General features: G+C 71.6%; 50 protein-coding genes (2 of these 50 only partly in view). 32 read left to right on the top strand and 18 right to left on the bottom strand.

The annotated features are described in order from the left end of the window. Positions 1-1,542, bottom strand: the 5' portion of a protein-coding gene (locus ACIBVL_RS11485; protein WP_399095678.1) for a fibronectin type III domain-containing protein. Its footprint begins 489 nt before the window's first position; 1,542 of the gene's 2,031 nt are visible here — the first part of the coding sequence; it begins with the start codon at positions 1,540-1,542; the stop codon falls past the left edge of the window. Between the two features lie 313 nt (positions 1,543-1,855). On the opposite strand from ACIBVL_RS11485, the gene ACIBVL_RS11480 reads away from it, so the two are divergent. Further along, positions 1,856-2,965: a sugar ABC transporter substrate-binding protein gene (locus ACIBVL_RS11480; RefSeq protein WP_399095675.1), complete on the top strand. Its 1,110-nt coding sequence runs from the start codon at positions 1,856-1,858 to the stop codon at positions 2,963-2,965. Between the two features lie 60 nt (positions 2,966-3,025). On the opposite strand, the gene ACIBVL_RS11475 is transcribed toward ACIBVL_RS11480, so the two are convergent. The 3 genes from ACIBVL_RS11475 to ACIBVL_RS11465 are packed head-to-tail and all read right to left on the bottom strand — an operon-like array spanning position 3,026 to position 6,350. Next, complete coding sequence (locus tag ACIBVL_RS11475) at positions 3,026-3,868, bottom strand: transglutaminase N-terminal domain-containing protein (protein WP_399097183.1); 843 nt, start codon at positions 3,866-3,868, stop codon at positions 3,026-3,028. Positions 3,869-3,873: 5 nt separating this feature from the next. After that, complete coding sequence (locus ACIBVL_RS11470; protein WP_399095672.1) at positions 3,874-4,806, bottom strand: alpha-E domain-containing protein; 933 nt, start codon at positions 4,804-4,806, stop codon at positions 3,874-3,876. Then, entirely contained in the window at positions 4,803-6,350 is a 1,548-nt protein-coding gene (locus tag ACIBVL_RS11465; protein ID WP_399095669.1) for a circularly permuted type 2 ATP-grasp protein, read from the bottom strand. Before ACIBVL_RS11465 ends, ACIBVL_RS11470 begins: the two co-directional genes overlap by 4 nt. Before the next feature lie 353 nt (positions 6,351-6,703). Between ACIBVL_RS11465 and ACIBVL_RS11460 the strand changes: the two genes are divergently transcribed. Continuing rightward, the gene (locus ACIBVL_RS11460; protein WP_399095666.1) at positions 6,704-7,771 is read left to right on the top strand and encodes a LuxR C-terminal-related transcriptional regulator; all 1,068 of its coding nucleotides are present in this window, start codon (positions 6,704-6,706) and stop codon (positions 7,769-7,771) included. Here the strand turns inward: ACIBVL_RS11460 and ACIBVL_RS11455 are convergent. From ACIBVL_RS11455 to ACIBVL_RS11445, 3 genes are read right to left on the bottom strand one after another with little or no spacing between them, the layout of a single operon-like run. Further along, complete coding sequence (locus ACIBVL_RS11455; RefSeq protein ID WP_399095663.1) at positions 7,698-8,723, bottom strand: LuxR C-terminal-related transcriptional regulator; 1,026 nt, start codon at positions 8,721-8,723, stop codon at positions 7,698-7,700. The genes ACIBVL_RS11460 and ACIBVL_RS11455 overlap by 74 nt on opposite strands. After that, positions 8,720-9,715 (bottom strand): helix-turn-helix transcriptional regulator, encoded by a 996-nt coding sequence (locus ACIBVL_RS11450; protein ID WP_399095660.1) that lies wholly within the window; start codon positions 9,713-9,715, stop codon positions 8,720-8,722. Before ACIBVL_RS11450 ends, ACIBVL_RS11455 begins: the two co-directional genes overlap by 4 nt. A gap of 27 nt (positions 9,716-9,742) precedes the next feature. Next, positions 9,743-10,729: a helix-turn-helix transcriptional regulator gene (locus tag ACIBVL_RS11445; RefSeq protein WP_399095657.1), complete on the bottom strand. Its 987-nt coding sequence runs from the start codon at positions 10,727-10,729 to the stop codon at positions 9,743-9,745. 131 nt (positions 10,730-10,860) lie between these two features. On the opposite strand from ACIBVL_RS11445, the gene ACIBVL_RS11440 reads away from it, so the two are divergent. Further along, positions 10,861-11,049 (top strand): hypothetical protein, encoded by a 189-nt coding sequence (locus tag ACIBVL_RS11440; protein WP_399095654.1) that lies wholly within the window; start codon positions 10,861-10,863, stop codon positions 11,047-11,049. 5 nt (positions 11,050-11,054) lie between these two features. Continuing rightward, on the top strand, positions 11,055-11,393 hold the full coding sequence (locus tag ACIBVL_RS11435) for a hypothetical protein (RefSeq protein WP_399095651.1): 339 nt from the start codon (positions 11,055-11,057) through the stop codon (positions 11,391-11,393). A gap of 207 nt (positions 11,394-11,600) precedes the next feature. Here ACIBVL_RS11435 and ACIBVL_RS11430 read toward each other — a convergent pair whose 3' ends face one another. Beyond that, positions 11,601-12,005: a pyridoxamine 5'-phosphate oxidase family protein gene (locus ACIBVL_RS11430; RefSeq protein WP_399095648.1), complete on the bottom strand. Its 405-nt coding sequence runs from the start codon at positions 12,003-12,005 to the stop codon at positions 11,601-11,603. 156 nt (positions 12,006-12,161) lie between these two features. On the opposite strand from ACIBVL_RS11430, the gene clpB reads away from it, so the two are divergent. Together clpB and ACIBVL_RS11420 are read left to right on the top strand one after the other, a co-directional pair. Continuing rightward, a complete protein-coding gene (gene clpB / locus ACIBVL_RS11425) occupies positions 12,162-14,759 on the top strand; it encodes an ATP-dependent chaperone ClpB (protein WP_399095645.1) in 2,598 nt (865 codons plus the stop codon). Between the two features lie 149 nt (positions 14,760-14,908). After that, the gene (locus tag ACIBVL_RS11420; protein ID WP_399095642.1) at positions 14,909-15,442 is read left to right on the top strand and encodes a YbjN domain-containing protein; all 534 of its coding nucleotides are present in this window, start codon (positions 14,909-14,911) and stop codon (positions 15,440-15,442) included. 383 nt (positions 15,443-15,825) lie between these two features. On the opposite strand, the gene ACIBVL_RS11415 is transcribed toward ACIBVL_RS11420, so the two are convergent. The 3 genes from ACIBVL_RS11415 to ACIBVL_RS11405 form a co-directional block, all read right to left on the bottom strand. Further along, positions 15,826-16,659, bottom strand: a complete 834-nt coding sequence (locus ACIBVL_RS11415; RefSeq protein ID WP_399095639.1) for an alpha/beta fold hydrolase — start codon at positions 16,657-16,659, stop codon at positions 15,826-15,828. A 101-nt stretch (positions 16,660-16,760) separates the two neighbouring features. Next, positions 16,761-17,591 (bottom strand): alpha/beta fold hydrolase, encoded by an 831-nt coding sequence (locus ACIBVL_RS11410; protein ID WP_399095636.1) that lies wholly within the window; start codon positions 17,589-17,591, stop codon positions 16,761-16,763. A 267-nt stretch (positions 17,592-17,858) separates the two neighbouring features. Beyond that, positions 17,859-19,007, bottom strand: coding sequence for a serine hydrolase domain-containing protein (locus tag ACIBVL_RS11405; RefSeq protein ID WP_399095633.1), 1,149 nt, complete (start codon positions 19,005-19,007; stop codon positions 17,859-17,861). Positions 19,008-19,525: 518 nt separating this feature from the next. Here ACIBVL_RS11405 and ACIBVL_RS11400 point away from each other — a divergent pair. Together ACIBVL_RS11400 and ACIBVL_RS11395 are read left to right on the top strand one after the other, a co-directional pair. Continuing rightward, positions 19,526-22,648: an AfsR/SARP family transcriptional regulator gene (locus ACIBVL_RS11400; protein ID WP_399095630.1), complete on the top strand. Its 3,123-nt coding sequence runs from the start codon at positions 19,526-19,528 to the stop codon at positions 22,646-22,648. A gap of 475 nt (positions 22,649-23,123) precedes the next feature. After that, positions 23,124-23,705: a sigma-70 family RNA polymerase sigma factor gene (locus ACIBVL_RS11395; protein WP_399095626.1), complete on the top strand. Its 582-nt coding sequence runs from the start codon at positions 23,124-23,126 to the stop codon at positions 23,703-23,705. A 112-nt stretch (positions 23,706-23,817) separates the two neighbouring features. On the opposite strand, the gene ACIBVL_RS11390 is transcribed toward ACIBVL_RS11395, so the two are convergent. Beyond that, complete coding sequence (locus tag ACIBVL_RS11390; protein WP_399095623.1) at positions 23,818-24,660, bottom strand: MerR family transcriptional regulator; 843 nt, start codon at positions 24,658-24,660, stop codon at positions 23,818-23,820. Positions 24,661-24,842: 182 nt separating this feature from the next. Then, positions 24,843-26,042, bottom strand: coding sequence for a pyridoxal phosphate-dependent aminotransferase (locus ACIBVL_RS11385; RefSeq protein WP_399095620.1), 1,200 nt, complete (start codon positions 26,040-26,042; stop codon positions 24,843-24,845). A gap of 141 nt (positions 26,043-26,183) precedes the next feature. Here ACIBVL_RS11385 and ACIBVL_RS11380 point away from each other — a divergent pair, with 141 nt between their 5' ends. The 20 genes from ACIBVL_RS11380 (at position 26,184) to ACIBVL_RS11285 (ending at position 48,358) form a co-directional block, all read left to right on the top strand. Then, complete coding sequence (locus ACIBVL_RS11380) at positions 26,184-26,555, top strand: hypothetical protein (RefSeq protein ID WP_399095617.1); 372 nt, start codon at positions 26,184-26,186, stop codon at positions 26,553-26,555. A gap of 416 nt (positions 26,556-26,971) precedes the next feature. Next, positions 26,972-27,502 carry a DUF2617 family protein gene (locus tag ACIBVL_RS11375; protein ID WP_399095614.1) on the top strand — a complete coding sequence of 177 codons (531 nt, stop codon included), beginning with the start codon at positions 26,972-26,974 and terminating at the stop codon, positions 27,500-27,502. A 92-nt stretch (positions 27,503-27,594) separates the two neighbouring features. Beyond that, positions 27,595-29,163, top strand: a complete 1,569-nt coding sequence (locus tag ACIBVL_RS11370; protein WP_399095611.1) for a polyamine aminopropyltransferase — start codon at positions 27,595-27,597, stop codon at positions 29,161-29,163. Positions 29,164-29,258: 95 nt separating this feature from the next. Then, positions 29,259-30,077, top strand: a complete 819-nt coding sequence (locus ACIBVL_RS11365) for an SRPBCC domain-containing protein (RefSeq protein WP_399095608.1) — start codon at positions 29,259-29,261, stop codon at positions 30,075-30,077. 72 nt (positions 30,078-30,149) lie between these two features. Next, positions 30,150-30,938: an aldose 1-epimerase gene (locus tag ACIBVL_RS11360; protein ID WP_399095605.1), complete on the top strand. Its 789-nt coding sequence runs from the start codon at positions 30,150-30,152 to the stop codon at positions 30,936-30,938. A 10-nt stretch (positions 30,939-30,948) separates the two neighbouring features. After that, a complete protein-coding gene (gene pyrE / locus ACIBVL_RS11355; protein WP_399095602.1) occupies positions 30,949-31,503 on the top strand; it encodes an orotate phosphoribosyltransferase in 555 nt (184 codons plus the stop codon). Positions 31,504-31,649: 146 nt separating this feature from the next. Beyond that, positions 31,650-32,681 carry a class II fructose-bisphosphate aldolase gene (gene fbaA, locus ACIBVL_RS11350; protein ID WP_399095599.1) on the top strand — a complete coding sequence of 344 codons (1,032 nt, stop codon included), beginning with the start codon at positions 31,650-31,652 and terminating at the stop codon, positions 32,679-32,681. A gap of 94 nt (positions 32,682-32,775) precedes the next feature. Further along, positions 32,776-34,245: an MFS transporter gene (locus ACIBVL_RS11345; RefSeq protein ID WP_399095596.1), complete on the top strand. Its 1,470-nt coding sequence runs from the start codon at positions 32,776-32,778 to the stop codon at positions 34,243-34,245. A gap of 60 nt (positions 34,246-34,305) precedes the next feature. Next, positions 34,306-34,719 (top strand): DUF3151 domain-containing protein, encoded by a 414-nt coding sequence (locus tag ACIBVL_RS11340; RefSeq protein ID WP_399095593.1) that lies wholly within the window; start codon positions 34,306-34,308, stop codon positions 34,717-34,719. 211 nt (positions 34,720-34,930) lie between these two features. Continuing rightward, on the top strand, positions 34,931-35,770 hold the full coding sequence (locus tag ACIBVL_RS11335; RefSeq protein WP_399095590.1) for a tryptophan 2,3-dioxygenase family protein: 840 nt from the start codon (positions 34,931-34,933) through the stop codon (positions 35,768-35,770). After that, positions 35,763-36,947 carry a kynureninase gene (gene kynU / locus ACIBVL_RS11330; RefSeq protein ID WP_399095587.1) on the top strand — a complete coding sequence of 395 codons (1,185 nt, stop codon included), beginning with the start codon at positions 35,763-35,765 and terminating at the stop codon, positions 36,945-36,947. The genes ACIBVL_RS11335 and kynU overlap by 8 nt, the downstream gene beginning before the upstream one ends. 235 nt (positions 36,948-37,182) lie before the next feature. After that, a complete protein-coding gene (locus ACIBVL_RS11325; protein WP_399095584.1) occupies positions 37,183-38,061 on the top strand; it encodes an alpha/beta hydrolase in 879 nt (292 codons plus the stop codon). A 154-nt stretch (positions 38,062-38,215) separates the two neighbouring features. After that, positions 38,216-39,232, top strand: coding sequence for an alpha/beta hydrolase (locus tag ACIBVL_RS11320; RefSeq protein ID WP_399095581.1), 1,017 nt, complete (start codon positions 38,216-38,218; stop codon positions 39,230-39,232). Continuing rightward, a complete protein-coding gene (locus ACIBVL_RS11315) occupies positions 39,225-40,457 on the top strand; it encodes an acyltransferase (protein ID WP_399095578.1) in 1,233 nt (410 codons plus the stop codon). The genes ACIBVL_RS11320 and ACIBVL_RS11315 overlap by 8 nt, the downstream gene beginning before the upstream one ends. Further along, complete coding sequence (locus ACIBVL_RS11310; RefSeq protein ID WP_399095575.1) at positions 40,450-41,946, top strand: histidine kinase; 1,497 nt, start codon at positions 40,450-40,452, stop codon at positions 41,944-41,946. The genes ACIBVL_RS11315 and ACIBVL_RS11310 overlap by 8 nt, the downstream gene beginning before the upstream one ends. Beyond that, complete coding sequence (locus ACIBVL_RS11305) at positions 41,943-42,620, top strand: response regulator (protein WP_399095572.1); 678 nt, start codon at positions 41,943-41,945, stop codon at positions 42,618-42,620. Before ACIBVL_RS11310 ends, ACIBVL_RS11305 begins: the two co-directional genes overlap by 4 nt. A gap of 113 nt (positions 42,621-42,733) precedes the next feature. After that, a complete protein-coding gene (locus ACIBVL_RS11300; RefSeq protein ID WP_399095569.1) occupies positions 42,734-44,089 on the top strand; it encodes a sensor histidine kinase in 1,356 nt (451 codons plus the stop codon). Beyond that, the gene (locus tag ACIBVL_RS11295) at positions 44,086-44,751 is read left to right on the top strand and encodes a response regulator (RefSeq protein ID WP_399095566.1); all 666 of its coding nucleotides are present in this window, start codon (positions 44,086-44,088) and stop codon (positions 44,749-44,751) included. The genes ACIBVL_RS11300 and ACIBVL_RS11295 overlap by 4 nt, the downstream gene beginning before the upstream one ends. Positions 44,752-44,925: 174 nt before the next feature. Then, a complete protein-coding gene (gene helR / locus ACIBVL_RS11290) occupies positions 44,926-47,154 on the top strand; it encodes an RNA polymerase recycling motor ATPase HelR (protein ID WP_399095563.1) in 2,229 nt (742 codons plus the stop codon). After that, complete coding sequence (locus tag ACIBVL_RS11285) at positions 47,141-48,358, top strand: cytochrome P450 (RefSeq protein WP_399095560.1); 1,218 nt, start codon at positions 47,141-47,143, stop codon at positions 48,356-48,358. Before helR ends, ACIBVL_RS11285 begins: the two co-directional genes overlap by 14 nt. Before the next feature lie 42 nt (positions 48,359-48,400). Here ACIBVL_RS11285 and ACIBVL_RS11280 read toward each other — a convergent pair whose 3' ends face one another. The 3 genes from ACIBVL_RS11280 to ACIBVL_RS11270 form a co-directional block, all read right to left on the bottom strand. After that, positions 48,401-48,649: a hypothetical protein gene (locus tag ACIBVL_RS11280; protein ID WP_399095557.1), complete on the bottom strand. Its 249-nt coding sequence runs from the start codon at positions 48,647-48,649 to the stop codon at positions 48,401-48,403. A 109-nt stretch (positions 48,650-48,758) separates the two neighbouring features. Next, a complete protein-coding gene (locus ACIBVL_RS11275; RefSeq protein ID WP_399095554.1) occupies positions 48,759-50,336 on the bottom strand; it encodes an ABC transporter permease in 1,578 nt (525 codons plus the stop codon). Further along, positions 50,336-51,235 carry an ATP-binding cassette domain-containing protein gene (locus ACIBVL_RS11270; protein ID WP_399095551.1) on the bottom strand — a complete coding sequence of 300 codons (900 nt, stop codon included), beginning with the start codon at positions 51,233-51,235 and terminating at the stop codon, positions 50,336-50,338. The genes ACIBVL_RS11275 and ACIBVL_RS11270 overlap by 1 nt, the downstream gene beginning before the upstream one ends. Positions 51,236-51,308: 73 nt before the next feature. Between ACIBVL_RS11270 and ACIBVL_RS11265 the strand changes: the two genes are divergently transcribed. Then, complete coding sequence (locus tag ACIBVL_RS11265) at positions 51,309-51,803, top strand: GbsR/MarR family transcriptional regulator (RefSeq protein WP_399095548.1); 495 nt, start codon at positions 51,309-51,311, stop codon at positions 51,801-51,803. A gap of 50 nt (positions 51,804-51,853) precedes the next feature. Here ACIBVL_RS11265 and ACIBVL_RS11260 read toward each other — a convergent pair whose 3' ends face one another. Further along, positions 51,854-53,362 carry an APC family permease gene (locus ACIBVL_RS11260; protein ID WP_399095545.1) on the bottom strand — a complete coding sequence of 503 codons (1,509 nt, stop codon included), beginning with the start codon at positions 53,360-53,362 and terminating at the stop codon, positions 51,854-51,856. A 148-nt stretch (positions 53,363-53,510) separates the two neighbouring features. On the opposite strand from ACIBVL_RS11260, the gene ACIBVL_RS11255 reads away from it, so the two are divergent. Then, on the top strand, positions 53,511-54,905 hold the full coding sequence (locus tag ACIBVL_RS11255) for an ethanolamine ammonia-lyase subunit EutB (protein ID WP_399095542.1): 1,395 nt from the start codon (positions 53,511-53,513) through the stop codon (positions 54,903-54,905). A gap of 44 nt (positions 54,906-54,949) precedes the next feature. Continuing rightward, positions 54,950-55,753: an ethanolamine ammonia-lyase subunit EutC gene (eutC, locus tag ACIBVL_RS11250; protein WP_399095539.1), complete on the top strand. Its 804-nt coding sequence runs from the start codon at positions 54,950-54,952 to the stop codon at positions 55,751-55,753. Between the two features lie 40 nt (positions 55,754-55,793). Here the strand turns inward: eutC and ACIBVL_RS11245 are convergent, their stop codons facing one another. Then, on the bottom strand, positions 55,794-56,663 hold the full coding sequence (locus ACIBVL_RS11245) for a diacylglycerol kinase (RefSeq protein ID WP_399095536.1): 870 nt from the start codon (positions 56,661-56,663) through the stop codon (positions 55,794-55,796). Between the two features lie 221 nt (positions 56,664-56,884). Between ACIBVL_RS11245 and ACIBVL_RS11240 the strand changes: the two genes are divergently transcribed. Next, a protein-coding gene (locus ACIBVL_RS11240) for an adenylosuccinate synthase (RefSeq protein WP_399095533.1) crosses the window boundary here: on the top strand, positions 56,885-57,047 show its start. The gene runs 1,121 nt beyond the window's last position; 163 of the gene's 1,284 nt are visible here — the first part of the coding sequence; its start codon is at positions 56,885-56,887; the stop codon falls past the right edge of the window.

The following is a 57,047-nucleotide window of genomic DNA, read 5'->3' as shown; positions in this document are numbered from 1 at the left end:
GTCGGCCGACACGGTGCCGAGGTACTCGGGATCCCTCCACCACGCGGACTGCTCGTAGATCCAGTACTTCTCCACGTCCGCCGCCGTGCTGTCGTCCCAGTCCAGCTTGACGCCGTACTCCAGTGGCTCGGCGGTCAGGCCGGTCACCGGCGGGGGCGGGATCTCGTCTCCGGGCCGGGTGACGGTCATCTCCGCCGAGGCCGTGGACCAGCGGCCCGCGGTGTTCTTGCGGGTCATCACGTAGACGTAGGTGACGCCCTGGCGGCCGTCGTAGTCGGTGCAGGAGCGGACCGTGTTGCCGCTCTCGTCGGTGCCGGTCCTGCGGGAGCGGCAGTCGGTGAGCGTCCAGCTGCCGCCGTCCGGGAGGCGGCGGTAGACGCGGTAGTCGGCCGTGTCGTTGTCGGCCGGCTCGGTGAGCGTGAAGACCACGCCCCAGCTGGGCACGGTGGCCGTCACGTTCTGCGGCGGGGTGATGGTCCGCGTGCTGCGCACCACGTTCGAGGCGGTGGCGTTGCCCACCGCGTCCAGGGCGCTGACCTTGTAGTCGTACGCGCTGCCGTACGCGGCCGTGGTGTCCGTGTAGGAGGTGGAGGTCGTCTCGGCGAGCTGCGTGTACGAGGTCGCGCTGCTCGCCTTGCGGAAGACCCGGTACGTGACCGCGTCCGCCGACGACGCCGTCCACGAGAGGTTGTTGGAGGCCTCCACGGCCTGGGCGGTCAGGACCGGCGCGGCGGGACCGGTCGCGTCGTTGCTCTCCAGCGGCCCCTGGTCGGCACTGCCCGCCGACTCGTTGCCCGCCTTGTCGTAGGCGCGGATCTCGTAGTAGTACGACTGGCCCGTGGGCGGCGGGGTCTCGCCGAAGCTGAGGCCGGTGGTCGTGCCCACCTTCGTCCAGGTGCCGGTGCCCTCCACCCGGCGGTAGACGCGGTAGCCGGCGAGGTCCATCTCCTTGTTCTTCGCCCAGGTGAGGTAGGCGGCCCACTGGTTCTCCGCGTCGGGGAAGTAGTCCCACTCGGCACCCGTCGGTGCCAGCGGCCTCACCTTGTCGACCGTCGCGGAGGTGCGGGGCGCGTACGTGAACTTGACGTTGGCACCGCCGGTCCAGTTCACGTAGTCGACGCGGACCGTGTGCCTGCCCTTGGGGATCGTCAGGTTCAGGGTCTTGGTGACCGTCGAGGAGACGTTCCTCCAGACGTCGATCTTGCGGACGTTGTCGACGTAGACCCGGACGCCGTCCTGGGCGGCCGCCGTGAACGTGAAGGGGCCGCCCGAGCCGAAGTCCCTCGTCACCGTCCAGCGGACCCCGAAGTTGTTCGTGGGCAGGCCGGAGGCGGGGGCCCTGGTGCCCCAGTTCTCGCTGATCGTCGAGTCGCAGTCGGTCTTCTTCGCCGTACCCGAAAAGGTGGTGTTAGCGAAGAATTGACGCTTGTACACCGGTGAGGTGCAGCTGGTCGCGGCCGAGGCGGGGGTCGCGGTGGCGGTGCTGAGGAGACCACCGGTCGTGGCGAGCACGACGGCCGTCGCGAGTCTGGCTGGCTTCATTCGGTCCTCTGGTCGGGAAGGGCAGGCATGCGCGAGGAGAAAGCCTGTCGTGATCACGACTCGCGAGAACTGATGTTGGTTGTACGGCTCTTTGCCGATTCCTGACGCCCGCTTTGGGGAGAGACCGTAAAGGCAGTTCCGTACCCCCTTCGCTTCGTGTCCATGCGTCTTCACGTGCCAAGCGGAGGGTGATGTTGCTACTTCGTTAAGTAGTTCCGCTTGACTCCGGCGGCCGTAGCCGCGTTGTCTTTTCAGACACCTGGGTCAACTTGTCGCACCCAAGTCCGTAAACGCACCTGAAGTGAGCCTCCGAATGCGTCGTATCGCCATAGCTGTGGTCGCCTCCACGATGTCCCTCTCGCTCGCCGGGTGCGGGATGCTGGGGGCCTCGGGGGACAGCAGCGACGCGGCACCGACCCGGACCGACGACATCACCATCGGTGTGCTGATGCCGGAGAAGACGAACACCCGGTACGCGGAGTTCGACTACCCGATCATCAAGGCGAAGATCGCCGCCCTGACGGGCAACAAGGGCAGGACCGAGTACGCCAACGCCGGCTCGAAGGTGTCGACGCAGAACACCCAGATGCAGAAGATGATCGACGAGAAGGTCGACTGCATCCTGCTGGACGCCGTGGACTCCCACAAGATCGCGCCCATGGTGAAGAAGGCCAAGGAGGCGGGCATCCCGGTCATCGCCTACGACCGTCTCGCCGAGGGCCCGATCGACGCGTACGTCTCCTTCGACAACGAGCTCGTCGGCGAGGTGCAGGGCCGTTCCATCACCGAGGCGCTCGGCTCGGCCGACACCTCCGACCAGGTCGTCATGATCAACGGCTCGCCCACCGACCCGAACGCCGGGCAGTTCAAGCAGGGCGCGCTCAACGAGCTCAACGGCCGGGTGACGATCGCGGCGACCTACGACACCGACGGCTGGAAGCCGGAGATCGCCCAGGCACACATGACCCAGGCGATCGAGAAGCTCGGCGCGAGCAAGATCTCCGCCGTGTACTCCGCCAACGACGCGATGGCCGGCGGCATCATCAAGGCCTTCGAGGCCGCGGGCGTCAGCGACAGCGACCTGCCGCCCATCACCGGCCAGGACGCCGAGCTGCAGGCCGTGCAGCGGATCATCAGCGGTGAGCAGTACATGAGCGTCTACAAGCCGTACCCCGGCGAGGCCGAGGCCGCCGCGGAGGCCGCCGTCGCCAAGGTCCAGGGCCGTGAGCTGCAGTTCGAGGCCCTCACCCGTGACAAGGTCGACAGCCCCACCAACAAGGACATCCCGGCCAAGCTGGTGACCGTGGTCGCGCTGACCAAGAGCAACATCAAGCAGACCGTCGTCGCGGACGGCATCTACAAGGTCTCCGACATCTGCACTGCCGCCTACAAGCAGGCGTGCAACGCCATCAACCTGAAGTAGCCCCACCGGCCGACGGCGTACACGAAAGGAAGGGGAGCCCGCGCACGGGCCCCCCTTTCCTCACGCCACCCGTGTGAACTCCACCGTCACCTCCGGCGGCCCGCCGGCGACGCCCCGGTAGATGCCCTTGTGCGGGGTGACGTCGTCGTAGTCGCGGCCGCGGCCGACCACGACGTGGGACTCGTCGGCGCGGGTGCGGTTGGTGGGGTCGTAGCCGTGCCAGTCGCCCGCCCAGTACTCGACCCAGGCGTGGCTCTGCCCGGCCACCGGGCGGTGCAGCTCCGCGTCCCGCTCGGGGTGGAGGTAGCCGGAGACGTACCGGGTGGGCAGGCCCAGGCCCCGCAGGAGCGCGATCGTGACGTGCGCGATGTCCTGGCAGACGCCGGCGCCCTGCTCCCAGGCCTCGGTGGCCGAGGTGTTCACGCCGGTGGCGCCGGGGAGGTAGGTCACCCGGTCGGCGACCAGGGAGGACACGGCCACCGCCGTCTCGTGCGGGTCCAGGCCCGCCGCGGCCTTCCTCGCCCTCTTCAGCAGCTTCGGCGGGACCGTCGTACGGACCGTCGGGGTGGCGAACTCCAGGAGGCGGGAGGCGGCGGTGCGGTCGGTGATCTCCGGCCAGGCGAGGGCCGGTGGCAGGTCGTCCGGCGGGGCCGTCTCGACCAGGCTGGAGGCCGTGATGGTGAGGTCGGCGTGCGGGTCCATCAGTTCGAAGGCGGTGACCTGGGTGCCCCAGTAGTCCCAGTAGGACCAGGTCGTGGCCGCCGGGCGGATGGTCACCCGTGAGTCCAGCGTCGTCTGGCCCGGCAGGGTGAGGGGGGTCATCCGCACCTCGTTGTGCGAGGAGACCGCGGCCTGGGCGTAGGAGACACGGGTCGTGTGACGGATGCGCAGTCGGCGCGTCATCGCGCTCACGCTCCTTCCTGGGCCCACACGACGGGCCCCTGGTACGGGAAGAACCGCTCGGCGACCGCCTCCGCGGAGGCCATGCAGGCAGTCTGCAAGTCCCTCAGGAGCAGGGGAAGCTGTTCCTCGAGGGCATGACTGTCGAGGTACTCCAGACGGGTGCGCAGCCGGCCGATGGGGCGGCGGGCCGGGTCCTGGCGGGGCCGGCCGAGGGCGGACAGACACTCCTCGGCCGTCGTCAGCGCGTGCAGCGCCGAGCGCGGGAAGTCCCGGTCCAGGAGGAGGAACTCGGCGACCCGAGCCGTGTCCCCGAAGCCGCCGTAGATCCGGGCGAACGCCTCGTCGGCGCCGGACGCGCTCAGCAGGGTCGGCCAGTCCGGCGCGTGGGCGGCGTCCAGGACGCGCACCGACAGCAGCCGTACGGTCATGTCCACCCGCTCCAGGCTCCGGCCCAGGACGACGAACCGCCAGCTGTCGTCCCGGCTCATGGTGGAGTCGGCGAGGCCGAAGAAGAGCGCGGCGCGGCTGCGGACGAGCTCCAGGTAGGCGTAGGGGCCGGTGCGGCGGGCGGCGCGGCGCTGGTCGGCGAGGGCGTGCCAGGTGGCGTTGAGGCACTCCCACATGGCCGAGGAGACGGCCTCCCGCGCGCTCCGCGCGTTCAGCCGGGCCGCGCCCAGGGCGCCCTCGATGGATCCCGTCGAGCGGGCGTCGAAGGCCAGCTGGTCCAGGACCTGCTGCATGTCGCAGGGCCCGGCGCCGGCGTCCACTCCGAGGATCGCGTACAGCGAGCGGCAGGCCACGTCCTCGTCGCGCCAGGGGTCCTCCAGCATGCGGTGCAGGTAGGCGTCGAGGATGCGCGCGGTGGCGTCGGCCCGTTCGACATAGCGGCCGGTCCAGGTCAGCGCCTCCGCGATGCGGGAGAGGATCACGTCGTTCACTGCTGCTGCGCCCCTTCCGGTACGAGGGTGGGGGTCCCGTCGGGGCCGAGCTGGCGGGGGACGACGGGCGGGAGCGTGCCGTCGTCGGAGACACGGGAGGGGCCCTCGACGGGGCCCTCGGCGATCACCCAGGTGTCCTTGGAGCCGCCGCCCTGGCTGGAGTTGACGATCAGGTTGCCCTCCTGGAGGGCGACGCGGGTCAGGCCGCCGGGCAGGACCCAGACCCCGTTGCCGTCGTTGACGGCGAACGGGCGCAGGTCGATGTGGCGGGGCGCCATGCGTTCGCCCGTGAGGGTGGGGGAGGTGGACAGGGCGACGGGCCGCTGGGCGATGAAGCCGCGCGGGTCGGCGGCGACGGCCTTGCGGGTCTTCTCCAGGGTCTTCGCGTCGGCCTTCGGGCCGATGACGATGCCCTGTCCGCCCGCGCCGTCCACCGGCTTGATGACCAGCTGGTCGATCTGGTCGAGGACGGCCGCGAGCTGGCCGGGCTCGTCGGGCCGGTACGACTCGACGTTGGGGAGCACCGGCTCCTCGGAGAGGTAGTACCGGATCAGGTCCGGGACGTACGTGTAGAGCAGTTTGTCGTCGGCGATGCCGTTGCCGACGGCGTTGGCGAGGGTGACGTTTCCGGCCACGGCCGCGCTCATGATGCCCGGGCAGCCGATGACCGAGTCGGGGCGGAAATGGAGCGGGTCGAGGAAGTCGTCGTCGAGCCGCCGGTAGACGACGTGCACGGGGACCTCGCCCCGGGTGGTCCGCATCCACACCCGGTTGTTGCGGCAGACGAGGTCGTGCCCCTCCACCAGCTGCACGCCCATCAGCCGCGCGAGCAGCGCGTGTTCGAAGTACGCGGCGTTGCTCGGGCCCGGGGTGAGGACGACGACCCGCGGATCGGCGGTCCGCTCGGGCGCGGCGGCCCGCAGCGAGGCCAGGAGGCGGGCCGGGTAGCCGTCGACGGGGACGACGTGCTGTCCGTCGAAGAGGGAGGGGAAGACGCGGGTCATGGCCCGCCGGTTCTCGATGACGTACGAGACGCCGCTGGGCACCCGTACGTTGTCCTCCAGAACCCGGAAGTCCCCGGCCTCGTCCCGGACGAGGTCGATGCCGGCGACGTGGATGCGGATGCCGTTCGGCGGCTCCACCCCGTGCGCCGCGCGGTGGAAGTGCGGGGAGCCCAGCAGCAGCCGCCAGGGGACGACCCCGTCCTCGAAGGCGCGGCAGGGCCCGTAGGCGTCGGCGAGGTAGGCCTCCAGGGCCCTGACTCTCTGACTGACGCCCCGTTGTATGAAATCCCACTCGACGGCGTCGAGGATCCTGGGCACGAGGTCCAGCGGCCAGGGCCGCTCCTCGCCCGCGAAGGCGTAGGTCACGCCACGGTCGGTGAAGGCGCGGGCCATCTGGTCGGCCCGGAACCGCAGTTCACCCGGTTCGATCGGCTGGAGCGCAGCCAGTACCGGCTCATAGGCGGTCCTGACCTCACCCGGCCGCTCGAACATCTCGTCCCACGCGTCGGCCAACGCGTATGCGTCAAATATGTCCGCCATGGCCAGACGTTAAGCGCGGGACGTAACACCGCGATCACTCGGCGGTTTCCGCCGGCGCACACGCGTCCGGAAGATGCTCCCCGGTCCGGCCGCACTCCCCCGTGGCCCGGCCGGACCGCTCCGGGCGGGCAACACCCGGCGGGAAGCGGAATCAACGATGCACCCATTCCGGGAGGGTCCACCACCATCAGCTTGTTGCAGTGCGAGGGGCGGAGGCCGGGAGAAACCCATGTATATGAGTGGTTTTCCGCTGCCGTGGCCGGGGGAGCCGTGTTGCGGACCCGGTCCGGTCCGCGCATAGTTGCGTCGCGGAAGACGCGTGAGCGGGGCGTTAGGCGGGGGTGGGATGGGCGATGGCCGGGCACGGGACGGAGGAGCATCCTCACGGTGCTGACCGACTGTGCGAAACCGGGGATCGCGTGTATTCCCGGGCCGTACGGCGGGGACGGGTACCGCGCGGCGACGCCGAGCCGGTTCCGTGCCTGCTGGAGCTGGCCCTGCTCCACCCCGACCCCGACGACATGGACTGGCTGGTGCCGACCTCCCCGCAGGAGGTCATGACCCGGCTGCTGCGCGGCCTCCACGACGAGGTCAGCGCGAGCGAGCGGCGGATGGGTTCGGCCGTCGCCGCCTTCGAGTGGTACGCCGGTCTGGGCGGGCCGGCGCCGGGCGGGCCGGCCGGTGAGGGCGCGGCGATCCGGGTCCTGGACGGCTCCTCCCGTATCCAGGCGGCCCTGGACCAGGCGACCGAGGCGTGCACGACCGAGGTGCTGACGGTGCAGCCGGGCGGCATCCGGCGCGAGCACGAGTTGTCGGAGGGCCTGCACCGGGCGCTGGAGCTGCGCGGGCGCGGTGTGCGGATGCGCGACCTGTACAACCATGTGGCGCGGCACGGCCAGGGCCTGCTGAACTACCTGGAGCTGATGGGTGACGCGGTGGAGGCGCGCACCCTGGACGAGGTCATCGACCGGCTGATCCTGTTCGACCGCAAGGTCGCCTTCATCCCGGCCAACCCCGACCGCACGATGGCGCTGGAGCTGCGGCACCCGGCGCTGATCGCCTACCTGGTGACGGTCTTCGAACGGCTGTGGCGGCTGGCGATCCCGCTCACCGCGCCGCTGCCCGACACCCGGATCGAGGGCATCTCGCATCGCGAGCAGTCCATCGCCGCGCTGCTGGCGGAGGGCCACCAGGACGCGGTCATCGCCGAGCGTCTGGGGATCAGCGTCCGCACCTGCCGCGCCCACATCGCCCGTCTGTCGGAGACCCTGGGTGCGGCGAGCCGGACCCAGCTGGGGGTGCGGATCGCGCAGGTGGGGCTGGACGGGCCGGTGGACCCGAGCGGCTTCAGCGTTCCGGTGCCGGGTGCGGTGCCCGGTCCTGCTCCGGTTCCCGGTCGAGGATCCCCGACCGGCCGATGAGGTAGCCGAGCTGGGCGCGGCTCTCACTGCCGAGGGTGGCGGCGAGTTTGGCGATGTGGACGCGGGCGGTGCGGATGTTCATGCCGAGGCGTGCGGCGATGACGGCGTCGGTGTGGCCCTCGACGAGGAGGGTGGCGATGGCCCGCTGGCGGGGGGTGACGCCGTTCAGGGAGGGGCGCTGGACGGCCTGCGGGTACATGGGGGTGGCCAGGCGCCAGAACCGGTCGAAGGCCGTGGCCAGATGGGTGACCAGGACGGGGTGGCGGACCTCGAGGGCGAGGGTGCCCTCCTCGTTGGCGGGGAGGAAGGCGACCGCGCGGTCGACGATGATGAGGCGGTCGGTGACCTCGTCGAGGCCGCGGGCCTCGGCGTCGCCGTTCAGCAGCTCGTACTGGCCGATGATGCTCTGGATGTGCCGGGTGGTGTGCTGGTAGAGGGTGCGGATCCGGCAGCCCCGGTCGAGTACCGCCTGGTCGCGCCGGAGGGCCACCTCCGTGGCCGTGGCGCCCCGTTCGCCGTCGAGGCCGGCCCGGGGCTGGATGCACAGGAGTTCCTCGCGCGTCTCGTCCATGGCTTCGGTGATGGCCTGGTTGATCTGCTCGTTGCCGTACAGGACGCGCAGGGAGGCGGACTCCATGGGTGCGGTGCGGCTGCCGGAGAGGCGCATGAGGGGCTCGAAGAGCGTGGTCAGCCGTTCCTCGCGGCGCCGTTCGTCGGCGATGCGGGCCGCGGTGGAGTTCAGCTGGCGGTGCAGGGCGACCGCGGGGGCCACCGGTTCGAGGTGGCCCAGGTCGTCGACGGCCGGGTGCAGGAGGCCCAGTTCGAGCAGACAGGGGGCGGGGGCGGCGTCGGCGGCCGAGAGGCGGCCCTCGCGCAGGGCACGCTCGTAGAGCAGCACACCCTCGGAGCAGAGGTCTGCCACGCCGTGGTGCGGGTGCGGCGGCGCGTTCACGTCGGATCTCTTTCCTGTTCGAGGATTCCTGAGCGTGCGATGAGGTAGCCGAGTTGGGCGCGGCTGTCGCTGCCGAGGGTGGCGGCGAGTTTGGCGATGTGGACGCGGGCGGTGCGGATGTTCATGCCGAGGCGTGCGGCGATGACGGCGTCGGTGTGGCCCTCGACGAGGAGGGTGGCGATGGCCCGCTGGCGGGGGGTGACGCCGTTCAGGGAGGGCTGCCGGACGGCCTGGGGGTGCATGGGGACGGCCAGGCGCCACAGGTGGTCGAAGGTGGTGGCGAAGTACTCGATGAGCGCGGGTTGGCGCACTTCGAGGGCGAGGGTGCGCTCCTTGTTGGCGGGGAGGAAGGCGACCGCGTGGTCGACGAGGATGAGCCGGTCGGTGACCTCGTCGAGGGTGCGGGCCTGGACGTCGCCGCGAAGCCGCTCGTAGCGGGCGAGGACGGTGGGGGCGTGCCGCAGGGTGTGCTGGTAGAGGGTGCGGATCCGGCCACCGCGGTCGAGGAAGGCCTGGTCACGGGCGATGGCCTCGAGGTGGACGCTCGGCGGCGGGCCGACGTGGCTGGTACGGGGCTGGACGCAGAGCAGTTCTCGGCGGGCGTCGGCCATGGCCCGGGTGATGGCCGCATTGATCAGGGGCATGCCACTCAGAAGGGTGACGGCGGGGGTGTCCGAGGCCGTGGCGCGGCTCTCGTCCAGGCGCAGGAACGGTTCGAAGACGCCGAGGAGCCTGTCCTCGCGCCGCCGTTCGGCGGCGATGCGGTCTCCGGTCGTGCGCAGCAGCCGGTGCAGTGCGAGGACCGGCGGGACGGGCTCGAGCAGGCCCGGGTCGTCGACGGCCGGGTGCAGCAGGCCGAAGTCGAGGAGGCAGGGGGCGGGTTCGGCGTCGGCGGCCGTGAGACGGCCGTCGCGCAGGGCCCGTTCGTACAGTCGCGCGCCCTCCGTGCACAGCTCCTCCACGCCGTGCCGCGCGTGCGGTGCGGGGGTCACTCGCCGTCCCTCCGGTCGCCCGTCACCTCACTGGTCCCGGTCCAGGATTCCGGACTGGGCTATGAGGTAGCCGAGTTGGGCCCGGCTGCCGCTGCCCAGGGCGGTGGCCAGCTTGGCTATGTGGGCCCGGCAGGTGCGTACGTTCATGCCCAGGCGGCGGGCGATGGCCTCGTCGACATGGCCCTCGACGAGGAGTTTGGCGATGGAGTGCTGGATGTCGGTGATGCCGTCGGGGGCGGTCTCGTAGGGAGCGCCGGCGCTCAGCGGCACCGCGCGGTTCCACATGAACTCGAACACCTTGATCAGGTAGCCGACCAGGCCGGGGTGACGGAGTTCCAGGGCGACCTGACGGTCGTCCCGGATGGGGATGAAGGCCACGGTGTCGTCGCAGACGATGAGGCGCTCCACCAGCTCGTCGATGGTGCGGTACTCCACCTTGCCGTTGGTGAACTGGTCCACGTAGGCCAGCCGGTCGGGGCTGTACCGGGCCGTGTGCTGGTACAGGGTGCGGATCCGTACCCCCCGCTCGATCAGCGGCTTGTCGCGCTCCAGGGCCTCCAGGAGGCGGTTCTCGGGGCTGCGGCGGCCGCTGGGCTGGACGGTGAGCATCTCGGTCCGGCACTGGGAGGTCGCGAGGTCGAGCGCGGCGTTGATGCGGTCGAGGCCCTCCAGGACGGTGATCGAGTGGGTGGGGGCGGTGTCCTGGGCGCTGAGGGCCATGAAGGGCTCGAACACCTCGGTGAGCGCGATCGACAGGCGCCGGCTCTCGGTGATCTCGCGCTCTATCGGGTGCAGGCGCTGGGCCAGGGCGATCGCCGGCGCAACCGGACGCAGCCATTTCGCGTCGTCGGGGTCGGGGTGGAGAAGGGCGAACTCCATCAGGCAGGGAGCGGGCTCGACATCCTCCCGCAGGATGCGACCGGTGCGCAGCGCGGTGGCATAGAGGCGGTTTCCCTCCTCACACAGTTCGGTCACCGCATGGGGATGTGTCGCCTTAGTCCCATTTGTTACCAAATCTCCACCCCCCAGGGTCCTGAACGTGCAGGAACATGATGCACCGATCGTGTGGCCATGACGTGCCTGAATGAGCCATCGTCTTACTCGACGGGGGAAGAGGGGACCTTCAAGTGAGGACGAAGCCGACTATGAGTAAGAGATTGCTTCGCTCGGTGCTTGTCGCCGCCTTCTCCGTCGCTGTGGCCGCCGGAACCCTGGCCGGCCTCTCCGACGCGAGGAGCGACACGCACAAGACGGGTGGCGCTCAGGTCGTGGTCTCCGCGGCCGACGTCGTCGAGGACACGTCGGTCGTCCCCTTTGACAGCAGGTGGGACTGATCCCGATGACGACACCACCCGACGACCGTTCCTTCCGCCGCGAAATGGCCACCGCCTACCGCTCCGGCTGGCACTTCATCGACTTGGTCACCGCCATCCCCCACAGCGGTGACTCGTTGATGGTGACCGTGTTCGGAGAACCGGTGGTCGTCACGCGGGACGAGGAGGACGACGTACGGGCCTACCGGTGTCTGCGGCGGCCTCGGGGCGCGCCGCAGCCCGTACGGTGTGCCATCCGTTACGGAATGATCTTCGTGAACCTGGATCAGCGCGACCACCAGCTGGCGGAGTCCACCACTCAGCCCGCTCCACGAACCATCTCAGCCACCCCCCGCAGTGCCTGACGCGATTCCCCCGTCGTAACAGATCGCCTCAGGTGCTTCCCCCCGCAGCGGCGTCACCGTGACCTGAACACGGTGACGCCGCTGCAGTTTATGGACACATTTCCGGGTATCGGAGCGCTTGTGCGGTGGCCGGAAATCATCGAACAACGCGGGCGAACGCGGGAAACGCGGCTTTCCGGTCAGCCGTGCCCGTCATCCCGTGCCCCATCACCCGTGCCCCATCACCCGTGCCACCTCGATCTCGACGACCACCCGGGCCGGGTTCACCCGCGGAGTCCTGCCGTAGCGCTGCGCGTAGCGCCGCTCCGCCTCCGCGATCCGCTCGGGTTCCGTACGGACGTGCGCCCGGCCCTCCAGGGTGGCCCAGCGGCGGCCGTCCACCTGGCAGACCGCCACCCGGGCGCCCTCCGGGCCCGCCGCCAGGACGTTGCGCACCTTCCTGCTCGCCTTGTCGGCGATGACCCGAGCGAGCCCGTGCTCCGGGTCGTATGTCACTCCGACGGGCACTACGTGCGGGCTGCCGTCCGGGCGGGGTGTCGTCAGGGTGCACAGATGGCGTTCGCGCCAGAAAGCGAGGTACTCGGGGTCGAGTTCCTGGGGGTTGCTGGTCATGGGCCCGGAATCTAGCGGCTCCCGGCCTCCGCTCCCGCGCACACCGCCGCGTCTCTCCAGACCTCGAGGCGGACCTTGAGCGGAATAGACTCAACTTTGTGTACGCTGACAGAGTCAGACACCGGAGACGGCTGACGCAAGGAGGAGACAGCGAACGTGGACGCCGAGCTGACCAACCGGAGCCGGGACGCGATCAACGCGGCCAGTAACCGGGCAGTGTCCGCAGGACACCCCGACCTCACCCCTGCCCATCTGCTGCTCGCGCTGCTCCAGGGCCAGGACAACGAGAACATCGTCGACCTGCTCGCGGCCGTCGACGCCGACCAGGCCGCCGTGCGCGCGGGCGCCGAGAAGGTACTCGCCGGTCTGCCCAGCGTGACCGGCTCCACCGTCGCGCCCCCGCAGCCCAACCGCGAGCTGCTGACCGTCATCGCGGACGCGCAGGAGCGCGCCCGCGACCTCGGCGACGAGTTCCTCTCCACCGAGCACCTGCTCCTCGGCATCGCCGCCAAGGGCGGGGCGGCCGGTGAGGTGCTCGACGCCCAGGGGGCGAGCGCGAAGAAGCTGCAGGAGGCCTTCCAGAAGGCCCGCGGCGGGCGCCGCGTGACCACCGCCGACCCCGAGGGCCAGTACAAGGCCCTGGAGAAGTTCGGCACCGACTTCACCGCCGCCGCCCGCGACGGCAAGCTCGACCCGGTCATCGGCCGGGACACGGAGATCCGCCGGGTCGTGCAGGTGCTCTCCCGCCGTACGAAGAACAACCCCGTCCTCATCGGCGAGCCCGGCGTCGGCAAGACCGCCGTCGTGGAGGGGCTCGCCCAGCGGATCGTGAAGGGGGACGTGCCCGAGTCGCTGAAGGACAAGCGGCTGGTGGCGCTCGACCTCGGCGCTATGGTGGCCGGCGCCAAGTACCGGGGCGAGTTCGAGGAGCGGCTGAAGACCGTCCTCGCCGAGATCAAGAACTCCGACGGTCAGATCATCACCTTCATCGACGAGCTGCACACGGTCGTCGGCGCGGGCGCCGGCGGCGACTCCGCCATGGACGCCGGCAACATGCTGAAGCCGATGCTGGCCCGCGGTGAGCTGCGCATGGTCGGCGCCACGACCCTCGACGAGTACCGGGAGCGGATCGAGAAGGACCCGGCGCTGGAGCGCCGCTTCCAGCAGGTGCTGGTGGCGGAGCCGACCGTCGAGGACACCATCGCCATCCTGCGCGGCCTCAAGGGCCGCTACGAGGCCCACCACAAGGTCCAGATCGCCGACAGCGCCCTGGTCGCGGCCGCGACCCTGTCCGACCGGTACATCACCTCCCGCTTCCTCCCCGACAAGGCGATCGACCTCGTGGACGAGGCGGCTTCCCGCCTCCGTATGGAGATCGACTCGTCCCCCGTGGAGATCGACGAGCTCCAGCGGTCCGTGGACCGGCTGAAGATGGAGGAGCTGGCCCTCGTCAAGGAGACCGACGCCGCCTCGCGCGAACGCCTGGAGAAGCTGCGCCGCGACCTCGCCGACAGGGAGGAGGAGCTGCGGGGCCTGACCGCCCGCTGGGAGAAGGAGAAGCAGTCCCTCAACCGGGTCGGCGAGCTGAAGGAGAAGCTCGACGACCTGCGCGGCCAGGCCGAGCGCGCCCAGCGCGACGGCGACTTCGACACCGCCAGCAAGCTGCTGTACGGCGAGATCCCGGCCCTGGAGCGCGACCTGGAGGCCGCGTCCGAGGCCGAGGAGGAGGTCGCCAAGGGCACCATGGTCAAGGAGGAGGTCGGCTCGGACGACATCGCCGACGTCGTCGCCTCCTGGACCGGCATCCCGGCCGGCCGCCTGCTGGAGGGCGAGACGCAGAAGCTGCTGCGGATGGAGGAGGAGCTCGGCCGCCGCCTCATCGGCCAGGCGGAAGCGGTCCAGGCCGTCTCCGACGCCGTACGACGCTCCCGCGCCGGCATCGCCGACCCCGACCGCCCCACCGGTTCCTTCCTCTTCCTCGGCCCGACCGGCGTCGGCAAGACCGAGCTGGCCAAGGCCCTCGCCGACTTCCTCTTCGACGACGAGCGGGCCATGATCCGCATCGACATGTCGGAGTACGGCGAGAAGCACAGCGTGGCCCGGCTCGTCGGCGCGCCCCCCGGCTACATCGGCTACGAGGAGGGCGGCCAGCTCACCGAGGCGGTCCGCAGGCGGCCGTACAGCGTCGTCCTGCTGGACGAGGTGGAGAAGGCGCACCCCGAGGTCTTCGACGTGCTGCTCCAGGTCCTGGACGACGGCCGGCTCACCGACGGACAGGGCCGCACGGTCGACTTCCGCAACACCATCCTGGTGCTGACCTCGAACCTGGGCAGCCAGTTCCTGGTCGACCCGGTCGCCACCGAGGCGGAGAAGAAGGAGCAGGTCCTGGAGGTGGTCCGGGCGTCCTTCAAACCGGAGTTCCTCAACCGGCTCGACGACCTGGTCGTCTTCTCGGCGCTCAGCAAGGACGAGCTGGGCCGGATCGCCCGGCTCCAGATCGACCGGCTCGCCAAGCGGCTGTCGGAGCGCCGGCTCACCCTGGAGGTCACCGACGCGGCCCTGGCCTGGCTGGCCGACGAGGGCAACGACCCGGCGTACGGCGCCCGCCCGCTGCGGCGCCTGGTCCAGACGGCCATCGGCGACCGCCTCGCCAAGGAGATCCTGGCGGGCGAGGTCAAGGACGGCGACACGGTCCGCGTGGACGCCTTCGGCACGGGTCTGATCGTGGGCCCGGCGACCGGCAAGACCCTCTGAGGTCCACCTCGCACAGGGCGTGCGGCCTGCCCGGTCGCTCGCCCTGAGCGGAATTACGCCAACCGGAGGTGAACCCTGGAGGGCGGGGCTTGCCACCCCCCTCCCCGGATGGGGGAGGATGGCGGGATCCGTACGAAGGGAAAATCACGGTGAGCATCGACCCGTCCTCGATTCCGAATTTCGGGGGCCAGCCCGAGCCGCAGCCCCAGGGACCGGCGGGCCCCGTCATCCCGGATCAGGACCTCGTGAAGCAGCTCCTCGACCAGATGGAGCTGAAGTACGTCGTCGACGACGAGGGTGACCTCGCGGCGCCGTGGGAGGAATTCCGTACGTACTTCATGTTCCGTGGCGAGGGCGACCAGGCGGTCTACTCGGTGCGGACGTTCTACGACCGGCCCCACCAGATCGACGACAAGCACCAGCTGCTGGAGGCGATCGACGACTGGAACCGGCGCACCCTGTGGCCCAAGGTCTACACGCACACCCACGACGACGGCACCGTCCGCCTCATCGGCGAGGCGCAGCTGCTGATCGGCGCCGGGGTGAACATCGAGCTGTTCGTCTCCTCGACGGTGAGCTGGGTGCGCGCGGCCATCGAGTTCGACAAGTGGCTGGTGGAGCAGATGGGCCTCGAGCAGGAGGTCGACGAAGCGGAGGACAAGCCCGAAGAGGGCGACGAGTAGGTCGTACGACCGGCCTGTTCGTCAGTGGGGCGCCCGTCCACAGCTTGTGGACGGGCGCCCCACTCGTCGTTCAGCCCGCCGGCGCAACCGCTTCGCCGAGCGCACCGCCGTGACCAGGCCGGGCACCGCAAACGAGCGCGCGAACGCACGCGCGCCCGTCTCGACCGTCGACCGTCGTGGCGTAACGCACCACCACACCTGTCTCTGTGCCTCCGGCCTCCATGCGCGTCCGTGCACCCCGCCGTCGTGTAACGGCGGCGGGGTGCGCACGGTTCACGGTCTCGCCGACGAGCGGCCTGCGCACGGACCAGCGGTTCCAGCCTCGCCTCCCCCGGGTAACGGGGCGCGTGCCCGCTCCCGGCGGGAAGGCCGTCGGACGTCGGTCACTTGGCCAGGAAGGCCAGGAGGGCCTCGGTGACTTCCCGGGCGTGGGTCCACAGCAGGCCGTGGGGCGCGCCGTCGATGACGACGTAGTCGGCCTGCGGGAGCGCCTGGTGGAAGAGGGCGCCGGTGGCCTCGATGGGCAGGATGCGGTCGGCGGTGCCGTGCAGGATCAGCGCCGGGACGTCGATCTTGGGCAGGTCGGCACGGAAATCAGTGGACCAGGTCGCCACGCAGGCCAGGGAGGCGTACGCGGAGGCTCCTGCGGCGACGTTCCAGCTGTTGCGGACGGCTTCCTCGCTGATGCGGGTGCCGAGGTTCTCGTCGAGGTTGTAGAAGTCCTCGTAGAACGCGGTGAAGTAGGCGTAGCGGTCGGCGGTGACGGCCCCTTCGATGTCCGTGAAGACGGTGCCGTCGACACCGCCGGGATTGTCGTCTGTCTTGAGGAGGAAGGGTTCGAGGGAAGCGAGGAAGGCGGCCTTGGCTATCCGGGCGGAGCCGTAGGTGCCCAGGTAGCGGCCGACCTCGCCGGTTCCCATGGAGAAGCCGACCAGGACGACGTCGTCGAGGTCGAGGGTTTCGAGGACCGTGTTCAGGTCGGCGGCGAAGGTGTCGTAGTCGTAGCCGGTGGTGGGCCGGCTGGAGCGGCCAAAACCGCGCCGGTCGTACGTGATCACGCGATAACCGGCCGACAGCAGTGCGGCGGACTGCTTCTCCCAGGAGTGGCCGTCGAGCGGGTAGCCGTGGATCAGCACGACCGGCTGCCCGGTGCCGTGGTCCTCGTAGTACAACTCGATGCCGGTCGAGTTCTCCTGGCCGACGGTGATGAACGCCATGGTGTTACTGCCTTTCCATGCGAAACGCGGTGGGTGGTGAAGTGCCCGGCTGGGCATGGCTTCGGAGCTCTCCGAGGCCGTGACGGGGGCGGTCCTGTCGCTCAGCGGACCGTGCGGGCCGCGCGCTCGACGATGTGGGCGACGTCGTCGGGGCGGGACACCGGCACGGCGTGCGACGCGGCGATGACCGTGGTGCGGGCCCCGGCCCGGGCCGACATGTAACGCTGGGCGGCCACAGGGATGTTGAGGTCCTCCGTGGTCACCAGGGACCAGGAGGGGATCGTCTTCCAGGCGGCCTTCGTCGACTTCTCCTCCAGCGCGGCGGCGGCGATCGGACGCTGTCCTGCCGCCATGAGCCTGGCCTTGTCCGCCGGCACGTCCGCGGCGAACTGGCCGCGGAACTTCTCCGGCTTGATGTACACGTCTGCGCCCTGACCGCCGTCGGGCAGTGTGTAGTTGAGGGACTCGATCGCCTGGCCGAGGGTGCTGCCGGGGAACTTGTTCGTCAGCCCGAGCGAGCTCTCGCCGGTGTCGGGCAGGAACGCGGCGATGTAGACCAGCGCCTTCACCTTGCCCTCCAGGCCCGCGGCGGCCTGGCTGATGACGGTACCGCCGTAGGAGTGGCCGACCAGGACCACGGGCCCGTCGATGTGGTCGACGACGCTGCGTAGGTAGGCGGCATCGGTCGCCGGACCGCGCAGCGGGTTGGCGGCGGACACCACGGGGTAGCCCGCACGCTGCAGCCGCGTGACGACACCGTCCCAGCTCGCGGCGTCGGCGAACGCCCCGTGCTCCAGCACGATCGTCGGTCGTTCCGGGCGGAGGGGCGCCGCACCGGCTACGCCGGGCAGGGTGACGGCGGCCACGGACAGCCCCACGGCCGCTGTGACAGCGAGCAGGGCGGATCTGCGGCTGAGAAGGGTGGTGCGCATGTGTGAACGTCCTTTTTTCCTTGGCCGTCGGTCCTGACCGGACCCGGCGAAATGGGGTGGTGCGTTCGAGAGACGAAGCACCGAGTTCCTTTGCCGACAACTGAGTCGGTGTGTTCGGTCCGCGCCGAGTGGCCGACGCGGACCGGAGAGGGGTGGGCGACGCGTCGCAGCGGCAACAAGGGCGGCTGTCCGGCTACGGCCCCACCTGGGCCTGGGGCACCACCAACCCCGGCCGCCGGGGCGGACCGGGCGGCCCTCGGTCCGGGCTCAGTCCGTGGAGTCCAGGACTTCGTAGACCTGCCGCATGTAGCTGTGGGTGCGCTCCGAGCCGAGGATGCCGTCGCCCAGCCGGTTCATCGTGTACGAGAACGTGACGCGCCGGTCGAGGTCCATCATGACGATCGATCCGCCCCGGCCGACCCAGAAGCAGACCCTCCCGGTGGGCATGTGCGGCATCGTCCTCGCGTCGGCGAGCGCGAAGCCGATACCCCAGCGCACGGGAACGCCCAGGAACAGGTCGACTCCGTCGGCCTGCACGGCGAGGACCTTGTCCACCGTGTCCGCGGAGAGGAGCCGGCGGCCGTTCACCTGGCCGCGTCGTGAGATCACGGAGAGGGCACGGGCCATACCCCGTGCGTTGCCGTGTCCGTTGACGGCTCCGAGTTCGGCACGGCGCCACTGCGGGGTGTCGACGTGCTCGTCCCGGGCGGGGCTGCCGAGCAGCGTCTTGGTGAAGATTCCCTCGGGATCCAGGCCGGCGGGTATCCCGGAGAGTTGCGACGGGGCGACCAGTTCGGCGATACGCGGCCAGTCGGCCTGCCGCGCACCGATCTGGACGTCGGCCTGTGACGGCTTGGCGATCTCGGTGTCGACGAACTCGGTCAGGGTCCGGCCGCTGACCCGCCGGACAAGCTCTCCTATCAGCTGCCCCTGCGTCTGCACGTGGTAGCCCGAGGCACTGCCCGGCTCCCACCAAGGCGCCTGCGCGGCCAGTCGGGCGCTCGCGGTCGGCCGGTCGTACAGGTCGTCGATGGTGAAGGGCTGCTGCCAGCCGGAGAGCCCCGAGGTGTGGGCCAGGACATGCCGCACCTCGATGTCCTGCTTGCCCTGGGCGGCGAATTCGGGCCAGTAGTACGCGACCGGGCGGTGAAGATCGAGTGCGCCCCGGTCGACGAGGACGAGGGCCGCCAGACTGCTGAGGGTCTTGGTGGTCGACCACAGGCTGACCAACGTGTCCCGGCGCCACGGAACGGTCCGCGCCGTGTCGGTATGCCCACCCCACAGATCGACTTCCATGACTCCGTCGACGTCGACGGCGATCGACGCCCCCAGTTCCTCGCCGGACTCCAGGTGCGCTGCCAGCGCCGCTCGGACCGGTTCGAACCGTGCGGTGCTCGTTCCTTCGACGGTGACCATGACTTTTCCCCACTCGTGACGACGACCGTTCGGTCACGACACGACAGGGACCTCACGCCGGTTCACACCGCGTCGCGGATGGACAGGACGCCGTCCGGCGCGGGTGTTCGCAGCTCAGCAGCGCGGGGGCCGTCGGCCGCCGCTTCGCTCCATGACAGGCGGAAGTCGTGGCGACGGGCGAGCGGCCGCTGCCGGCGGAGGCGGCAGCCCCTCGGTGCGTGGCATGGAGCCGCACGGTGCCACACGGCGCCGCCTGCTCGTCGTCGCGCGAAGGGGCTCCTGCTAATGTCCTGTCCGGTATGCGGGCAGCGGACGACGGGGTCCTCGCCGCTCCGGACACCCGCACCGGCCACCCCCATCTCGGCGGACAGCTCACCGCGACGAAGGTCACGCGGATGTCCGGGTGGGCCGGCGCCCGGTTTCCGTCACCGCGGAGCGGTCGCGCACATGTCCGCGGGCCATGGTCATGGGTGTGCCCCCGATGGTGGCGCCGTCGAGCGGGATTCCGGGTGGATGCGATGACAGCTGTGGGGCAGGGGCTCGACTTCGGGCTGCTGGGTCCGCTGGTGGTACGGCGGGCGGGCGCGGTACTCGATCCCGGTCGGCGCAGGCAGCGGCTGCTGCTGATCCGCCTGCTGCTCGCCGACGGCCGGGCGGTCGCGCCCCAGACGCTGTGCGAGGAACTGTGGCCGCAGCAGCCGGGACGGACCCCGGGCGGAGCGATGAACTCCCTGCACGCCCACGTCAGCAAGCTGCGCGCGGTCCTGGAACCCCAGCACCTGCGTCGGCACGGCACCTTCGAACTGCTGGTCACCGAGCCTCTGGGCTACGCCCTGCGTGTACCGCCCGAGAGCCGTGACACCGTACGCTTCGAGCGGTCCCTTGCCCGGGCGCGCCTGTTCATGGACCAGGGCCGGCCCGAACGCGTCGTGGAGGAAACCCGGAACGCCCTGGAGATGTGGCGTGGCACCGCGTTCGCCGACGCGGCGCACCACCTGTTCGCCGCCCAGGAGACAGCACGACTGGAAGAACTGCGGCAGACCGCAGGCGAGATCCGCACCACCGCACTGCTCGTGCAAGGACGGATCACCGAAGCCCTGGGCGCGGCACGGGAGTTGACCGCGGCACATCCCCTGCGGGAAACCGGCTGGGCCCTGCTGCTGCGCGCCCTGTACCTCGCCGGGCGGCACACCGAAGCGCTTCAGAGCTACACCGAGCTGCGCCGGCACCTCGCCGACGAACTCGGCCTCGAACCCGGCCCGCCCCTGCGCGCCCTGCACCAGGGCATCCTCCACCACGACCTGCCACCCCTTCACTCAGCCGGTGAGCCGAACGGATTCGGCGCGGCATCCGTCCCCGGCGGGGGCACCGAGCAGGGCCGCGATCCGATCGGGCCCACCAGGTCCGGGGGGCCGGACGAGGGCGAGCCGGCTGCGCCCGCCGGCCCGGCTGGCGACGCGGCCGACGCGGCCGACCGGTCCGACGCACGTCGCGCCCCGGCCGCGGAGGAGGAAACCACGCCGTCGCCCCTGGCACGTCCGGCTCAACTGCCGCGCAGCCTCCCGGTGTTCGCGGGACGGGCCGCCGAGGGTGCGTGGCTGTCGGCCGTGAGCGGTGCCCCGGGCCGGCCCGGACCGACGGCTGCCTCCGTCGTCGTCATCAGCGGTACCCCCGGTGTCGGCAAGACCACCTTCGCCGTCCACCACGCCCATCGCATCGCCTCGTCCTTCCCCGACGGACAGCTTTTCGTCAACCTCTGCGGCTTCCACCCCCACGCACCCGCCGTGGACCCCGGCACCGTTCTGCACGGCTTTCTCACCGCCCTCGGCGTTCCCGCGCAGCGCATCCCGGAAGACACCCCGGCCCGCAGCACGCTCTTCCGCAGCCTGCTCGCCGACCGGCGGATCCTCCTGGTCCTGGACAACGCCCGTGACGAGCGGCAAGTACGCCCCCTGCTCCCGGCGGGGGCGGGCTGCTTCACCCTGATCACGAGCCGCAACCAGCTTCCCGGCCTGATCACCACCGACGGCGCCAAACCCCTCACGCTTCCGCTGCCCTCACAGACCGAGGCCCACCAAGCCCTCGAACGACGTCTGGGAAGCGAGAGGCTGGCCGCCGAGCCCACCGCCACGACCGAGATCATCCGCCTGTGCGGACGGCTCCCCCTGGCCATGGCCGTGGTCGCCGCCCGCGCCGAACTCGACCCGTCCTTCCCCCTGCACGCCATAGTCGACGACCTGCAGCACACCCACGGCGACCTCGACGCGTTCACCGGCTTCGACAGCAGCACCGACGTGCGCACCGTCTTCTCCTGGTCCTACCGGTCCCTGGACGAGCACGCCGCCCGGCTCTTCCGCTTCCTGGCCCTGCACCCCGGCCCCCACATCACGGCCCCCGCCGCCGCCGGCCTCGTCGGCCTCCCCCTCGCCCAGACCCGACGCGCACTCGCCGCCCTGATCAGTTCCTGCCTCGTGGAACAACCACTGCCCGGCCGCTACAGCCTGCACGACCTCCTCCGCTGCTACGCCGGCGAACTCACCCAGAGCCACGACACCGCCCAGGAACGCCACCACGCCACCCTGCGGGTCCTGGACCACTACATGTTCACCGCCTACGAGGCCAACCAGTTCCTCAAGCAGGACACGACGGCCGAACTCGACCTCGGGGCGCCCGGCCCGGGCGTCACCCCGGAGAAGTTCACCGGCGCCAAGCAGGCAACCCGGTGGTTCACGGCCGAGCACCGGGTACTGGCCGGCCTGCTCCACTCCGCCGTGAGCCAGGAGCTGGACCACCACACCACCGGGCTGGCCTGGTCGCTCAAGGAACATCTCCATCGCCAGGAGTTCTGGCCCGAAGCCATCACCGCGCTGACCCCCGCCCTCGAGGTGGCCCGACGCCAGGGCAACCGGCTCGAAGAGGGCCGTTGCCTTCGCCACCTCGGCCACATGCACGGCTATCTCGGCCACCAGGAAGAAGCCCTGCACCACCTGCGACGCGCGACGACGATCTTCGAGCAGCTCGGCGCGACCGGCGACCAGGCGCGAGCCCACTACGTCATGGCGTGCGCGCTGTTCCTGTTCGGCCGGATCCAGGAGGCCGTGACGTTCTCCGAGCGGGGACTGGAGCTGTCCCGGGAGACCGGTGAGGAGCTGTGGCTGGCCGAGTGCCTTCTCGAACTCGCCTGGTTCCACTCCAACCTGGGGCAGCTGGAGAAGAGCCTTCAGTACAGCGAGGAGGGCATCGCCCTGTTCCAGCGCCTGGACGCGCCGTGGCAGCTGGCCCAGGGGTGGGACATCGTGGGCCACACCCTCCGCGCGCTCGGCCGTTACGAGGAATCGGTGGCCACCTACCAGCGGGCGACGCGGGCGTTCGAGGAACTGGGCGACCACAGGAACGCCATCGGCACACTGATGCGACTCGGGGACACCCGGCTGGCCCAGGGCGACCGGGAAGGCGCACGAGCGGACTGGGTCAAGGCCCTGGAGAACGCCGACGAGCGAGCCATGCGGCACAGCGCCCAGCAGGTCCGCGACCGGCTCACCGCCCTGGACATGGATGCGGACCCCACGCCCACCGTGCCGGAGAGGGTGGCCGGAAGCCATCGCCTCCCGGTTCCGCGCAGCGGTGGACCTGCGCACTAGGACCCCGGCCGGGTCGGTTCAGCGCATGGTCACTCGTCCGCGCATCCGTCGTGGACCCGTGCCGCCGGGGCGTCGAACGACACCAGGACGCCGGCCGGCACTGCACCGGACAGCAGGACTCGGCGAAGCCGTGAACCGATCACAGATGTTCCTTTTCGTTTCGGCGCCGGCGACGGCGCCGGGCCAAGGCGGAGGCGGGAACACCTCCCCGGAAGGCGCGGCGGAGCGTCGGTCGTTGGCCCGTGCGCCGAGAACTCCGAAGGTGTGTCCCTGTGCTGTGAACGCCCGGAACAGGGCGGCGGTTCACCCCGCGTCGCGCCGACGGCGTCCCCGGCCCGGGCGGGCGGCGGACACCGAGGGGCACGAAAAGAAGACGACAAGGTTCGGCTAAGGGTCCCCCACGAGTGTTGAGCCACTCGACCGCGCATGCGGGAGAGCAGGCCACGGAACACTTGAACAGGAACGGGCACCACCCATGAACGGGATCATGGAAGCGGGGACCACCACCCTCGCTCCGCCTCGGGCGCACACCCGGCACGTCACACCGGACGCCGACTGCGATGCCTTCGTGCGAGAGGTCTACGACCGGTACGGGCCTCTGCTCGTCCGGTACGCCACGCGGCTGCTCGACGGCGACTGGCACAAGGCGGAGGACATCCTCCAGGAGACCGCGGCCCGCGCCTGGAAGCACGGCCGGTTCCTGGGCACCCGCGGCGACCACATTCGGCCATGGCTGCTCACCGTGGTGAGGAACCTCGTCATCGACCACCATCGGGCCCGGCGGAACCGGCCGCTGGACCTCATGCCGGTCGAGGACCTGGACGCATCCTGGGACAGCACCGAAACCACGATCACCACCCATGCGGTGCTGGAGGCCCTGCGGGAACTGAACGAGCAGCAGCGAACCGTCATCCGTCTCATGTACTACCTGGAATGCAGCGTGGCCCAGGCGGCCGAGCACCTCGGCGTCCCGCCCGGCACCGTGAAGAGCCGCGCCTTCTACGCCGTGCGGGCACTGCGCAAGGCGCTGGAGAAGCAGGGTGTTCTCGCGGGGTAGCCACGGCGCGGCGACGAAACCGTCCGTTTCGTACCGGGCCGGTCGCACTTCCTGCGCCGCGCCTGGCAGCCCGCCGCGCATGGAGGGTTGGCGTGACGCGAGCACTCCCGGATCATTCGGGCGCGCTCGGCTCGTCGATTCTGCGGATCGCCGCGGCGGTTTCGACGCCGTCGTCGTGCAGCACCTGGCGCATGCGGGAGGCGTCGACGTAGGCGGCGTCGAGAGGGTGGGTGAACAGACGTGAGAGCGCGGTGGCGTACTTGGCCATGGAGCTCTTGCCCGGGATGAAGATCGAGAGTTCGTCCCGGGCCTCGAAGGTCTGCACCTCGACATCGCGCGGCAAAGACGTCGGCGCTCCCTCGTCCGCCGTGACGGGAAGCTTCACCAGCCAGTGCGGTCCCTCACCGGCGAGGGTCCGGCTCTTCTGCTCCGGGGTCTCGGCGGCCAAGGTCCGCCACGGCCTCCCCGACACCACGGCTCCAGACGACTCCACCGCCTTGACCACGTCCTCAACAGCTTCAGCCACAGCGGCGTCGGCCGCGTCCCAGTCAAACCGTTCGCCCCCGGCCGACGGGCTCGGTACCGGCTTGGACACCACGGTCATCCGGTCCACCCGGCGCAGGCTCACCTCGGGAGGCGAGGTGAGGAACTCCCGCGCGTCGTCGATCGCCTCGTCCTGGGCCTGCCGCTGCCGCTGCACTTTCTGCGTATGCTGCCGCAGCAGGTCGAGGGCCGCCTCCGGCTCGTCGAGGGCACGACCCACCAGCTTCACGCTCATCCCCGTGCCGCGCAGGACAGTGATCAGCATGGCCTGCTCGACCTGCGTGAACGTGTACGAGCGATAGCCGGTCCGCTCATCGACGTCCGCCGGAACGAGCAGACCCTCGGAGTGGTAGTACCGCAGCGTCTGCGGCGGCAGATTGCACATTTCGCTGAAATCGCCGATCGACAACATGACTTCATCTTCAGCGTTATGGCGACTGCAAGGTCAAGTACCGAAGGCCGTGCGGCACGGCACGCAGCCCGCGCCCCCGCTGGGTGAGGACCCTCATGGCCTGTGCCGGACATCGCGGAACAGGCCGAGATTCACCAGCGCCGGTTGCCGGGTGCGTCAGCGGCCAGGACTTGTCCGGCCGATCATGCGTGCCACATGGCCCGCAGCCGCTTGACGGCCTCGTCCAGAACCTGTGTCTGCTTGCAGAAGGCGAACCGTACGAACGGTGCCCCCTCCTCGCGGTGGTCGTAGAAGACCGCGTTGGGGATCGCGACCACCCCGCAGCGCTCCGGCAGCGCCCGGCAGAAGGCGAAACCGTCGCTCTCACCGAGGGGCCGGATGTCGGTGGTGATGAAGTACGTGCCGGCCGGGCGGAAGACCTTGAAGCCCGCCTGCTCCAGGCCGCCCGCGAGCAGGTCCCGCTTGGCCAGCATGTCCGCGCGGAAGGCGTCGAAGTAGCCCTCGGGGAGGGCGAGCGCCTCCGCGACCGCGTACTGGAACGGGCCCGACGACACGTACGTCAGGAACTGCTTCGCCGAACGCACCGCCGTGACCAGGCCGGGCACCGCCGTGACCCAGCCGACCTTCCAGCCGGTGAACGAGAACGTCTTGCCGGCCGAACCGATCGTCACCGTCCGCTCCCGCATCCCCGGCAGGGTCGCCAGCGGCACGTGCTCGGCCTCGTCGAAGACCAGGTGCTCGTACACCTCGTCCGTCACGACCAGCAGATCCCGCTCCACCGCCAGCTCGGCGATCGCGGTCAGCTCCGCACGGGTGAGGACCGTACCGGTCGGGTTGTGCGGGGTGTTGACGAGGAGCAGCCGGGTGCGGTCCGTCACCGCGTCGCGCAACTCGTCCAGGTCGAGCCGGAAGCGGGCCCGCTCGGGGTCCGGGCGGAGGGTGACCGGCACCCGGGTGGCGCCCGCCATCGCGATGCAGGCCGCGTAGGAGTCGTAGTACGGCTCCAGGGCCACGACCTCGTCGCCGGGCTCCAGCAGGGCCAGCAGGGTGGCCGCGATGGCCTCCGTGGCGCCCGCTGTGACCAGGACCTCGGTGTCGGGGTCGTGGGTCAGGCCGTAGCGGCGGGCCTGGTGCGCGGCGATCGCCGTACGCAGCTCGGGCACGCCGGGGCCCGGCGGGTACTGGTTGCCCCGGCCGTCCCGCAGCGCGCGCACGGCCGCCTCACGGACCTCCTCGGGACCGTCCGTGTCCGGGAAGCCCTGCCCCAGATTGATGGACCCGGTCCGCACCGCCAGGGCGGACATCTCGGCGAAGATCGTCGTCCCGAACTCGGCGAGACGGCGGTTGAGGAAGGGGCGTGCGCTGGAGGTCATGCCGGTCATCCTGCGCCGAAGCTCTGGAGTTCCTCAAGTGTGCTTTGGCCGGTGGGAGCGGCGGGCATCCCCCGTTCACGTGGTGCCCCGGGCACCACGCGAGGCGCCCACGGGGGGCCGCTTCGGGGGATTCGGAAGGAGGGTGACGCCATGGTTCTCGGCATCATCCTGGCGGTGATCGCAGTGCTGTTCGTGACGGCTCTCGTGGCCAACGCCCGCAAGCGGAGCCGGCGGTACGCCCACGGCCGTCCGGTGCGGTCCTACGGCGCGGGCCGGTCCGGCGGCAGCTCCAGGAGCAGCTCCAGCTCCAGCAGCAGCTCGAGCAGCGCGGGTGACACCGCCGCCGCGAGCTGGTGGGTCTTCGGGTCGGGGGACGGCGGATCGAGCCACCACGGCCACCACGGCCACTCGGGTCACTCCTGCGGAGGCGGGTCGTCGTCCTGTGGGGGCGGATCGTCGTCGTCCTGCGGGGGCGGGTCGTCCTGCGGAGGAGGAGGCGGCGGATGCGGCGGAGGCAGCTGACACGGGGCAGCTGAGCTCCCCGAGGGGGAGCCGCATCCGGACCGCGGGGCCGCCCCTGACCAGGGCACCCCGCGGTCGCACCACGTCCGGGCGGCCGCAGCGTCTACCCGCCGGATCGGCTTTCATGTGGGGCGCGCGGAGGCACATCCGGGCCGCCTGGAGTGCGACTGGTTGAACAGTTGAGCTGGGCCGCCCCCCGATGGATGGAAACCCTACGAAGTTGGGTAAAAAGGCTGTGGCGTCGCCACAGTTCATGATTCCCTCTACAACACCAACGCAGCCCCTCGGGCCCCTACGGACGTCCCGCGCGGACGCCCTTCCAGGACCGGGCCGGCCGGGGCCGATCTCCCGGTGTCCACCGGGCCGACGGGGTGCGCCACCTTCCCTTCTTCTTTGCGTCTCCGCGGAGCCGATCCATGCTCACGACCCTGAACACCTCCTACACCGACACGCGCGCGGCCGACCTCGCCTGGGCCCTGGGGCGCGAGCCGCTGCCCGCCCTCGCCACCCTCGACCTCGAACTGTCCGGTACCAAGCTCCAGTTGAGACTTCTCGGCGCCTCGCACCAGGTGTTGCTGGAGGAGGAGCAGGGCAGTTGCTCGGAGACGGTGGCGTGCATCGCAGGCAGCAGCACCCCGCTGCCGCTGGGCGTCGCCAAGCGGGTGGGCGACTGGGAGTACGAGTTCGCGGCCCGCGTCGAGGTGCTGACGCCGGGTCAGTTCGCCGCCCGCGCCCAGGAACTGCTCGCCCTGGTCTCCGACCACCCGCACGGCCTCGCCGGCGTCTTCCCGGGCAGCCCGCACGCCTTCACCGCGCTCCTCGCCCAGCGCCACGAGGGACATGTGCACTGGCGCACCTGGCACGCCTACCCCCAGGACGGGCAACTGGTGGCGACGAGGACGCGGGTCGGGCTCCGGGTGAGGGCCGGCGGGAGCGGCCCGGCGTGAGGGGTTCACCCGGGGCGCGCGAGGGTTTGAGGGCCACCTTCCACCCGTGTGGGTGACGAGGCGTACGAGCGCGGTGACGTAACGTCGCCGTTGTGATCGAACCGTACGCGCCGGCCCCGCCCGGTGCCCCACCGCCCCGGCGCGGCCCCGCGAGGCTCCCCGTCCGGCCGGACACCGGGCGGTTCCTGGTCCTCACGTGCGTCTTCGTCTGCGCGGCCTGCGGACTCGTCTACGAACTCGAACTCGTCGCCCTCGCCTCCTACCTGATGGGCGACTCCGTCACCCAGGCGTCCGTCGTACTGTCCGTCATGGTCTTCGCGATGGGCATCGGCTCCCTCGCCGCCAAACGGCTGCGCCGGTTCGCCGCGGCCGGCTTCGGCGCCCTGGAGGCGGCTCTCGCCCTGGTCGGCGGCTGCAGCGCGATGGCGCTGTACGCGGTGTTCGCCTGGACGGGCGGCTGGGGCGGTCTGTGGGCGGACGGACCGCGCGTCCTCCTCGTCGCCTTCTCCCTCGCCATCGGCCTGCTCATCGGCGCCGAGGTCCCCCTCCTCATGGAGCTCATCCAGCGCATCCGCCGCCAGGACGCGGGCGGCGCCGTCGCCGACCTGTTCGCTGCCGACTACGTCGGCGCGCTCGTCGGCGGCCTGGCGTTCCCCTTCCTGCTGCTGCCGTTCTTCGGCCAGCTGACCAGCTCCCTGCTGACCGGCGCGGTCAACGTCGTCGCCGGGGGAGCCCTGGTCCTCGGCCTGTTCCGCCGCGACCTCAGCCGCCGCGCCCGCTGGGCCCTGCTGGTCGCGGGCGTCACCGTCCTCGGTGTCCTCGCCTCCGCCGCCGCCCTCGTCGACGACTTCGAACGAGCCGCTCGCCAGGCCGTCTACGGCGACGAGGTGCGCGTCGCCGTGCGGACCGGAGTCCAGGAGGTCGTCCTCACCGGCGGCAGCCACGGCGGCCCCCTCGACCTCTACCTCGACGGCCGCCTGCGCGTCGGCGCCGACGAGCGCCGCTACCACGAGGCCCTGGTCCACCCCGCGATGAACGGCCCCCACGCGCGCGTGCTCGTCCTCGGCGGCGGAGACGGCCTCGCCGCCCGCGAGGCCCTCACCCGTCCCGGCGTGCACCGCGTCGACATCGTCGAGCTCGACCCCGGCCTGGTCCGCCTCGCCCGCACCGACCCCGCCCTCTCCCGCCTCAACGCCCACGCCTACGACGACACCCGCGTCCACGTCGTCACGGCCGACGCCTTCCACTGGCTGCGCGGGGCGCGTCCAGCGGCGTACGACGTGGTGCTCGCGGACCTGCCCGATCCCGGCATCACCGAGAGCACCAAGCTGTACTCCCAGGAGTTCTACGGCCTCGCCCGGCGCGTCCTGGCCCCCGGCGGGCGGCTCGCCGTGCACGCCGGGCCGGTGACCGGCCGGCGGCGGGACTTCTGGACGGTGGAGGCGACCGTGCGTGCGGCGGGCCTGCACACCGCCCCGTACCGCGTCCACGGCATCCCCGGCGGCCCCGACCGCGGCACCTCCCGCGCCCCCCAGGACTGGGGCTTCGTCCTGGCCGCCGCCGCCCCCCTCCCGCCCCTGCGCCTCGAGCCGGGCGAGCGGCCCTTGGGCACGCGGGTGGCGGGGGTGCGGGCTTCCACGTTGGTGCATCCGCGGTACTGAGGCCTGCCGAGGCGTACCACCGCGGGGGGTGCCGGGAAGCCGAATCCCGGTTTTACCGGGTGCTTTCCGTGGGCGGCTGGGTAGGCTCGGCGACCATGGAGCATGAGGTGTTCGTTCCGGTTCCGGCCGAGCGGCTGCGGGCGGCCCTCGCCGACCCCGTGCAGGTGGCCCGTGCGGTGCCGGGATTCCAGCAGGACGCCGGCACCGCACCCGTGGCAGGGCGGCTGAAGGTCCGCATCGGCGGCCACACCATCACCTACCGCGGCGCCGTACGGATCACCGCGCGCGAGGACGGTGCGTACGCCGTGGAGGGCGACGCCACCGAAGCCCGCGGCAGCGGTTCCGTGAGGCTCGCGCTGTCGCTGCGGCCGCGGGAGACCGGCGCCGGTACGACCCTCCGCTTCAAGGGCACGGCGTCGGCGGACGGCCGCGTCGCGGAGCTGCCCGAGGAGCAGGTGGGGGCGGCGGTCGCACGGCTGCTGAACCGGTTCGCGGAGAACCTGGGGGCGGGGGTGGCCGAGGAGGCCGTATCGCAAGAGCAGTCCGAGCCCACCGAAGAGCCCGAGGTGACCGTCTTCGAGGCCGAGGTCCCGCCCTCCGGGGTGGAGGAAAGCCCGGACGAGCCCATGGAGCCCATGGAGCCCGTCGAGTCCGGCGGAGCCGATGAAGCCGATGAAGCCGACGAAGCCGGCGAACCTGGTGAGCCGCCCGCCGAGGCCGCGCACGCGCGCCGCACGATGATCGGGCGCAGCGCCGAGGAGGTCGACCACGCCCCGCCGCGCGGGCGGTACGCACCGGTGCCGGCCCCGCAGACCGTCGTGCAGAACAGCGCACTGCGCTGGGCGGCGCCCGCGGCCGCGCTGGTCGTGGCGTCGGCGATCGTGGTGGGCCGCGCGCTGCGCCGCCGACGGTAGCCGTGCCGGACCTGCCGTCCGATGGCCGGGCGGGGCGGGTCGCCCTCTTGATCGGCCCAGTAGGGTCGTCCCGTGAGTAACGAAGACATCACGCTGACCGCGGGCGACGCGGAGGCGACCGTGCAGCCGGGCAACGGCGGCCGGGTCGGTGGGCTGCGCGTCGGCGGGCTGGAACTGCTGCGGCAGGGGGAGCGCTTCGGGTGCTTCCCGATGGTCCCCTGGTGCGGGCGGATCCGCGACGGCCGGTTCCGGGACGGCGCCACCGTCCACCAGATGCCGCTCAACGCGGCGCCGCACGCCATCCACGGCACCGTCCGAGAGGGCGTCTGGAAGGTCGCGCGCGTGAGGGCCGACGAGGCGGTCCTGACGTACGACCTGGTCGAGCCCTGGCCCTACCCGGGCCGGGTCACCCAGGTGGTCACGCTGACCGAGGACGCCCTCACGCTCACCATGGGCGTGGAGACGCACGGCTCGTCCTTCCCGGCGCAGATCGGCTGGCACCCGTGGTTCAACCGGAACCTGGGAGCCGAGAACGTCCAGCTGGCCTTCGACGCCGCCTGGCAGGAGGAGCGCGGCGAGGACCACCTGCCGACCGGCAACCGCGTCGAGCCGCGGCCGGGGCCCTGGGACGACTGCTTCGGGATGCCGGGCGGGGTGGACGTCACCCTCACCTGGCCGGGGCAGCTGGCGGTGAAGGTGACCAGCCCCGAGGAATGGGTCGTCGTCTACGACGAGCAGGAGGCGGCCGTGTGCGTGGAGCCGCAGACCGGCCCGCCCAACGGACTGAACACCCTCCCGCGCCTGGTCACACCGCTGGAGCCGCTGGAGGCCACCACCACCTGGCGGTGGACGCGGCTCTAAGCTGGGCGGCATGACGGACGTGGATGTACGCGGCGCGCTGCTGCAGCAGATCAAGGACAAGGCCGTGGTGCACGGCAAGGTGACCCTGTCGTCGGGGCTGGAGGCGGACTACTACGTCGACCTCCGCCGCATCACCCTCGACGGCGAGGCCGCCCCGCTGGTCGGACAGGTGCTGCTCGACCTGACCGCCGAGCTGGAGTTCGACGCCGTCGGCGGGCTCACCATGGGCGCCGACCCGGTCGCCGCCGCCATGCTGCACGCGGCCGCCGCGCGCGGGCGCAGGCTGGACGCCTTCGTCGTACGGAAGGCGGCGAAGGCGCACGGGCTGCAGCGGCGTGTCGAGGGCCCGGAGATCAAGGGCCGCCGGGTCCTGGTCGTCGAGGACACCTCCACCACGGGCGGCTCGCCGCTGACCGCCGTGGAGGCCGTGCGCGAGGCGGGCGCCGAGGTCGTCGCCGTCGCGACCATCGTCGACCGGGCGACCGGCGCCGACGAGAAGATCCGCGAGGGCGCGGGGGTGCCCTACCTGTTCGCCTTCTCGAAGGATGAACTGGGTCTGGACTGATCGCTCACTTTGACCTGGACTTGACCGGCGCGTGGACCATCCGCGCATCTCTGGAAAGATGGGGACGACGATGACGTCGCACCCCAGGTCTAGGTCAGGGCCGTAATCACGCAGTACGCCAACCCGCACACTCAAGGAGCGGACGAATGCCCATCGCAACCCCCGAGGTCTACAACGAGATGCTCGACCGGGCGAAGGCAGGCAAGTTCGCCTACCCGGCCATCAACGTCACCTCGACCCAGACCCTGCACGCGGCTCTGCGCGGCTTCGCGGAGGCGGAGAGCGACGGCATCATCCAGATCTCCACGGGTGGCGCCGAGTTCCTGGGCGGCCAGTACAGCAAGGACATGGTGACGGGCTCGGTCGCCCTCGCCGAGTTCGCGCACATCGTCGCCGAGAAGTACCCGGTCACCGTCGCCCTGCACACGGACCACTGCCCGAAGGACAAGCTCGACGGGTACGTACGTCCGCTGCTCGCGGTCTCCGAGGAGCGCGTGAAGGCCGGCCGCAACCCGCTGTTCCAGTCGCACATGTGGGACGGCTCCGCCGAGACCCTCGCCGACAACCTGGAGATCGCGCAGGAGCTGCTCGCCCGCGCCGCCGCCGCGAAGATCATCCTCGAGGTGGAGATCACCCCGACCGGCGGCGAGGAGGACGGTGTCTCGCACGAGATCAACGACTCCCTCTACACCACGGTCGACGACGCGATCCGCACGGTCGAGGCGCTCGGCCTCGGCGACAAGGGCCGCTACCTGCTGGCCGCGTCCTTCGGCAACGTCCACGGTGTCTACAAGCCGGGCAACGTCGTGCTCCGTCCCGACCTGCTCAAGGAGCTGAACGACGGCGTCGCCGCGAAGTACGGCAAGCCGGCCGGCTCGCAGCCCTTCGACTTCGTCTTCCACGGCGGCTCCGGCTCCACGGAGGAGGAGATCGCGACCGCGCTGGAGAACGGCGTCGTCAAGATGAACCTCGACACGGACACGCAGTACGCGTTCACGCGTCCCGTCGCCGACCACATGTTCAAGAACTACGACGGCGTCCTCAAGGTCGACGGCGAGGTCGGCTCCAAGAAGACCTACGACCCGCGCACCTGGGGCAAGCTGGCCGAGGCGGGCATGGCCGCGCGCGTCGTCGAGGCCACGCAGAACCTGCGCTCGGCGGGCCAGAAGATCAAGTAAGTCCCTTCGGGAGGCCCCGTAGCTCTCAAGGGTTACGGGTACGGGTGAGCCCGGCGTCTGTCTACGGCGCCGGGCTCGCTGTATACCTGGGGGCATGCCCGACGTACGGCTGGGTTCGCCCCAGGGCAAGTGGATCGTGTTCACCACGGTGCTCGGCTCCAGCATGGCCCTGCTGGACTCGACCGTCGTCAATGTCGCCCTGCCGCGCATCGGCCGCGACCTCGACGCCGACCTCGCCGCCCTGCAGTGGACGGTCAACGCCTACATGCTGACGCTGGCCGGGCTGATCCTGCTCGGCGGCTCCCTGGGCGACCGCTACGGACGCCGGAAGGTCTTCGTGGTGGGCGTGGGGTGGTTCGCCGCCGCCTCGCTGCTGTGCGGGATCGCGCCGAACGCGGGGGTTCTGGTGGCGGCGCGGGCGCTGCAGGGCGTCGGCGGTGCCCTGTTGACCCCCGGCTCCCTGGCCCTGATCCAGGCTTCCTTCCACCCCGACGACCGGGGGCGGGCCGTGGGCCTGTGGTCGGGCTTCGGGGGCATGGGGGCGGCCGTCGGGCCATTCGTCGGCGGCTGGCTGGTGGACGGACCGGGCTGGCGGTGGGTGTTCCTGCTGAACGTGCCGCTGGCGGTGCTGTGCGTGCCGGTGGCGCTGCGGCATGTGCCGGAGTCGCGGGACGAGAGGGCACACGGCGGCTTCGACGTCCTGGGGGCGGTGCTGGGCGCCCTGTCGCTGGGGCTGGTGACGTACGCGCTGATCGAGGCGGGCGGCGAGTGGACCACGCTCGTCGTCCTGGCGGCCGTGGGCGGGGTCGTCGCCGGGGCGGCCTTCCTGTCCGTGGAGCGGCGCCGACCCGATCCGATGATGCCGCCGGACATCTTCTCCTCCCGCCAGTTCACCGCCGTCAACCTGGTCACCCTGTGCGTGTACGCCGCCCTCGGCGGCTTCTTCTTCCTCTCGGTGGTCCAGCTCCAGGTCGTCGCCGGCTACTCCGCGCTCGGCGCCGGTACGGCCCTGCTGCCGACGACCGTGCTGATGCTGCTGCTCTCCTCCCGCTCCGGTGAGCTCGGGGAGCGGATCGGGCCGCGCATCCCGCTCACGGTGGGCCCCCTGCTGTGCGCCGCGGGGATGCTGCTGATGCTCCGGGTCGGCGAGGGCGCCTCCTACGCCGCCGACGTGCTGCCCGCCGTCCTGGTCCTCGGCCTCGGCCTGGTCACCCTGGTCGCCCCGCTCACCGCGACCGTCCTGGCCTCGGTGGACGTGGCCCGGGCGGGCCTGGCCAGCGGCATCAACAACGCGGCGGCCCGGGCGGCGGGCCTGGTCGCGGTGGCCGCGCTGCCCCTGCTGACCGGGATGGGCCCGGAGGCCTACCGCTCGCCGGACGCCTTCGAGGGGCCCTTCCGACGGGCGATGCTGTGGTGCGCCGGGGTGCTGGTGGCGGGCTCGGCCCTGGCCTTCGCGACGGTACGGCGACCGCCGCCGGACTGCGGGCATCCGGAGTGCAGGACCCACTGCTGTGTGTCGGCTCCGCCACTGGAGGGGCAACACACCCGCAGGCGTCTCGGGTAGGACAGGTCCTGGAACCGGGTGGGTCCGTCACCGCACGCCCGCGTGGAGCAGACTGGACCCATGTCCATTCACGAAAACCTCCTCGGGGGCCCGCCCCCGACCCACCTCCCCGACGACCCGGAGCCCCGCGACCTCCTCGCGAACGGCACCGCGCCCGCCGACGTCGCCGCGAAGTATCCGACGTCCTCGCTGGCCTGGGCCCAGCTGGCGGACGACGCGTTCGAGCGGGGCAGTGTGGTGGAGTCCTACGCGTACGCCCGTACGGGTTACCACCGGGGCCTGGACGCCCTGCGCCGCGGCGGCTGGAAGGGCCACGGCCCGGTCCCCTGGGAGCACGAGCCGAACCGCGGCTTCCTGCGCGCCCTGCACGCCCTCGCCCGCGCCGCGCAGGCGATCGGCGAGCAGGAGGAGTACGAGCGCTGTTCGCAGTTCCTGAAGGACTCCTCGCCGACGGCGGCCCAGACCCTGAGTTAGGCCGTGCCGGCACGGCGAGGCGCCGTGCCGGGCGTCGCGGGCCGGACGGAACCTTCGATACGCCGTGGTCCCTCTCCCGCAAGACCCGTCCGAGATCCGGGCGGGCCTTGCGGGAAGCGGGTCCGATGCGGAAGATGCCGGTGGGGACCGGGGCCCCCGTGTCGGTAACGGCAGGGGCGGACCGCTACCCGGAGTACAACAGGAGACAGCGATGTCCCAAGCGGCTCACGAAACGCAGGAGCCCGAGACCCCGCATCTCGACTTCGCCGGCACCACGCCGTACGAGGACTACGTCAAGGCCGACGTCCTCACCCATCTGCAGCACACCCTCTCCGACGATCCCGGAGAGATGGTCTTCCTGGTCACGACCCAGGTCATGGAGCTGTGGTTCACCGTCATCGTCCACGAGTGGGAGACCGCCGCGAAGGCGCTCCGCGAGGACCGGGTGCCCGTCGCGATCGACGCGCTGAAGCGTTCCGTACGGGAGCTGGAGGCGCTGAACGCCTCATGGCGGCCCCTCTCGCAGCTGACCCCGGCCCAGTTCAACGCGTACCGGAGCGCCCTCGGCGAGGGTTCCGGTTTCCAGTCGGCGATGTACCGGCGGATGGAGTTCCTGCTGGGCGAGAAGTCCGCGTCCATGCTCGTCCCGCACCGCGGCGCGCCCCGCGTCCACGCCGAGCTGGAGAAGGCCCTGCACGAGCCCGGCCTCTACGACGAGGTCCTGCGGCTGCTGGCCCGGCGCGGGCACGCGATCCCGGACGCCGTGCTGACGCGTGACGTCTCGCTGCGGTACGAGCCGTCGGCGGAGGTGGAGGCCGTGTGGACCGCGCTCTACTCCGGCGACGAGTCCGACGAGCTCGCCCGTCTCGGCGAGGCGTTGACCGATGTCGCCGAGCTGGTGTGGCGCTGGCGCAACGACCATCTCGTCGCCACCCGGCGCGCGATGGGCGCGAAGGCGGGCACCGGCGGTTCGGCCGGGGTGGCCTGGCTGGAGAAGCGCGCGCAGAAGAACGTGTTCCCCGAGCTGTGGACGGCGAGGTCCCATGTCTGACCTCGCCTTCAAGGCACGGGAACTGGACTTCGGTGACCAACTCGCCGACAAGCGCGCCGAGTTCGTGCTCGACGAGGTGGTCTACCTCGACGGGAACTCGCTGGGCGCACTGCCGGCATCCGTGCCCGGCCGCGTCGAGGACGTCGTCCGCCGCCAGTGGGGCGAGCTGCGCATCCGTTCCTGGGACGAGAGCGGCTGGTGGACCGCGCCGGAGCGGATCGGCGACCGGATCGCTCCGCTGGTGGGCGCCGGGGCCGGGCAGATCGTCGTCGGCGACTCGACAAGTGTCAACGTGTTCAAGGCACTGGTGGGCGCGGTACGAATGGCCGGGGAGCGGCGGGACGAGATCCTCGTCGACGCGACCACCTTCCCCACCGACGGCTACATCGCCGAGTCGGCGGCCCGGATGACCGGCCGTACGCTGCGACCGGTGACCCCGGCGGAGGTGCCGGGCGCGCTGTCGGACCGTACGGCCGCGGTGCTGCTGAACCACGTCGACTACCGCACCGGCCGCCTGCACGACCTGCCCTCGCTCACCGCCGCGGTGCACGGGGCGGGCGCGCTCGCCGTCTGGGACCTGTGCCACAGCGCGGGGGCCCTGCCCGTCGGTCTCGACGAGCACGGCGTGGACCTCGCGGTCGGCTGCACCTACAAGTACCTGAACGGCGGCCCGGGTTCACCGGCGTACCTGTATGTGAGCAGGCGCCTGCAGGACCGTTTCGACTCCCCGCTGCCGGGCTGGAACTCGCACGCCGAGCCGTTCGGGATGCGGGGTGACTACGAGCCGGCGCCGGGCCCGGCGCGGGGCCGCGTCGGTACGCCTGACATCCTGTCAATGCTCGCTCTGGAAGCGGCACTCGAGGTCTGGGACGGGGTCTCGGTCGAGGTCGTGCGGGCCAAGTCCCTCGCCCTGACCGACTTCTTCCTGGAATGCGTCGCGACGTACGTCGCCGAGGGGCGCGTCGAGTCGCTGACTCCGGTGCGTCACGAGGAGCGCGGCAGCCAGGTGGCGTTGCGCTGCGAGGACGCGGGGGACGTCATGCGGCGGCTGGTCGAACGCGGGGTCGTCGGGGACTTCCGGCGCCCCGACGTGCTGCGATTCGGCTTCACCCCGCTCTATGTCGGGTTCGCGGACGTGGAGCGGGCGGCTCGGGTGCTGGGGGAGATCCTCGGCTGAGACCGTGTCGCGTCCAGGCCGACCACCGATGTGCTGAGTGACGTCGGTGGTCGGCTGCGTATGAGGGGTCGGGCACGAGGACGGCGCGCACAGAACCGTTTACCCTCACCGAGCGTGACAACCGCGTGTCCGCGCACGTCATCGGCCTGATAGCGTCCCCGCCAACGGCCGAATTCTCACCTGGTCCGCCACCCCCGTACCGTCCAAAACCGTTTTGCCGCTGAGAGGTTGGAGCATGTCGGACGACGTCGTCGCTGCCCGGGCCACCGCCGAGGAGGAGTCGGCCTTCTCGCACCCGCCCGTCGACCCCGACGCCACCGCCGCGTACGGCGACCACCCCGACCAGGTGATCGACTTCTACGCTCCCGGAGGGGACGCCGGCCCGGGCGGTCCCGCGCCTCTGGTCGTGGTACTGCACGGAGGCGCGTGGCGGCAGCCGTACGACCGGCGGCACATCACGCCGTTCGCCGACTACCTGGCGCGACGCGGGTTCGCCGTGGCCAACGTGGAGTACCGGCGGGGGCCCGAGGGGGCGGACGGCACTCCTGCGGTCGCGGGGCGCTGGCCCGCCACCTTCGACGACGTCGCCGCGGCCCTCGACGCGCTCCCCGCGCTCGTCCGGCAGGCGCTGCCGCAGGCGGACGCCCGCCGCATGGTGCTCACCGGGCACTCGGCGGGAGGTCACCTCGCACTGTGGGCGGCGGCCCGGCACGTCCTGCCCGCCGACGCGCCCTGGCGCACCGCCGGGGCCGCCCCGCTGCGGGGCGTGGTCGCCCTCGCCCCGATCGCGGACTTCGCGGTCGCCGACAAGCTGGACGTCTGCGGGGGCGCGTCCCGCCAACTCCTCGGCGGGGACGAGCTGTTCGCCCAGCGGCAGCCCTACGCCGACCCCGCGCTCCTGCTGCCGACCGGTATCGCCACGACCCTGGTCCAGGGGCGTACCGACCTGGTCGTCCCGCAGGCCGTCGCCGAGGCGTACGCGGACGCGGCGGCGAAGGCGGGGGAGGTGGTGGGGGTGACGCTGCTGGAGGACGTGGGTCACTTCCCCCTGATCGACCCGGTGGCGGACGCCTGCGCGGTGGTGGCGGAGGAGATCGCGCAGTTGGCCTGGTGAAACACCGCCGCACGGGCGGTCCCGGTCATACCCGTAGTACCTGAGAGCTACCTCGCAGGAGAGCACCTCAGCGGGACGCGAGCGACGAGCACCGATCCGTAACTTCCAAGCCGGAAGGGCCCGATGGGCGGGCGAACCGGCGGGGGAGGGGCGGATGGCGGGATTCGACGGGTTCCGGTTTCCTGGACGGCAAAGCGGTGACGAGAAAACGACCCGGGGCGGGCGCTGGTTCCGCGTCCTTCTCGCGGTCCTCGTCACCGCCGCGGTGGTCGTCCCCCTCACGGCGGCGGCCCGGCCGGGCATTCCCGCCCCCGCGCCGGCCCGGCTCGCCCCGCTGACGGCGGCCACGCTCGACGAGACGTACGCCGCGAACCGGGCCAACGCCGCCGAGGCGTCCCGGATGGCCGCCGCCCACGGCGACGACCACCGGGCGGCAGCCGACAGGGCGCTGGCGGCCCCCTCGCGCAAGCTGCTCACCTTCGACGGCCGAGGCGACGGCCGCGCGACCGAGGTGTTCGGGGACCTCGCCCACGCCGACCGCGTCGCCGTGCTGATACCGGGCTCCGACACCTCGCTGGACACCTACGGCCGCTTCCGCGCGGGAGCGGCGGCACTGCACGAGCGGCTCACCCGCCGGACCGGCGCGAACAGCCGCACGGCGGTGGTGGCCTGGCTCGGCTACACCACACCGGGCACGGTCAGCACGACCGTGGTCACCCCGGGCCGCGCCGACGAGGCGGCCCCGGAACTGCGGGAACTCATCCACGAGTTGCACACCGTCACCGGTTCGGGCAGCCGCATCGCCCTCCTGTGCCACTCGTACGGCACGGTCGTGTGCGGCCGCGCCGCTCCCCGCCTGGACGTGGACGACATCGCCCTGCTCGGCAGCCCGGGCACGGGCGTGGACTCGGCGGCGGGCCTGCACACCCGCGCGCGGGTCTGGGCGGCCCGGGGCGCCGACGACTGGGTGGCGGACGTTCCCCACGTCAGCGCCGACCTGTTCGGTACGACGGTCGGCTTCGGCACCGACCCGCTCTCCCCGTCCTTCGGCGCCCGTGTCTTCGCCGCCGGCGACGGCGGCCACAGCGACTACTTCTCCCCGGGCTCGGTCTCCCTGGCCAACCTCGCCCGGATCGTGCTCGGGGAGACGACGGAGGTGACCCATGCCTGAGACCCGCGTTGTGCGTCGGCCGTCCGGCATACGGCAGGCCGCGGCCCGTATCGACGCCGCCACGCCCCCGCAGCGCGACCGGGCCGTCGACGCCCTGCGTGCCCTGGCCATTCTCGGGGTGGTCCTCGGACACTGGCTGGTGACCGCCCTGGTCGCGGACGGCGACACCCTGCGGGCCGCGAGCCCCCTCGGCCCCATGCCCTGGCTGGCCCCCGTCTCCTGGGTGTTCCAGACACTCGCGGTGTTCTTCATGGTCGGCGGCCATGTGGCGACCCGCGGCCTCGCCTCGGCCCGGGCGCGAGGCGGGACACAGGGAACCTACGCAGGGTGGCTGCGGTCGCGCCTTGCCCGGCTGTTCAGACCGGTGCTCGCCGTGCTGGCGGTGTGGACGGTGGCCGCGGTGGGCCTGCTGCTGGGTGGCGCGTCCTTCGTCACCGTGCACACGGTGGTCAAGCTGGCGCTGTCCCCGTTGTGGTTCCTTCTGGTGTTCGCCGCGCTGTCGGCCGCGACCCCGCTGCTGGCCCGGCTCAACCCGCTGTGGCCGCTGGCGGTCGTCCTCCACGTGGACCTGGTGCGCTTCGGCCTCGGCGGCCCGTCCTGGCTCGGCTGGGTGAACCTGGCCGCCGGCTGGCTGGTGCCGTACACCCTGGGCGCGGCCTGGGCCCGGGGCGAGCTGGAGCGCCCGCGCGCCGGCTGGACCCTGCTCGTCGGCGGCGCGGCGGCGACGGCGCTGCTGGTCGGTCTCGCCGGCTACCCGGCGTCGATGGTGGGTGTGCCCGGCGCGGCGGTCTCCAACCTCAACCCGCCGACCCTGGCCGCCGTCACCTTCGGCCTCGCCCAGTGCGGGCTGGCCCTGCTGCTGCGCGACCGTCTGCGCCGCGCCATGACCCGTCCGTCGGCCTGGGCGGCCGTGGCCCTGGTGAACCTCTCCGCGATGACGGTGTTCCTCTGGCACCAGACGGCCATGATGGCGACGACGGCCACCGGCCTCCTCGCGGGCCGGCTGCCCGGCCTGCACACGGTCCCGGCCGGCCCGGACTGGGTCGCGGCCCGGCTGCTGTGGCTGCCGGTGTTCGGACTCGTGCTGGGGGTGTGCTGGGCGGCGTTCCACGGGTTCGAGAGCGGTGCGGGACGGCGCGTACGCAGCCGCGAGGACCGGTCACGGCTGGTGCGGCTCGCAACGCGGCCGGGACCGTCGAGACTGCCGGAGGCCCGCCGTGTCTAGGGTGGTGCCGACGAACGGGGTGGAGAGGTTGCTGACCAGGGTGCAGAGCGGGGTGATCCGCAGCCTGCGCGTGCTGCGCGACGACCTGTGGACGGCCAGGGCGGATCCGCTTCCGCCCTCCACCTGGCTGCGCTGGTTGCCGCACGGCCTGGTCTGCCTGGTCGCGCTCGGCACGACGATCGCCAACCTCGACCAGATGGCCGACCGCTACCGGCTCGGCGTGCAGTACGGCGTGGTGTGCGCGCTGGCGCAGGGCGCGGCGGTGCTGCTGGCGCTGTGGCGGCCGGTGCCGGCGTGGTGGCTGTCCTTGGTGGTCACGGTGGTGGCCGCGCTGGGCGCCCGGGGGCAGATGCTCGCCGCCCTCAGCTTCGACGCCCGCCAGTGGCCGTTGGACGCGCCCAGGCCGGACACCGCTCCGGACCTCCCCGGCTGGCCCTGGGGCCCGCCCGGACTGGTCGCGCACGGCATGGTGCTGTTGCTGCTCGCGCTCAGGGTGCCCACGCGAGTCGCCGTCGAGGCGCTGGCCCTGACGGCACTCGTCACCTACCTGGTCCAAGGGGTGCTCGGCGGTGCGAGCTACACGCCGACGGGTGTCCTGGCGGTGGCCCTGTTCGCAGCCGTCGTCCTCCTCGGCACTGCCCTGCGCGGCCGCCGGGTGGCCCGCACCCAGCTCGTCGAGCAGGCCGGCATCACCGCCGAGGAGCGTGCCCGCCGCACCGTCCTGGAGGAACGCAACCGCATCGCGCGCGAGCTGCACGACGTGGTCGCCCACCACATGTCGGTGATCTCCATCCAGGCCCAGGTCGCCCCGCACCTGGTGGAGAACCCGTCCGAGGAGCTGAAGGAGAACCTCGCCGGCATCCGGCAGAACGCCCTGGAGGCGCTCACCGAACTGCGCCGGGTGCTCGGCGTGCTCCGCTCGGAGAACCCCGAGGACCCCTACGGCCTCGGCGCCGCCGGCACCGGCACCGCCCCGGACACCCCGCAGCCCACCCTCGACCGCCTGGACGCCCTCCTGGAGAACACCCGGGCGGCCGGACTGGACGTCGTCGCCACCGTCGAGGGAGAGCCGCCCGCGTATCCGCCGGGGGTGCAGTTGTCGGCCTACCGGATAGTCCAGGAGGCGCTGAGCAACGCGCTGCGGCACGCGCCGGGTTCCCAGGTGCACGTCGAGGTCGGCCACCTGGCCGAGGGCCTGCACCTGGGAGTGACCAACTCCCGCCCGCACGGCCCCGTTCGGTCGTCGCCGGGCGCGGGGCACGGCCTGCTCGGGATGCGGGAGCGGGCCACGATGCTCGGCGGCCACGTGGTGGCCCACCCGACGCTGCACGGCGGGTTCTCGGTCTCGGCGTTCCTCCCGAAGGACGGCGTCGCGCCCCCGCACCAGGACCTGGGCATCCCGGAGGCCCTGGAACTCGTCTTCCCGGACGACGAGCCGCCCCCGGCACCGCGCCCCACCCCGCGCCCCACAGGAGAAGAGCAGCCATGACGAGCGTCGGCACCATCCGCGTACTGATCGCCGACGACCAGCAGATGGTCCGGCAGGGCTTCACCGTGCTGCTCAACACCCATCCGGGCATCGAGGTGATCGGGCAGGCGGTGGACGGCCTGGACGCGGTCGCCCAGGTCGCCGAACTCGCCCCGGACGTCGTCCTGATGGACATCCGCATGCCCGAACTCGGCGGCATCGAGGCCACCCGCCGCATCACCCTCGCGCACCCCGCCATCAAGGTGCTGGTGCTCACCACCTTCGACCTCGACGAGTACGTGTACGAGGCGCTGCGCGCGGGGGCGTCCGGGTTCCTGCTGAAGGACGCCTCCGCGGACCAGCTCGCCGAGGCGGTGCGGGTGGTGGCGGCCGGCGACGCCCTGCTCGCTCCGGGCATCACCCGTAAGCTGATCGCCGAGTTCTCCCGGCTGAACGGCACACCGAGACCCCCGCTGAAGGAGCGCGTCGGCGACCTCACCGAACGGGAGACGGAGGTGCTCACCCTGATCGCCCAGGGCCTGTCCAACGCGGAGATCGCCCGCCATCTCGTCGTCGCCGAGCAGACGGTGAAGACACACGTGGGCCGCATCCTGGTGAAACTGGGGCTGCGGGACCGCACCCAGGCGGCGGTGTTCGCGTACGAGTCGGGGCTGGTGAGGCCGTCCGGCTACTGACGGTGGCGCCGGTGGAGGGCTCCCGGGCGGACCCGTAGTACCTGAGAAGGACCCGCCGGAACCCCCCTCACTGGTGACGACCACGACCCCCGGCCCCGCCTACCGTTTTCCACGTGACCGAGACGACGCAGACGCACATGACGCCACATGACGACCCGTACGGCCCCTACCAGCCGAAGAGCCCGGAGATCCGGGCGGCCATGGACGCACTGCGCGGGTTGCGGCAGGACCTGTTCGACGACGCCCTGGCCTACCGCCCGCTGCCCCCGAGGGAGCCCACGGGCGTCCTCACCCGCCGGCTGCGGGGCCGCAGGCGGGAGTACGCGACCTGGTCGCGGCACGCGCTGGTCGCGGCGGGCGGTGTGGTGGCGATGCTCGTCGCCGCGAAGCCCGACGGATTCGGCTCGACGGCCGTCCTGAGCGGCCTGCTGGTCCTGGCCCCGGTGCTGCTGACACTGGTCCGCCCGGCCGCCGCGTTCTGGCTGTCGCTGCTGTCGACGACGCTGGTCGCGCTCCTCGGCCACTCGTTCGGCAACTGGCCCTGGCTGCCGCCCAGTTTCATCTCCCACCTGGTGGTGCTGACCGTCGTCGCGATCCGTACCCGCCCGCGCACGGCGGCATGGATGTGGCTGCTGACGGCGGCCTACGGCCTCTCCGCCGAGACCGTCTTCGGCTGGAGCCACTACACCACGAACGTCGGGCCCATGCTGGTCTCCTCCGCGATCATCCTGCTCGCCGTGACCGTCCGGCACATACGCCGGCAGGCCGATCAGGAGGTGACGGCCCAGCAGACGGTGACCGCGCACGAGCGCTCCCGGCGCACCCTCCTGGAGGAGCGCACCACCATCGCCCGCGAGCTGCACGACGTGGTGGCGCACCACATGTCGGTGGTCGCCATCCAGGCGGAGGCCGCCCCCTACCGGGTGGAGAACCCGCCGGAGGAGCTGGAGAAGGCCTTCGCGACGATCCGGGAGAACGCGGTCGCGGCCCTCACCGAGCTGCGCCGGGTCCTGGGCGTGGTCCGCGCCGAGGACTACGAGGCCCCGGACGCCCCGCAGCCCACCCTCGCCGAGCTGGACGCCCTGCTGGCGAACGTACGGGAGGCGGGTGTGGACGTGACGAGGACGGTCACCGGCGCCGTCCGTGAACTCCCGCAGGGCGTGGAGCTGTCGGCCTACCGCATCGTGCAGGAGGCCTTGAGCAACACACTGCGCCACGCCCCCGGGGCGAGCGCCCGTGTGGAGATCGGTTACGTCATCGGCGGCCTGGGTCTGCGCATAGTCAACGACCCACCCCCGAACCCCTCCCTGATCAAGCCCTCGCCCGGCGCGGGCCACGGCATCACGGGCATGCGCGAGCGGGTGACGATGCTGAACGGCGAGATGACGGCGGAACCGACGGGGGAGGGCGGCTACGAGGTGACGGTGTTCCTGCCGGTGCCCGTGGCCTCCGGTGAGGGTGGAGCATGACGATCCGTGTGTTGATAGCGGACGACCAGATGATGGTGCGCGAGGGCTTCTCGGTCCTGTTGAACGCGATGCCGGACATCGAGGTCGTCGGCGAGGCGGTCAACGGCCGCGAGGCGGTGGACCGTGTCCGTGAACTGTCCCCCGACGTGGTCCTGATGGACATCCGTATGCCGGAGCTGAACGGCATGGAGGCGACTCGGGAGATAGTGGCCGCGGACAGTACGGCCAAGGTCCTGGTCCTGACGACCTTCGACCTCGACGAATACGTCTACCAGGCCCTGCGCGCGGGAGCCTCCGGCTTCCTCCTGAAGGACGCCTCGGCCCGCCAGCTGGCGGACGGGGTGCGCGTGGTGGCGGCCGGTGAGGCCCTCCTGGCTCCCTCGGTCACCAAGCGTCTGATCACCGAGTTCTCCAAACTCACGGACACCCCCCGTCCGACCCGCACCGCCCAGGCGTCCTACGGCGACCTGACGGACCGCGAGACGGAGGTCCTGGTCCTGATCGCCCAGGGGCTGTCGAACGTGGAGATAGCCGGCCGACTGGTGGTCGCGGAGTCGACGATCAAGACCCATGTGAGCAGGATCCTGGTCAAGCTGGGTCTCAGGGACAGGACCCAGGCGGCGGTGTTCGCGTACGAGACACGCTTGGTGACACCGGGCTGAGCGAAGAGGAGACGAAGAGGAAGACCCACTCCCCGCCACTTTCAACCTATAGCGCACTGGGGGGCTTGCGGCAAGGCCCCCGTCGTGCCGCAGAATCACTGGCCGAGGCCAGATAGCTGCGTAGATGGGGGAGTCGCCACATATGTATGGTTTTGCCGGATCGAGGTCGATGGCGTGAAACCTTTGGCCACCCGCGCGTTCGACCTTCCCGACCATCTCTCCCCGAAGGCCGACCCGGCGCTGATCGGACGCGACGAGCAGCACTTCGCGGCCATCGCGGAAGCCCTCGAGCAGGCGATCGCCGAGGTGTCCGACCGCCTCGATGCCGAGCGCAAGGCGCCCGGCGGCCTGGGGCGGCAGGCGATGGACCGGGACACGGAGATCCACCGGCTGACCGGCCGTCTGCGGGCGCTGCGCCGCTTCGGCCTGGACCTGTGCCTCGGGCACATCGTCAGCGCGGACGACCCCGAGCCCGTGTACATCGGACGACTCGGTCTCACCGACAGTGAGGGCGGTCGGCTGCTTCTCGACTGGCGTTCGCCCGCGGCCGAGCCGTTCTTCGCGGCGACCCACGCCAACCCGATGGGCCTGGCAAGCCGCCGCCGGTACCGCTGGACCCGCGGCCGGATCAGCGACTACTGGGACGAGGTGTTCACCGCCGACGGTCTCGAAGGGCATGCCGCGCTCGACGACCAGTCCGCCTTCATCGCCAGCCTGGGCGGCAACCGGTCGGCCCGGATGCGGGACGTGCTCGCCACCATCCAGGCCGACCAGGACGCCATCATCCGGGCGGGATCCCGCGGCGCTCTCGTCGTCGACGGCGGCCCGGGCACGGGGAAGACCGTCGTCGCCCTGCACCGCTCCGCCCACCTCCTCTACTCCGACCCCCGCCTCGGCCACCGTCGGGGCGGTGTGCTGTTCGTCGGTCCGCACCGGCCCTACCTGGCCTATGTCGCCGATGTCCTCCCCAGCCTGGGAGAGGAGGGTGTGCAGACCTGCACCCTGCGGGACCTCGTCACCGAGGGGGCCGCGGCGGCGGTCGAGGCAGACCCGGAGGTGGCCCGGCTGAAGTCGTCCGCGGCCATGGTGAAGGCGATCGAGAAGGCCGTCAGGTTCTACGAGGAACCGCCCACCGAGGGGATGACGGTCACCATCGACTGGTCCGACGTCTGGCTGAGCGCCGACGACTGGGCCGAGGCCTTCGACGCGGCGGAACCAGGTACTCCGCACAACGAGGCGCGCGAGCAGGTCTGGGAGAAGCTGCTCGCGATCCTGATGGACAAGTACGACGGCGATGTGCCGCCCGACCTGCTCCGCAGATCGCTGCTGCGCGACCGGGAGCTGAACGGCGCCCTCAACCGTGCCTGGCCGCTGCTCGAAGCGGCGGACCTCGTCTCGGACCTGTGGTCGGTGCCCGCCTATCTGCGGATGTGCGCTCCCTGGCTCGGCCCCGACGACGTTCGGAAGCTGCAGCGCGAGGACGCCCAGGCCTGGACGGTGTCCGACCTGCCGCTCCTGGACGCGGCACGACAGCGGCTCGGCGACCCGGAGATGGCCCGGCGCAAGCGTCGGCACGCCGCCGTCATCGCCGCCCAGCGCGAGCGCATGGACCAGGTCGTCGACAACCTGATCCGGGCCGTGGCCGACTCCGGCGCCGACGGTGACGACGGCGAAGGCCTGGTGACGATGCTGCGCGGGGAGGACGCCCGGGTCAGCCTGGTCGACGAGTCCGAACTGATCACCGCCGACCCGGACCTGCTCGCCGGACCGTTCGCGCACATCGTCGTGGACGAGGCCCAGGAACTGACCGACGCGGAGTGGCAGATGCTGTTGCTCCGCTGCCCGTCCCGCAGCTTCACGATCGTCGGGGACCGCGCCCAGGCCCGGCACGGGTTCACGGAGTCGTGGCAGGAACGGCTCGAGCGCATCGGACTCGACCGGATCAGGCTGACCTCTCTGAGCGTCAACTACCGGACACCACAGGAGATCATGGCGGAAGCCGAGCCGGTCATCCGTGCCGCGCTCCCGGACGCCAACGTCCCGACCTCGATCCGCACCAGCGGTGTCCCCGTGGTCCACGGATCCGTCTCGGACCGGGACTCCGTCCTCGACACCTGGCTCGCCGCCCATGCCGAGGGGATCGCCTGTGTCATCGGCGACCCCACGTTCCGGCCGACGCCCCGCGTCCGGTCACTCACCCCGGAGCTGTCGAAGGGGCTCGAGTTCGACCTCGTCGTCCTGATCGACCCGGAGGCGTTCGGCAAGGGCATCGAAGGAGCGGTCGACCACTACGTCGCGATGACCCGAGCGACCCAGCAACTCGTCATCCTCACGAGCCCTCCCAGGACACCCCTGGTCAGCACCCCCGACCACGGGCTAGCGTCCGTTCATGGCAGTAGCTGACGACCTTCGCTTCGACCCCTGGGACCCGGCGTTCCTCGCCGAGCCCTACCCCGCTTACGCCGAGCTGCGGGAGCGGGGTCGGGTGATCTACTACGAGCCGACGGATCAGTGGCTCGTTCCGCGGCACGCCGATGTGTCGGCGTTGCTGCGGGACCGGCGGCTGGGGCGGACGTATCAGCACCGGTTCACGCACGAGGACTTCGGGCGGAGTGCGCCGCCGGCCGAGCACGAGCCGTTTCACACGCTCAACGATCACGGCATGCTGGATCTGGAACCGCCGGACCACACGCGGATCCGGAGGCTGGTGTCGAAGGCGTTCACCCCGCGCACGGTGGAGCAGCTGAAGCCGTATGTGCGGCGGCTCGCGGGGGAGCTGGTGGAGCGGCTGGTGGAGGCGGGCGGGGGTGACCTGCTGAGCGATGTCGCCGAGCCGCTGCCCGTCGCCGTGATCGCCGAGATGCTGGGGATTCCGGAGGCGGACCGTGCGCCGCTGCGGCCCTGGTCCGCGGACATCTGCGGGATGTACGAGCTCAACCCGTCGGAGGAGACGGCCGCCAAGGCGGTGCGGGCCTCCGTCGAGTTCTCCGGGTATCTGCGGGAACTCATCGCCGCCCGGCGCAAGGAACCCGGCGACGACCTCATCTCCGGGCTCATCGCCGCCCACGACGAAGGGGACCGGCTCACCGAGCAGGAGATGATCTCCACGGCCGTGCTGCTGCTCAACGCCGGGCACGAGGCGACCGTCAACGCCACCGTCAACGGGTGGTGGGCCCTCTTCCGCAACCCCGCGCAGCTTGCCGCCCTCCGCGCCGATCACTCGCTCGTCCCCTCCGCCGTCGAGGAGCTGATGCGGTACGACACCCCGCTGCAGCTCTTCGAGCGGTGGGTGCTGGACGAGATCGAGATCGATGGGACCGTCGTGCCCCGGGGGGCCGAGATCGCCATGCTCTTCGGGTCCGCCAATCACGATCCCGCCGTCTTCGACCGGCCCGAGCGGCTCGATCTCGCCCGCGCCGAGAACCCGCACATCTCCTTCAGCGCGGGCATCCACTACTGCATCGGCGCCCCGCTCGCCCGTATCGAGCTCGCCGCGTCCATGACCGCGCTGCTGGAACGGGCCCCCACCCTCGCCCTCGCCGCCGAACCGCAGCGCAAGCCGAACTTCGTGATCCGGGGCCTGGAGGGACTCGGCGTCACCCTTTGACCCGGCTCGGCGTCACCCATCACTCTTCGACCCGGCTCGGCGTCACCCATCACTCTTCGACCCGGCGCGGCGTCGCCCTCTGACGCGGCTGATCACCGCCCAGACGGTCATGCCCGCCACCGTTCCGCCCAGCAGCGCAAGCGGCAGTTGCGCGTAGAGGACGCTGAAGTCCGGGACCTGCTCGAAGCGCCAGAGCCGGGAGCGGACGTCGATCGCCCACACCGCGAGCCCGGCGCCCGCTCCGAGGGCCATGGCCAGACAGCCGACGGCCGCCTGCGTACGTTGTCCCATGCCCGGGATGGACGCGCACGGGGCGCTCCCGGGTTCCCCGCAACGGGCCCGCCCCAGGGTTCCCCCGCCCGGCCCACGCCATGCCGCCCGGGTTTCGCCGAGCCGCCGGTCAGGTGGTCATGTCCCGCCGCCGCAGCCCCGCCAACCCCCCACCCACCAGCGCCACCGCGACAGCCGTCAGCACCCCCACCGGCCCCCAGCCCATCTCCCCGCCCGGCAGCTTCGGCAGGTGGCCGAAGGGGGACAGATCCAGCACCGCCTGCGGAACGTCCAGCGCCGGGCCGATCCACCCGATGAGCAGGACCGCGCCGGCCACCCCCCACGCGGCGGGCGCCAGCCGGGGGGCCGTGCCGTAGAGCAGGACCGCGAGGCCGCCGACCACCCACACGGCCGGGAGTTGCACCAGGCAGGCCGCCAGGATCGGGCCCGCCTCCTTGCCGTGGCCCGCCACGAATCCCAGGCCCGCCAGCAGCATGATGAGGGCCGAGCCGCCGAAGGCGATCAGCAGATGGCCGGCGGCCCAGCGCAGCCGGCCCACCGCACAGGCCAGCACGGGTTCCGCCCAGCCCTTCGTCTCCTCGCCGTACAGCCGCAGCACCGAGGCGACCACGTACAGCGTCGCCACCAGCCCCAGCATGCCGATCATCGCCGCCAGGAACGCCTCCGTCAGGCCCGACTGACCGCCCATGCGCTCGAAGATCTCGCGGGCCCTGTCGTTGTCGGCGACCAGGTCGGCCGCGCCTTCCGTCAGGCCGCCGTAGACGACCCCCGCCAGGAAGAAGCCGACGCTCCAGCCCAGCACACCGCCCCGCTGCAGCCGCCAGGCGAGGGCGGCCGCCGACCCGAGTCGCCCGGACGCCGGCCCCGGGCGGGTGGGCAGGAAGCTCATGCCCACGTCCCGGCGGCCCGCGAGGCCGTACGCCACGGCGGCTTGCACCGCCACCGCCACCGCGAACAGCCCCAGCACCCACCAGCGTTCGTCGGCGAACGCCCGCAGGTTCTCCAGCCAGCCCAGCGGCGACAGCCAGGTCAGGACCGAGGAGCCGTCGTCCTCGGCCGAGTCGCCGGCCGCCCGCAGGACGAACGCCGCGCCCAGCACCGCCGCCGTCAGCCCCCGCGCCAGCCGCGCGCTCTCCGTGAGCTGTGCGACGATCGCCGCCGTCGTGGCGAACAGCATCCCCGCCCCGGCGAGGCCCAGCCCGAGGGCCGCGGCCCCCGCCGCTCCCCGGCCGGCCAGCCCCGCCGTCACCAGCAGGGCCAGCGCGGCGTTCGCGACCCCGGCCGCCAGCAGCGCCGCCGACAGCGACGCGCGCCGGCCCACCGCACCGGATGCGATCAGCTCCGCCCGGCCGCTCTCCTCCTCGTCACGGGTGTGCCGTACGACGATCAGCAGGCTGGTCACCCCGGCGAGCGCGGCCGCGTACACGCCGACCCGCCAGGCCGTGAGGGCGCCGAGGGAGTCGTCGAAGACGGGACCGATCAGCGCGCGCAGGGAGGCGTTGGTGTCCATCTGGCGTCGCAGGTCGGCGCGGTCGGCGGCGGTGCCGTACAGGTTCTCCAGGGTGTTCGGCATGGAGAGGACCATCAGGGTGTTCACGGCCACCCAGACGGGGATCTGCAGGCGGTCGCGGCGCAGCGCGAAGCGCAGGAGGGTGCCGGTGCCGGCGAGGCCGACGAGGGAGGTCATCACGCCGCCACCTCGTCGTCCTGGTAGTGGCGCAGGAACAGCTCCTCCAGCGTCGGCGGCGTCGAGGTCAGGGACCGTACGCCGGACTCCGTCAACGACCGCAGTACGGCGTCGAGTTTGTCGGTGTCGACCTGCAGCCGCACCCGCCTTCCCTGTACGTCGAGGTCGTGGACGCCGGGCAGACCCGCCAAGCCGTTGGGAGAACCGGCCAGTTCGGCCGTCACGCTCGTCCTCGTCAGATGGCGCAGGTCGGCCAGCGAACCCGTCTCCACCGTCCGCCCCCTGCGGATGATGCTGACGCGGTCGCAGAGCTCCTCGACCTCGCTCAGGATGTGCGAGGAGAGCAGGACCGTCCTGCCCCTGGCGCGCTCCTCCTCCACACAGCGCCGGAAGACCTCCTCCATCAGGGGGTCCAGGCCCGACGTCGGCTCGTCCAGGATCAGCAGGTCGACGTCCGAGGCGAACGCGGCCACCAGGGCGACCTTCTGCCGGTTGCCCTTGGAGTACGTGCGGCCCTTCTTGGTGGGATCCAGCTCGAAGCGGTCGATCAGTTCTGCGCGGCGGGCCGGGTCCGGAGCGCCGCCGCGCAGACGGCCGTAGAGATCGATGACCTCGCCGCCGGAGAGGTTGCGCCACAGGGTCACGTCCCCGGGGACGTACGCGATACGGCGGTGCACCTCGACGGCGTCCGCCCACGGGTCGCGGCCGAGGATCTGCGCGGCGCCGGAGTCGGCGCGCAGCAGGCCGAGCAGGACGCGGATGGTGGTGGACTTGCCGGAGCCGTTGGGGCCGAGGAAGCCGTGCACCTCGCCCCTGGTGACCTCCAGGTCCAGCCCGTCGAGCGCCCGTGTGCGGCCGAAGGACTTGTGGAGCCCCGACACGGTGATGGCCTTCGTCATGCCTCAGAACGTACGCTTCTTTCAGAAATTTGTGAAGATAAAGAAGAGTGTGAAGCGACGTTACGATGGGCGCATGAGCGAAACTGCCCGGGACGCGGAGGCCGTGTCGAGATTCGTCGAGTCCTTCGCGGCCCAGCTCGTCGAGGCCGGGATGACGCGGATGCCCGCCCGGGTCTTCGCCGCGCTCCTCTCCTCGGACGAGGGCTCGATGACCTCCGCCGAACTGGGCGAACAGCTGCGGATCAGCCCCGCGGCGGTGTCCGGGGCGGTGCGCTACCTGGCGCAGACGCACATGGTCTCGCGGGAGCGCGAGCCCGGCTCGCGCCGGGAACGCTACCGGGTGCACGGCGACCAGTGGTACGAGGCCCTGACCAACCGCGAAGCCCTCATCAAGCGGTGGGAAGGCGCCCTGCGCGAGGGTGTGGCGAGCCTCGGCGCGAGCACTCCCGCCGGACGCCGCATGGCCGAGACGCTCGCCTTCTTCGAGTTCGTCGAGGGCGAGGTCTCGGCCATGATGGAGCGCTGGCGGGTCCACCGCCAACAGATCTTCGGTGACCAGGACCTGTAGGACCTGCTGGACCCGTCGGGCCTGTTGGGCCTGTAGGACCTGTCCGGGACCTACCGCTCCTTGGTCTCCTCCAGCACCGTGCGGCCCAGCAGCAGGTACTTCTCGGGTGAGCGCTTCTTGAGGTACTGGGCGTAGGCGACGCCCGCCACCGCGATCAGGGCGACGATCCACGGGGTCGCCTTCAGCACCAGCGAGCCGGACTCCGTACCGGCCGCGGCGCTCATGTTGGACACCAGCAGCGCCACCACCGCGAGCATCGCGACACCGCCGACGAGCGGGGCGGCGAAGGTCTTGAACCAGTGCCGGCTCTCGGGGTGGTGGGAGCGGAAGTACACCAGCACCGCGAAGGAGCAGACGGCCTGGACGACGAGGATCGCCATCGTGCCGAGGATCGCGAGCAGGACGTACGTGCCGGTGTACGGATCCTTGCCGGCCGCCCAGAACGCGAGGAGCAGGACCGCCGTGACGACCGTCTGGACCAGGCCCGCGATGTGCGGGGAGCCGTGCCGGGCGTGGGTGCGGCCGACGCTGCGCTGCAGGGCCGGAAGGACCCCTTCACGGCCCAGGGCGTACATGTAGCGGGCCGCGCAGTTGTGGAAGGCCATGCCGCAGGCGAGCGAGCCGGTGATCATCAGCCACTGCATGACGACGACCGCCCAGTGGCCGACGTACTGCTCGGTGGGGGTGAAGAAGAGGGCCAGCGGGTCGGCGGTGGCGACCTTCACGGCCCGCGACTCGCCGGTGCCGGAGATGGCCATCCAGGAGACGAAGACGTAGAAGACGCCGACGCCCAGCACGGAGATCATCGTCGCCTTGGGGATGATCTTCTTCGGGTTGCGGGACTCCTCGCCGTACATCGCCGTCGACTCGAACCCGACCCACGACCAGAAGGCGAAGAAGAGGCCGAGCCCGGCGGACGTGCCCTTGAAGGCGTTGACCGGGTTGACCGGGTCGAGGCCGAAGCCGTCCGGCCCGCCGCCGTGGAAGGCGACCGAGACCGCCATCGCCGCCAGGATCGTCACCTCGGTGGCGAGCAGCACGACGAGCAGCTTCTCGGCGACGGAGACGCCGAACCAGGTGCCCGTCGCGTTGACGGCGAGCATCAGGACGGCGAACGCCCACCACGGGATGTGCAGCCCCGTCTGGTCCTTCAGGGTCGTCGTGGCGAACGTCGAGAAGATGCCGATGAGCGCCGGCTCGAACACGACGTACGCGAAGGTGGCGAGCAGGCCGGACGCGAGGCCGATCGAGCGGCCGAGGCCGTAGGAGATGAAGCCGTAGAAGGCGCCGGTGGAGGTGATGTGCTTCGCCATCGAGGTGAAGCCGACGGCAAAGATTGCCAGGACGACCATTGCGACGAGGTAGCTCGCCGGTGCCCCGATGCCGTTGCCCGCCGACACCATGAAGGGCACGTTGCCCGTCATCGCGGTGATCGGCGCCGCCGTCGCCACAGCCATGAAGACCACGCCCAGCAGGCCCACGGCATTGGGTTTGAGCCGGTGCACCGTGCCGCCGTCGCCTGTCTTCGCCGCCGGGACGAGTCCCTCGTCCACTGCCATCGGGTGGCCCCTCTCCTTGCCCGTCCACTACGTGCTGGACCGGAACTCTGTAGCCCGAATGAGTCGAGCAAGGGTCTCGGGGCGTTAAATACTTGTCAACCAGACCTTTAGAAATCTGGCGGCAACACGCGGCTCGTACGGTCACCGCATGAGCGTCTACACGTCCACCCTCGGCGGCGAGCGGCACCGCTTCGGCTCCCTGGCCCGCCTCCTCGCCGCCGCGAGCCCCGAACGCTCCGGCGACCGTCTCGCCGGCCTCGCGGCCCGTACGGCCCGGGAGCGGGTCGCGGCGCGCTGGGCGCTCGCGGAGGTCCCGCTGACCGACTTCCTCACCGAGCCCCTCGTCCCGTACGAGGACGACGACGTCACCCGGCTCATCCTCGACACCCACGACCGGACCGCCTTCGCGCCGGTCGCGTCGATGACGGTCGGGGAACTGCGCGAGTGGCTGCTGTCGGAGGCGGCGGACACGGCGGCGCTGGCCGCGCTCGCGCCCGGGCTGACACCGGAGATGACCGCGGCGGTGTCGAAACTGATGGGGAACGCGGACCTGGTCGCGGTGGCGCGGAAGGTGCGGGTGGTGACCGCCTTCCGCTCGACGATCGGCCTTCCCGGACGCCTGGCGACCCGCCTCCAGCCCAACCACCCCACCGACGACCCGGCGGGCGTGGCGGCCGCCCTGCTGGACGGGCTGCTGCTCGGCTCCGGGGACGCGGTGATCGGCATCAACCCGGCGACCGACAGCCCGAAGGCCGTACGGGACCTGCTGGAACTGCTGGACGGGGTGATCGGCCGCTACGCCATCCCCACCCAGTCCTGCGTCCTCTGCCACGTCACGACGAGCGTGGACCTGATGGAACGGGGGGCGCCCGTCGACCTCGTCTTCCAGTCCATCGCCGGCACCCAGGCCGCGAACGCCTCCTTCGGCGTGACCCTCGGTCTGCTCGACGAGGCGTACGAGGCGGCGCGGGCGCTGGGCAGGGGGACCGTCGGCCACAACGTCATGTACTTCGAGACCGGCCAGGGCAGCGCGCTGTCGGCGGACGCGCATCACGGCGTGGACCAGCAGACGGTGGAGGCACGGGCGTACGCGGTGGCGCGCCGCTACGACCCCCTCCTGGTGAACACGGTCGTCGGCTTCATCGGCCCCGAATACCTCTACGACGGCCGCCAGATCCTCCGCGCCGCCCTCGAGGACCACTTCTGCGGCAAGCTGCTCGGCCTGCCCATGGGCCTGGACATCTGCTACACCAACCACGCCGACGCCGATGACGACGACATCGCCACCATGCTGACGATGCTCGGCGTGGCGGGGGCGTCCTTCGTGATCTGCACCCCGGGCGGCGACGACATCATGCTCAACTACCAGTCGGCCTCCTACCACGACGCCCTCTACCTCCGGGAGGTGCTGGGCCTGCGCCCGGCGCCGGAATTCGAGGCGTGGCTGGACTCGATCGGCCTGCTGGACGAGCGGGGCGGCGTCCGCGAGGTGTCCGGTACGGCGCACCCGCTGACGGCCATCGGACGGGAGCTGGCGGCATGACGGACGTACCGGTTCTCAAGGGCGATCGGACGGAGGCCGGCCCCATGACGGACCCACCCGTGCGGAACGGTGAGCGGACGGGGGCCGCCGGTCTGCCGGACGCGGCCGGGCCGAACGCCGACCTGTGGCCGGCGCTGCGCCGCCGCACCCAGGCCCGTATCGGCCTCGGCCGGGCCGGCAGCGCGCTGCCCACCCGGCACCGACTGGAGCTCCAGGCGGCGCACGCCGCCGCGCGGGACGCGGTGCACTCGCCGTTCCGGCCGGACACGGTGGCGGCGGCGCTGCCCGGCATGCCGACGGTACGGGTCCGCAGTGCCGCCCCCGACCGCCTCACCTACCTCCAGCGCCCCGACCTGGGCCGGCGGCTGCATCCCACCGACCGGGCGCATCTGCCCGTGGGCGAGTGGGACATCGTCTTCGTGATCGCCGACGGGCTCTCCAGCCGTGCGGTGCACGAGCACGCGGCAGCGCTGGTCCGGGAGACGGCGGAACGTCTCGGCGCCGGCTGGCGGATCGCGCCGGTGGTGCTGGCCGAGCAGGCGAGGGTGGCCCTCGGCGACGACGTGGCGGCGGCGATGGGCGCGGAGTCCGTCGTGGTCCTGGTCGGCGAACGCCCCGGCATGTCGGCGGCGGACTCCCTGGGCGCGTACCTGACGTACCGGCCCCGGCCGGGCGTCACGACGGACGCCGACCGCAACTGCCTCTCCAACATCCGCCCGCCGCTCGGCCTGTCGTACGAGGTGGCGGCGGGGAAACTGGCCGCGCTGACGGGTCGGGCCCGGGAGCTGGGGGTCACGGGGGTGGGCCTGAAGGACGACGAGGCCCTGCCCGGGCAGGTGGAGACGTAACCGGCTTGGGCGGCCACGCAACGCGTAGGACGACTTCCGCTCACCGCCCCGCCGGCAGCACCAACCCCAACGCCCCCTCCCGGACCACCCACGTCCGTCTCCGCACCGGCCCCGCCACGGCCGCGTCCGCGCGGTAGCGGAAGTCGGCCCCGGCGACCGTCACCGTGCGCCCCCTTGCCTCCAGCTGTGCCGCCTCCGCGCCCACCGACAGGGGGCGGACCACGACCTCCGCCACCCCGGACGTGCCCGGGGTCACCGACACCTCCTCCACCGGCTGGTCCAGGTCGACCAGCGTCACCCCGTCCACCTCGACCCGCAGCCGGGCCGGCCCGGGCGGGGGAGCGGCCGGGCCGGGGCGAGGCGGGCGGGAGGGGACCAGGGTGCGGACGAGGGACTGCAACCAGGGGCGCCCGGCCGCCGCCGCCTCCGCCTCCCGCTCCCGCTCCTGTTCCTGTTCCTGCTCGGTGAGCTGCAGCGGTGGTATCCGCAGTGCGCCCAGCACCACCCCGTCACTGTCGTCCACCAGCACGTCCAGCCGCCGCTCGGAACCGTCCAGGACCGCCCGCGCGGCCGCGACGGCCCCCGTCGGGATCCCCAGGGCGTGGGCGACGCCCAGGACCGGTCCCACCGGCACCATCGACAGCACACATCCGGCCAGCTCCCGCTGCCGGTGCAGCAGCGAGACCGCCCGCATCAGCGCACGGTCGTCACCGACCACCACCGGCCGCCGCGAACCCCGCCGCGCCAGCATCCGGGCGAATTCCTCCGGGTCTTCCGGAAGACAGACCTTCGTACTCGCCGCACCGGCGCTGAGCACGTCTTTCGCGATCCGTACGGACTCCCCGTCCGTCCTCCGGGCGACCGGATCGATGATCACCAGCAGCTGGTCCGGCGTCGCGAAAGTCGCCACCTCGGTCCTGCCTCGCTTCCTCGGGTAGCATCTTTGTGCAAGAGCCCCTTGCGCTATTGCGCCAGGGGCTTCGTCTATTCCGGGGCATCCGGGTCCGACGGTGTGCGGCCGAAGACGGTCGCGGTGCGACCAACGGCGGTCGCGGTGCACGCGGTGGTGGAAAGCGCCTCCGCGTACGCCCCTGACCTTGGACATGCCCCACCCGGAAGGGGTGTACGCGCGTGCCCGCACTTGTGCTGCTCGGTGCTCAGTGGGGTGACGAAGGCAAGGGAAAGGCCACCGACCTGCTCGGTGGCTCGGTGGACTACGTAGTGCGCTATCAGGGCGGCAACAACGCCGGCCACACGGTCGTCGTCGGTGACCAGAAGTACGCACTCCACCTCC

Source organism: Streptomyces sp. NPDC049687 (assembly GCF_044465285.1).
Taxonomy (GTDB): Bacteria; Actinomycetota; Actinomycetes; order Streptomycetales; family Streptomycetaceae; genus Streptomyces.
Note: the sequence above shows the minus strand (reverse complement) of the source record. Positions and strands in the feature narration are given on the sequence as shown.

Excerpts from the sequence above, each read along its gene's own strand:
- ACIBVL_RS11460 (WP_399095666.1), top strand. The coding sequence starts at position 6,704 with ATGGCCGGGCACGGGACGGAGGAGCATCCTCACGGTGCTGACCGACTG.
- ACIBVL_RS11375 (WP_399095614.1), top strand. The coding sequence starts at position 26,972 with ATGCTCACGACCCTGAACACCTCCTACACCGACACGCGCGCGGCCGAC.
- ACIBVL_RS11480 (WP_399095675.1), top strand. The coding sequence starts at position 1,856 with ATGCGTCGTATCGCCATAGCTGTGGTCGCCTCCACGATGTCCCTCTCG.
- ACIBVL_RS11435 (WP_399095651.1), top strand. The coding sequence starts at position 11,055 with ATGACGACACCACCCGACGACCGTTCCTTCCGCCGCGAAATGGCCACC.
- ACIBVL_RS11335 (WP_399095590.1), top strand. The coding sequence starts at position 34,931 with ATGTCCCAAGCGGCTCACGAAACGCAGGAGCCCGAGACCCCGCATCTC.
- eutC (WP_399095539.1), top strand. The coding sequence starts at position 54,950 with ATGACGGACCCACCCGTGCGGAACGGTGAGCGGACGGGGGCCGCCGGT.
- pyrE (WP_399095602.1), top strand. The coding sequence starts at position 30,949 with ATGACGGACGTGGATGTACGCGGCGCGCTGCTGCAGCAGATCAAGGAC.
- fbaA (WP_399095599.1), top strand. The coding sequence starts at position 31,650 with ATGCCCATCGCAACCCCCGAGGTCTACAACGAGATGCTCGACCGGGCG.
- ACIBVL_RS11280 (WP_399095557.1), bottom strand. The coding sequence starts at position 48,649 with ATGGGACAACGTACGCAGGCGGCCGTCGGCTGTCTGGCCATGGCCCTC.
- ACIBVL_RS11415 (WP_399095639.1), bottom strand. The coding sequence starts at position 16,659 with ATGGCGTTCATCACCGTCGGCCAGGAGAACTCGACCGGCATCGAGTTG.
- ACIBVL_RS11395 (WP_399095626.1), top strand. The coding sequence starts at position 23,124 with ATGAACGGGATCATGGAAGCGGGGACCACCACCCTCGCTCCGCCTCGG.
- ACIBVL_RS11365 (WP_399095608.1), top strand. The coding sequence starts at position 29,259 with ATGGAGCATGAGGTGTTCGTTCCGGTTCCGGCCGAGCGGCTGCGGGCG.
- ACIBVL_RS11410 (WP_399095636.1), bottom strand. The coding sequence starts at position 17,591 with ATGCGCACCACCCTTCTCAGCCGCAGATCCGCCCTGCTCGCTGTCACA.
- kynU (WP_399095587.1), top strand. The coding sequence starts at position 35,763 with ATGTCTGACCTCGCCTTCAAGGCACGGGAACTGGACTTCGGTGACCAA.
- ACIBVL_RS11285 (WP_399095560.1), top strand. The coding sequence starts at position 47,141 with ATGGCAGTAGCTGACGACCTTCGCTTCGACCCCTGGGACCCGGCGTTC.
- ACIBVL_RS11345 (WP_399095596.1), top strand. The coding sequence starts at position 32,776 with ATGCCCGACGTACGGCTGGGTTCGCCCCAGGGCAAGTGGATCGTGTTC.
- ACIBVL_RS11265 (WP_399095548.1), top strand. The coding sequence starts at position 51,309 with ATGAGCGAAACTGCCCGGGACGCGGAGGCCGTGTCGAGATTCGTCGAG.
- ACIBVL_RS11255 (WP_399095542.1), top strand. The coding sequence starts at position 53,511 with ATGAGCGTCTACACGTCCACCCTCGGCGGCGAGCGGCACCGCTTCGGC.
- ACIBVL_RS11325 (WP_399095584.1), top strand. The coding sequence starts at position 37,183 with ATGTCGGACGACGTCGTCGCTGCCCGGGCCACCGCCGAGGAGGAGTCG.
- ACIBVL_RS11275 (WP_399095554.1), bottom strand. The coding sequence starts at position 50,336 with ATGACCTCCCTCGTCGGCCTCGCCGGCACCGGCACCCTCCTGCGCTTC.
- ACIBVL_RS11295 (WP_399095566.1), top strand. The coding sequence starts at position 44,086 with ATGACGATCCGTGTGTTGATAGCGGACGACCAGATGATGGTGCGCGAG.
- ACIBVL_RS11430 (WP_399095648.1), bottom strand. The coding sequence starts at position 12,005 with ATGACCAGCAACCCCCAGGAACTCGACCCCGAGTACCTCGCTTTCTGG.
- ACIBVL_RS11315 (WP_399095578.1), top strand. The coding sequence starts at position 39,225 with ATGCCTGAGACCCGCGTTGTGCGTCGGCCGTCCGGCATACGGCAGGCC.
- ACIBVL_RS11305 (WP_399095572.1), top strand. The coding sequence starts at position 41,943 with ATGACGAGCGTCGGCACCATCCGCGTACTGATCGCCGACGACCAGCAG.
- ACIBVL_RS11465 (WP_399095669.1), bottom strand. The coding sequence starts at position 6,350 with ATGGCGGACATATTTGACGCATACGCGTTGGCCGACGCGTGGGACGAG.
- ACIBVL_RS11260 (WP_399095545.1), bottom strand. The coding sequence starts at position 53,362 with ATGGCAGTGGACGAGGGACTCGTCCCGGCGGCGAAGACAGGCGACGGC.
- ACIBVL_RS11270 (WP_399095551.1), bottom strand. The coding sequence starts at position 51,235 with ATGACGAAGGCCATCACCGTGTCGGGGCTCCACAAGTCCTTCGGCCGC.
- ACIBVL_RS11340 (WP_399095593.1), top strand. The coding sequence starts at position 34,306 with ATGTCCATTCACGAAAACCTCCTCGGGGGCCCGCCCCCGACCCACCTC.
- ACIBVL_RS11380 (WP_399095617.1), top strand. The coding sequence starts at position 26,184 with ATGGTTCTCGGCATCATCCTGGCGGTGATCGCAGTGCTGTTCGTGACG.
- ACIBVL_RS11440 (WP_399095654.1), top strand. The coding sequence starts at position 10,861 with ATGAGTAAGAGATTGCTTCGCTCGGTGCTTGTCGCCGCCTTCTCCGTC.
- ACIBVL_RS11385 (WP_399095620.1), bottom strand. The coding sequence starts at position 26,042 with ATGACCGGCATGACCTCCAGCGCACGCCCCTTCCTCAACCGCCGTCTC.
- ACIBVL_RS11475 (WP_399097183.1), bottom strand. The coding sequence starts at position 3,868 with ATGACGCGCCGACTGCGCATCCGTCACACGACCCGTGTCTCCTACGCC.
- ACIBVL_RS11400 (WP_399095630.1), top strand. The coding sequence starts at position 19,526 with ATGACAGCTGTGGGGCAGGGGCTCGACTTCGGGCTGCTGGGTCCGCTG.
- ACIBVL_RS11405 (WP_399095633.1), bottom strand. The coding sequence starts at position 19,007 with ATGGTCACCGTCGAAGGAACGAGCACCGCACGGTTCGAACCGGTCCGA.
- ACIBVL_RS11320 (WP_399095581.1), top strand. The coding sequence starts at position 38,216 with ATGGCGGGATTCGACGGGTTCCGGTTTCCTGGACGGCAAAGCGGTGAC.
- ACIBVL_RS11390 (WP_399095623.1), bottom strand. The coding sequence starts at position 24,660 with ATGTTGTCGATCGGCGATTTCAGCGAAATGTGCAATCTGCCGCCGCAG.